The organism is uncultured Tenacibaculum sp. (genome assembly GCF_947499065.1).
Taxonomy (GTDB): Bacteria; Bacteroidota; Bacteroidia; order Flavobacteriales; family Flavobacteriaceae; genus Polaribacter.
Window position 1 is genome coordinate 461,371 of sequence record NZ_CANMMT010000002.1, and the last position, 57,671, is coordinate 519,041.

A 57,671-nucleotide genomic window follows, 5' to 3' on the forward strand; every position below is an offset into this window, starting at 1 on the left:
GTAATTGGATAATTTATTTGATAACATATTTAAAATAGTAAGTAACAATAGGAATACTAAAAATACCTAGTAAATAGGCTATATTGATTGCTTTAGAGGCTAGTTTATATCCTTTAGGTCCATTAGCATTGATTAAGAAATACATAACAATTAATTCAGGAATAGTACAAAGTAGAAAAATAGCTAATAAAAAGGCTCTACTTTTAATATAGATTACAGAAAAATATAATACAATAATACATATTGCTATAACTAAAATTAAAGCGATATTCTTAGTTCTTTTTCTTCCTAAAATTACGGGTAATGTTGTGTTTTTTCTAGAGTAATCATAATCTATTCTATTAATATCAATTATAGTATCTCTAAGTAGATTACTTAAAAAAGAAAGTATAGCAAATAGAATAGCAATAGATTGCAATTTAAAGAATAAATCCCACTGAGTTGGAGTTAAATTAATAGGAGCATCAAACCATAAAACAATCAGAATTATAAAAGGTTTTAAAAACGACCTACCAATACTATTAATAAATGTTTTATTCATAGTATTAGCTGCATAAATAATAGTAGCAATTAAGCAACAGATGAAAATAAAACTATAATAAGGCTTGTTTATTTTAAATGATAATATAGTTCCTAGGAAAATACCTAAAAAAGAAAAAAGAATAACGAACTTTTTTATCTTATAAAGAGGGAAAACATTTTTCTTACCTTTTTTTCGTCTGTAATAACTAGATAAATATCCTGTTGCTATTATAAAAGAAGTAGCTAATGCTAAAATGCTTAAATCTAAAAAAGACAGTGTTGTTTTAAAACCACAACCATATAAGAAGCAGTATTTAAAGAGAAAGAGGATAAAGGTAAAATAGAGTAGTTCTTTCCAACGAATTATATTAAAAAAAACAGAAAGCATTAATTAAATGCTTTTTTAATTCTTGCCAAATTCTTTTTGTTGTCTCTATCTTTTATAGTTTGGCGTTTATCGTGAGTCTTTTTTCCTTTAGCTAAAGCTATTTCAAGTTTTGCCCAACCGTTTTCATTAATGAAAAGTTTTAAAGGAACTATTGTACTTCCTTTAGCTTCAACTTCTCTTTCAAGTTTTTTTAATTCACGCTTGTTTAATAATAAACGGCGTTCACTTTTAGGTTTGTGGTTATAACTATTTCCAAAAGCATATTCTTCAATATACATATTAATAACAAAAAGCTCACCTCGATCATTAAATTCACAAAAACTTTCGGTAATACGAGCCTTACTAAGTCTTATTGATTTTATTTCAGTACCTGTAAGCTGAATACCAGCTGTATATTTATCAAGTATCTCGTATTCAAAACGAGCTTTTTTATTCTGTATGTTGATGTTTTTTTGCATAAGTAAAAGCAAATATAAATATAATTGTTAAGCTTATTTATAAAAATAATAAACTATGATTTTAGTCATGATTTTACATAAACCTTCAAAGTAATTTTGTCTTTGAAATAAGTGAATAATTAAATTTAAAAATTATGAAAAAATTAGTGTTAGGCTTAATTTTCGGGGTGTTATTAGTAGGGAACATCAATGCTCAAGAAAAAACAAAAGATGAGAAAAAATGGCAAGCTAGGTTTAGATGGGTATCTGTAATGCCTAATGAATCTGCTAGAATAGGAACTATTGGAGGAGATGTTGAAATTAGTAACAGTTTTATCCCTGAACTAGATTTTACCTACTTTTTTACTGAAAACATTGCAGCTGAATTAATTTTAGGAACAGCGAAACATAATGTAAATGCTGTAGGAACAGCTTTAGGTAATGTAGATTTAGGACATGTATGGTTGTTACCTCCAACTTTAACGGTACAATATCACTTTAATTTAAATAATTTTAGACCTTATGTAGGTGCTGGTGGTAACTATACTATTTTTTATAGTGCTAATCCAGGTGCTGTTGTTGATGTATCTTACAAAAATTCTTTTAGTTATGCATTTCAAGCTGGATTTGATTATGATTTAGATGATACATGGTTTTTAAATGTAGATGCTAAATACATAGGTTTAAGTACAGATGTTACCGTAAATGCTGGGGCAGCTACTGTTCCTGCTGCCGTAGATATAAATCCACTATTAATTGGTTTTGGTGTTGGTATGAGGTTTTAATGATTACTGATATATAAATATAAAGAGCAACCTTTTTGGGTTGCTTTTTTTATTAACATAACTTTAAATTTTATCGTATAATATTCTTGTAGTTTTGTTAAAACAAACAGTAAAATAAAACTTATGCGTTATATGTATGCAATTTGTATACTATTCCTAGTTTCTTGTAAACCTCAGTTTACAGCGCAAGAGATAGTAGACAAATCAATAGAAAACTCTAATTTGAGTGCGTTGAAAAATGCTACAATTTCTTTTAATTTTAGAAAGAAATTTTATCAAGCTAACAGGAATAATGGTCTTTTTGAGTTTATCAAAGAAGAAAAAAAAGATTCTTTAACTATTAAAGATATATTATCAAATGATAGTTTTAAACGATATGTAAATGATAGTTTGGTTGAATTACCAGAGAAAAAGCAAAAGGGGTATGGAAATTCAGTAAACTCAGTACATTATTTCTCAATTTTACCTTTAGGATTAAATGATAAGGCAGTTTTTAAGAAAGTACTAGGAGAAACTACCATAAAAGGAAAAGAATACTACAAAATAGAAGTAACTTTTAGTGAAGAAGGTGGTGGAACCGATTTTGACGATGTATTTATTTATTGGTTTTCTAAAGATAACTTTCAGTTAGATTACCTAGCTTATAAGTATCATACAAATGGAGGAGGAGTACGTTTTAGAGATGTAAAAAAAGAAACTTTGGTCGATGGAATTCGTATTGTAGATTATAACAACTACAAACCTTTAAATAAAGACATCGATTTTTATAACATCGATAAATTATACGATGAAGGAAAGCTTAAAAAAGTTTCTGAAATTATTTTAGAAAATGTTCAAATTAAATTAAACAAATAGAAGTTAATCTACTTTTAATAAAGTAGGAGACTTCACATCATCAATGGTTGTAATGATGTACAAATTTGCATTATTACGATCATTGATAAATTCATATTTTTCTTCATCTAAAATTTTATTAGCTAAAGCGGGAGTTGTATTGCTATGACCAACTACTAAAACCGTTTTTCCTTTAGTTGCTTTTTCAAATTCTGAATCAAATAAATTCTTTGGGTTGTATGAAAGTACTTCTAAATTTTTATTTTTTGCTGTTGGAGCAGCAGTCTGTTGTGTTCTTTTGTAGTTAGTAGCATAAACCATATCGAAATCAACATCTTTAAGAACTTCAGCCCATTTTTTTGCACGTGCTAATCCTTTTTCATTCAGATTAGGGTCTTTATTAGTAGCATCAGTTCTGTCTTTTTCGGCATGGCGAATTAAATAGTAAGTTGTTGTAACGGTTTCTTTTTTAGTACAAGAACTTATGATAAATAATAAGATAAAAAGTTTAAAGTATTTCATTTCCTAATCGTTAAAGTATCTAGCTTGTTTAATGTATAAATTTCTATTATTGCCATCAATTTTAAACTCGATGTCTAAGCCAAAATTAAGAAAGGTTTTTCGTCTTTTATAAACTTTTTTATAAAAGTATTTTTTTATAGTATAAAGTTGTTTTGATAAATTTAAAATTTCATCTTCAGAAAGTATCAATTTGTTTTTACTTAAACTTGAGTAGGTAATAACTTCAATAACTTCTTTATTAGAATATAATTCAATATCAGCTCCTTCATAACATAAAATTTGCTCGCTTACAATATCTTTATTTGGATTTACAACTGGTTCTTCACCTAGTTGGATATTGATGACATTTCCATAAAAATCTTTTCGATATAAGTTTTTTGTAATTGCTACACCATTTGCTATTTCATTAGGAAAAGAGCGATGTGCTAAAATTCCCATTGCTACTGTTTTTTGATTGATATTAAATAATTCTCGTTCTAAAAATGCTGATTTGTTCCATAAGCTAGCCCAAACTTTTTTTATAGCCTTAGCAAATGTTTTTTTTGAATCATTTAAAACACCAGTTTTAGATGTGTATAAACCAGCACCGCTAAAACCAATGATATCTTCTGCGTTGGTAGAGCTTCTAAAGCGAATTCTATCATAGTTACAATTATCGCTAATTCTTTTATTGATGTTAGCGATTAATACAGAATCAATAGGAGCTTTTTTTATTTCTTTTTTTATTTTTTTTAGATTGATAAAAAGCAAACTATCATTTTTAAATGTATTATAATTATCAATAGTTTTAAGGATGAGTTTGCCAATATCATGCTTTTTAATATGCTGTAAATAATAGTAAAAAGGAATTGCAAAAGAACATTCTGGAACTTTAAAATTAGAATTTAAAGATAACTTGTACAATTCTCCAAAATTAGCAGCTTTTCCACCTACAGCATCAATCATCTTATGATGTAAGTCTTTTCCAGAAATTAACTGATGTACTTTACTGTTAATGTCTAAATCTTTTAATTTTCTTTTTCTCTCTTTAGTTTTTCTATCAAATTTCTTTTTTGAAATAGTTTTAATTAAAAAAGTGTCTGGTTTAACTTCAAAAGAAACATAATTTCCATTTTTTTCTTTTAGAAGAGGGTTGGTATAAGCATTTTTATAGGTTGCAACAGGTATTTTTCTATTAATCCCTAAAACTGAGATATGACTTAAAGGTGTTTGCATTCTAGTAGTAATTACTCCATTTACAATGGGTAATCTTAAAATAGGTTTGTTTACCACAACAATATCAGTCTTATCAATTTTTTCATTTTCTAAGTTGTCAATGTCAATAAAGCGTAATTTTCCATAAGATTTGTTTAAAGAAATAGGTTGATAAATTTGGTTACCATAAATCTCATTTGCTGAAATTGTAGGAATTAATAACTGTTTTTTTTCTTTGACTAATCTAGAAGTGTTTAAGAAGAACTTAAAATTTTTGAAATAAGAAGTACTTTTAACCTTATTGTATAGAAAAATAATGTCTTGAATACTCATTTTATCAGCAGGAGATAGTTCTAAAGTATAAGTGTTTAGGTTTTGATAGTAGTTAATATTAGCAAGTAAAAATCGTTTGTTTTTGTGCTGTTCTTTGTAATTATACTTATTGAAGTTGTCTAAAGGAATGTCGTACTCTAGGTAGTTTATAACAAACTCATAGTGATATTTATAAGTTTTATTGTTGGTATAATACAGTTTTTTGTTTTTTAAGTTGTAAACTATTTTTAGCGATTTTACAAAGCCATATTTGTTAGATAATGGTTTGTGAGATAGTTTATTAAATTCTTCAATTGTTTTTAAACTGCCTTTATAATTTTGCGCATGTAAGTTAAACGCAAGAAATAAAAAAGTAACTATTGTAATTAAAGGCTTCATTAAATTGTAGAATAATGGATAACAATATCCGTGGTGTTGTTAAGATAGTCAATCTTTTTTACATCAATTTTTTGAATTGTAATGTTCAATTGTTTTTCAATAGATTTTATTAATTCTTGTTCATCTTGAAGATTAAAGTTTTCAGTGTTAGCATAAGTAATTGTAGTGGTTTTTAATTTCTTATGCATGAAAATTTTTTCTAATACTCCAATAAAAATAATAACAATGATGTTTGAAAGTATAAGCTCTTTATAGTAATGCCATTCGGTTAAAGAATTAATAATAGATAAACCTATAATGGAGAATAGGTAAGTCATTTCTTTAATGCTTATAGCCGAAGTTCTGTAGCGGATAATTCCAAAAATAGCAAAGAGTCCTAAAGCAAAACCTAGTTGTAATTCAATACTTTTAAGGAGGTAACAAAGCAAAAAAACGATTAACCCGATAATGAAGTAGGTAAAAACATAATCGCTGTTCTTGTTCGATTTATAATAAATAAAACGAATTATTATGATAGAAATGACAATGTTTATGAGTAGTTTAAGTAGGAATTCATTCATCGATAGCTGTATTGTTTTTACTAAAATAGGAAATTATTAGATTTCTATAAATAAGAAAAGCCAAAACACAAAGGTTTTGACTTTTCGAAATAACTATATATATAAACTATTAATTTTCTACTAAACTAGATTGGTTTCTAAAAACTAACTTATCGTCAAAAGCGTCCAATAAAATAATGCTGTCAGTTGTTATTTTACCTGATAATATTTCTTTAGATAATTGGTTTAATACCTGTTTTTGTATGACACGTTTTACCGGACGTGCTCCAAATTCAGGTTGAAACCCTTTTTCAGCTAAATAACCAATAGCTTCATCCGTAGCATCTAGAGTAATTCCCTGCTCTGATACCATTTTCTTTACGCTGTTTAGCTGTAACTTCACTATTTGCTTAATATTATCTTGCGATAAAGGTGTAAACATAATAATGTCGTCAATTCTATTTAAAAACTCAGGACGAACTGTTTGTTTTAGTAATCCTAAAACTTCAGTTTTAGCTGTTTCCATTGTAGAGTAAACATCTCCTTTAAAGTTTTCAAACTTTTCTTGAATTATATGGCTCCCCATATTTGAAGTCATAATAATGATTGTATTTTTAAAATCAGCTACACGACCTTTATTATCAGTTAACCTACCTTCATCTAAAACTTGTAAAAGAATATTAAAAGTATCAGGATGAGCTTTTTCAATTTCATCCAATAAAACTACCGAATATGGCTTTCTTCTAACAGCTTCAGTTAATTGTCCACCTTCATCATAACCAACATATCCCGGAGGTGCTCCAACTAAACGACTTACTGAATGACGTTCTTGATATTCACTCATATCAATACGAGTCATTGCATTTTCATCGTCAAATAAATAATCAGCTAAAGCTTTTGCTAATTCTGTTTTACCAACTCCAGTAGTTCCTAGGAATAAGAAACTTCCAATTGGTTTATTAGGATTTTGTAATCCTGCTCTTGATCTACGTACAGCGTCAGAAACAGCTTCAATAGCTTCTTCTTGTCCAACAACACGTTTGTGTAATTCGTCCTCTAATTTTAGAAGCTTTTCTCTTTCCGACTGTAACATTTTCGTTACAGGTACACCAGTCCATTTAGCAACAACTTCTGCAATGTCATCATAAGTAACTTCTTCTTTAATTAAAGCGTTCTCACTTTGATTTGCTAAAATTTCTTGCTGTGTTTCTAATGCTTCCTGAGCCTCTTTTATCTTACCATAACGTATTTCAGCAACCTTTCCGTAATCTCCTTGACGCTCTGCTTTTTCGGCTTCTACTTTGTAGTTTTCAATGTCTGTTTTTAATTGTTGGACAGCATCTACTACACTTTTTTCAGATTGCCATTTAGCATTTATTTCATTGCGTTCTTCTTTTAAGTTAGCAATATCAGCATTTAACGATTTTAACTTTATCTCATCATTTTCTCGTTTAATAGCTTCAATTTCTATCTCTAACTGCATTATTTTACGATCTAAGACATCTAATTCTTCTGGCTTAGAGTTAATCTCCATTCGTAATTTAGAAGCAGCTTCATCCATTAAATCAATGGCTTTGTCTGGTAAAAAACGATTGGTAATATAACGTTGCGATAATTCTACAGCTCCAATAATGGCCTCATCTTTAATACGAACTTTATGATGTGTTTCGTATTTATCCTTAATACCACGTAAGATTGAAATAGCGCTTTCTGTATCTGGTTCATCTACCAATACTTTTTGAAAACGACGTTCTAAAGCTTTATCCTTTTCAAAATACTTTTGATATTCATCTAGAGTAGTGGCACCAATAGCTCTCAGTTCACCACGAGCTAAAGCTGGCTTTAAAATATTAGCAGCATCCATAGCTCCTTGACCACCTCCAGCACCAACTAAAGTGTGAATTTCGTCTATAAATAAAACAATATCACCTTCTGAAGTAGTAACTTCTTTTACAACCGACTTTAAGCGCTCTTCAAATTCACCTTTGTATTTTGCCCCCGCGATTAAAGCTCCCATGTCTAAAGAAAAAATTTGTTTTTCTTTTAAGTTTTCAGGAACATCACCACGAATAATTCTATGAGCTAAGCCTTCTGCAATAGCAGTTTTACCAGTACCTGGTTCACCTACTAAAATTGGATTGTTTTTTGTTCTTCTTGATAAAATTTGAAGTAAACGACGAATTTCTTCATCACGTCCAATAACAGGATCTAATTTTCCATCTTGTGCTAATTGATTTAAGTTTTTAGCATATTTATTTAATGAATTATACGTTTCTTCTGCACTTTGAGATGTAACACGATCTCCTTTACGTAATTCATTAATAGCAGCTATGACTAACTTTTCAGTAGCTCCTTGATCTTTTAAAGCTTGTCCAATTCCGCTTTTTGATTTTATAATGGCAAGTATTAAATGCTCGATAGATACGTATTCATCGTTCATTTTTTTTGCAATAATACTTGCTTCATTTAAGGTTTTACTTGCTTCTCTAGAAAGCATTATATCGACACCAGAAACTTTAGAGTAACTTTCTAGTTGTTTGTCTAAAATTTGCTGTACAACATCTAAATTGATGTTGAGTTTTTTTAATATAAATGGTAACACATTTTCATCAACTAAAGAAATAGCCTTAAAAATATGCTCATTTTCTATTTGATTATGACCATAACTTTGCGCTAATTGCTGCGCTTGTTGAATGGTTTCTTGTGATTTTATTGTATAATTGTTAAAATTCATGTTTTGTAGATTTCAAATTCAATACCATTCAAAAAAAAGTAAATAAAACGGTCAAAATGTCTTTATTTTTATTGTTTCTGCTGACTTTTTGACTTGTTGAAAGGAATTGTAAATTGAGGCGACAGAATCAAAAAAATAGTAATGGGTATATTAAATTCAATATTTGGTAGTAAAAAAACTAAAAAAGAGGAACAACAATCATTTGTAAATTGGATTCCTTTAACTTCAATAAATCAATTAGAAGAAATCAAAAAGCAATCTAAAAATGAAGTTGTAGCTATTTTTAAGCATTCGACAAGATGTGGTATTAGTAGTATGGCTATAAAACGTTTTGTAAACAGTTTTGATGAGTCGATGAAAGACTTTAAAGTGTACTATTTGGATTTACTTTCTTATAGAGATTTATCAAATGAGGTAGGGTATGAATTCCAAGTTTTACACCAATCACCTCAGTTATTGGTAATTAAAAATGGAATAGCTGTAGCACATGCTTCACACTATAGTATTGCTGAAATTGATTTAAAAAGTTTTTAAAAAACCTAATGTTTATTGTTGTATTTATCTAAATACATCGTAATTTTGCGTCTCCCAAAAAAGTTTTAAAATTGAGTAACGAAACAACGACGACTTCACAAGCTCCTAAAGGAAAAAGCTTATATAGCTACCAAAAGGATGCGCTTAATAGAATTTTTAAAAGTTTTGAAAATGCTCCCCCAAATTATCATCTGTTATATCAGTTACCAACAGGAGGAGGGAAGACAGTAATTTTCTCAGAAATTACACGTCAATTTTTAAAACATTATCAAAAGAAAGTTTTGATAATGACACACCGTATAGAACTTTGTAAACAAACAGCTAGAATGTTAAGCGAGTTCGGTGTTGAAAATAAAATTATAGATAGTAAAGCTAGCTTAGACGATCAAGGTCAATATGATTGTTTTGTAGCAATGGTTGAAACACTTAACAATCGTTTGAACGACGATATGTTAGATATTTCAGATGTTGGATTAGTAATTATTGATGAGGCTCACTATAATTCGTTTACCAAATTATTTAAGTTTTTTGATAAGTCGTTTGTTCTTGGTGTTACAGCAACTCCATTAAGTTCGAATATCAAATTACCAATGCGAGATAATTATGATGAGTTAATTGCTGGTGAAAGTATTGGTAACTTAATTCAGAATGAATATTTAGCAAAAGCAAATGTATATTCATATAATGTAGGTTTAACTTCGTTAGAAGTTGGTGCGAATGGTGATTATACCGTAAAGTCTTCAGAGGATTTATATACAAACACAGACATGTTATCTAAGCTTTTACAAGCTTATGAAGAACGTGCTAAAGGAACTAAAACACTTATCTTCAATAATGGTATTAATACTTCGTTACATGTATTTGATACTTTTAAGAAAGCAGGATATCCAATTGCTCATTTAGATAATACAAATACTAAAAAAGAGAGAGATTTTATATTACAGTGGTTTCATAAAACACCAAATGCTATTATCACTTCTGTAAGTATTTTAACAACTGGATTTGATGAACCATCTGTGCAGTCTATTATTTTAAATAGAGCGACAAAATCATTAACATTATACTACCAAATGATTGGTAGAGGATCTCGTATTTTACCAGGAAAATCTGAATTCAATGTAATTGATTTAGGTAATAATTTCCACCGTTTTGGACCTTGGGGAGCTGATTTAGATTGGCAAAAAATGTTTAGATCACCTAATTTCTATTTAGATAATTTATTATCTGATGAAGAAATTGAAAGTGATTTTAGATATGAATTACCTGCAGATGTAAAAGAAGAATTTTCAAATTCTACCGATTTATATTTTGATGTAAAACGAGTATATGTAGATACAATTCAGGCAGGTCAATCTTCTAAAAAAGTACTTGAAAAATCAATAGAACATCACGCAAAACTTTGTATTGAAAATAGTGAAGACGTTTTTGATGCTTTAATTTTAGCTAAAAAACTAGGCGGTGATATTGATGATAGAATTTTTAGATATTCTAAGTGTATTTGTAAGAGTACACACAATTTTATAGATTGGTTACAAGATGATTATAGAAAGAAATTAAATACGTATTTACGTAATAATTTCGATGAAGTTTACGAACAAATTCACGGTCATCCACCACCAGAAGAAGAATAAAAAATAGATTCTTAGTTCAAATTATTTAGAGTCCTATTTAAACTACGAACCGTAATTCCTAAATAGTTAGCAATATCTTTTTTAGAAAATACTTTATCGAAGTTTGGATAGGATTTTTTTAGTTTTAAAATATTTTCTTCTATAGAATACGATTGTTGAAACGAGTGTCTTGGTGCTTTGTAAGCAATTTTAGCTGCAAGTGATTTCATCACAAGTCTATTAAAAATAGGATCGTTTTCAAGTAATTGAGTATAGTTTTGGTGAGAAATTTTATATAACTCTACTTCAGAAATGGCTTCAATGGTACAAAAACTTAATTTTCTACTAAAAACTTCTAATTCACCAAATTCCATTCCTTCTCCTAAGAATTCTTGGATAAAATCTTTTCCATTTTCATCAGATAAATAGCATTTAGTAATACCACTTTTTATAATGAATAATGAATGATAACGCTTATCTTGTTTTAAAACAACCTCTTTTGCAGTATATTTTTCTAGTGTAAAATAATCTAAATGTTTTTCAACTAGAACTTCAACATAGGATAGAAAATCAGGATTTATTCGAATCATTTTTATAGTTGGGACATTTGTCCTTTTATAAGAATTATAATAGTTAGTTTTTTGCAGTGTAAAATTATAAATAATGAATTACATGAAGGGTTTTTTAGAGCAAATAAATTTTATAAAAGAAATAGATAAGTTAAAGTATATACAACGAAAAACAAAGTTGTTTAATAGCAATAGATGTGAGAATGATGCAGAGCATAGTTGGCATTTAGCAATGATGACAATTATTTTAGCAGAACATTCTGATGTTAAGATAGATGTTTTAAAAGTTTTAAAAATGGTTTTGATTCATGACATTGTTGAAATTGATTCGGGAGATGTTTTTATTTTTGATAATGATAAGAACCATAAAAATACTTTTGAAGAATTAAAAGCTGCCAAAAGAATATTTGGATTATTACCAGAGAAGCAGGCTAAGGAATTTATTGATATCTGGTTAGAATTTGAGGAAGGAGAAACCAATGAAGCTAAATTTGCCAAAGCAATGGATCGTTTTGAACCTATTTTACAAAATGTTTCTAATAATGGAGGAACTTGGAAAGAATACAATGTTCCGCTAGATAAAGTATTAAAAAAGACGAGTCCAATTGAAAACGGATCGAAATTGATATGGGATTACTCAAAAAAAGAAATAGAAGAAGTATTTACATCATTCTAAATGAAAACAACAAACACTAAATTATATTCTACAAGTTTTATTCTTGTTTGTATTAGCTCGTTATTTTTTTCAGCAAGTTACAATATGTTAATTCCTGAATTACCAAATTATATAAGTGGCTTAGGAGGAGCAGAATACAAAGGATTAATTATTGCACTGTTTACGTTAACAGCAGGATTATCAAGACCTTTTAGTGGTAAGCTTACAGATACTGTTGGGCGTAAACCAATTATGATTTTTGGTGCGTTAGTTTGTATTATTTGTGGGGTTTTATATCCAATTTTAACTACTGTATCAGGTTTTTTATTTTTACGTTTATTACATGGATTTTCTACAGGTTTTAGTCCAACAGCCATTGCAGCCTATGTATCAGACATTATACCTAAAAATAGACTAGGAGAGGCAATGGGAATTCAAGGGTTGTGTTTTAGTTCTGGTTTAGCTTTAGGGCCAGCTTTGGGAAGTTATATTAAACTTTATACAAGTTATACCATTCTTTTTTATAGTTCATCATTACTAGCATTGCTATCTATTGTATTAATTTTAAGAGTAAAAGAAACTTTAATCAATACTCAAAAAATACAGTATGCTACATTTAAAATAGCTAAAGGAGATATAATTGCTAAAGAAGCATTACCATCGGCAGTTATAACATTTGTAACTTATTTAGGTTTTGGAGTTATTTTAACTTTGATACCAGATTGGAGCGAACATTTAACAATTATAAATAAGGGAACATTTTTTATTGTATTTACAATTTCGTCTTTATTTGTAAGAATGATAGCAGGAAAAGTTTCTGATAAATACGGAAGAATAATAGTGATTCAAATAGGACTTATAGTTTTAGCTATCTCACTGGTTTTATTGGGCTATTTAAATTTTAAAAATGGCTTATTAATTAGTGCAGCCATATATGGTTTAGCTATGGGAATTTTATCGCCAACAATTAATGCTTGGACAATAGATTTAAGTAATCCATTAACCAAAGGAAAATCTATAGCAACAATGTATATTGCTTTAGAGGCAGGAATTGGGCTTGGTGCATTTTTCTCTGGTTGGTACTATAGAGATGATATTTTAAAAATCCCTATAACTTTTTATACCTGTGCATTTTTTGCTGTTGTTGGCTTGTATTATATTACTAGGTTAAAAATAAATAAAGATTATAAATAAAAAAAGATGCTCAAAATGAGCATCTTTTTATTATAAATTATATGGTTTTACTATTCTATAGCAGGTAAAATTTTACCAACACATTCACCAAAGCCAATACGTACTTTATCGTTTTTAGAATATCCACGCATAATAACTGTATCGTGATCGTTGATAAACTTACGTTCTGTACCATCATTCATCTTGATAGGGTTTTGACCTCTCCAAGTTAATTCAAGCATAGAACCAAAACTATCTTTAGTAGGACCAGAAATAGTTCCACTTCCCATCATATCTCCAGCGTTTACAGGACATCCATTTACAGTATGATGTGCTAATTGCTGAGCCATAGTCCAGTACATGTACTTAAAGTTTGAATTACAAACTACAGTTTCTTCTGCATTTTCTGGTTGAATAGCCATTTGTAAGTTAATATCATAACTTCCTTTTCCTTCTTTTCTTAAGTATGGTAAAGGTTCGTGAACTTGTTTAGGATTTTCAACTCTAAAAGGCTCTAAAGCATCTAAAGTAACAATCCAAGGAGAAATAGTAGAAGCAAAGTTCTTTCCTAAGAAAGGACCTAACGGTACATATTCCCAAGCTTGAATATCACGAGCAGACCAATCGTTAAATAATACCAATCCGAAAATATAATCTTCAGTTTCTTCGATTGGAATACGTTCTCCTAGGTGGTTAGAAGCTGTAGTTATGAATGCCATTTCTAATTCAAAATCTAATAATTTTGAAGGACCAAAGTTAGGTGTAGTTTCTCCTTCACTAGGTCTTTGTTGTCCTAAAGGACGACGAATAGGTGTTCCTGATGGAATAATAGAAGAGCTTCTTCCGTGGTATCCGATAGGTATGTGTAACCAGTTTGGTAATAAAGCATTTTCAGGATCACGGAATAAAGAACCTACGTTTGTAGCATGTTCTTTACTGGCATAGAAATCTGTATAATCACCTACAGCAACAGGCAATTGCATTTCTACATCTTCCATTCTAAAAATTACCTTGTCTTTATGATCTGCATTGTCACGTAATTTACCATTAGTAACATCAAAAATATCGGCAATTCTATTTCTAACTAAACGCCAAGTTTTTCTACCGTCGGCAATAAAGTCATTTAAAGTATCTTGTAAGAAAATATCATCAGTAAGAGGAATACCTTCAAAATATCCAAGTTGGTGTAAGGCCCCTAAATCAATAGCAAAATCACCAATTCTAGTACCAATAGTAATAATATCGTCTTTAGTAATAAATACTCCAAAAGGAATATTTTGGATAGGAAAATCTGAGTTCTCATTAACAGTTAACCAAGATTTTCTATTAGGATTATTCGCAGTAATTTCCATTGAATTTGTTGTGTTTTATTTTACATCAAACCTACATATTTTTTTCAATTTTACCCAATTTCATGGTTAAAAAATTAGAAAAGAAAATAATAATTTATTGTTATATAAAACTTAAAATAAATACTGATTAAATGAATTGACTTTATCACATAATCGTAGTGGTAATGCTTATTAAAGTCTATTTTAAGTATATTCGCTTATAAAATGCTATGCAATATTTCAGATTACTTCCTATATAAATTAAACCAATGAAAATGAAAATAAGACAAGAAAGAATAACCGATTTTAAAGAAGTTTTCAGTTTAATAAAAGAAGCCTTTAAAGACGAGCAATTTAGTGATCATAAAGAACAGTTTTTAGTAGAAAGATTAAGAAAATCAGAAGCTTTTATACCAGAATTATCTTTAGTTGCAGAGATAGACGGAAAAATTGTTGGACATATTTTAATTACCAAGTTAAAAATTAACAATTCTGTTAATGAATTTGAATCTTTAGCATTAGCACCAGTTTCAGTATTGCCAACATATCAAAATAGAGGAATAGGAGGAAAACTAATTATAGAAGCACATCAAAAAGCAACAGATTTAGGATATAAATCAATTGTTTTATTAGGACACGAAAATTATTATCCACGATTCGGATACAAGCAAGCAAGTGAATATGGTATTGAGTTGCCATTTGAAGTTCCAAAAGAGAATTGTATGATAATTGAGTTAGTAAAAAATGGATTGAAAGGTGTTAGTGGAACTGTTGAATATCCAAAAGAATTTAGTGAATAATGAAATTTATTATCCGTTTTATATTGGAATTGGAAAAGATTCCTGCTGTAAAAATAAAATGGTCAATAATTGATATAGAGTTAAAAGAATGGTTATTTCCGCACTTGCTAAGGTTAACATCAGATAAAAGAAAGTCTGTTGCTGGTAAAGCAGAAAAGATGATTGATAAATTGAAAAAATAAAAAAACGGAGGATTTTTTCTTCCATTTTATTCAACATATATAATAGAATAATGACATTAGAAAAGTATTCAAAAGAATTAATTTTAGTTTTAGATAAGCTAAAAATAACCCCAACAGTAAAGTCAGATATCAATAACAATATTAAAGCACATTTAGAGAATAATAATGATTATCTGGCTCTGGAGTATTTACTAAATTGTATTTCGGAGTTAGAGTTAGAAGTACATTCAGACTTAAAAAATAAAATATATTCACTTGGAGAATTTATAGAATTAGATAAAGATGATATAGATGAATTAATCAAACCAATGCCAAGGATAGACCTACAAAATAAAACTGAAGCAGAAAAAGGAGAGGTTTTATGTTATTGGTTTGAAAATAAGAATATTGGTCTTGAAAAAAAGCGATATCATAAAATAATAATTCCATTAAAGACGTTTGATTCTGGTTTAGATGTATCGCAACCTGAAGAAACTAGCATTATATCAGAATGGATTTCATTAGATAGGAAGGATCCCTTTGATTTGGATAATTTAACTATAACTACAACTCCTGAAGATAATACTGAAACATCAGTATATATAGGTACTAGGTATAATCCATGTGATATAAAAAAGATGAAACTCGAAAAAGTTAATGATGATTTATATAAAGTAACCTGTGAATTATTTATTGAATTTGAATATGAAATGGTAGCTAAAAATGAGTTCTTTAAATTTTCTACTTTACTTGAATTAAATAGAAATATCATAGAAGAATAAATCAATTGTTTTAGATGAATAAAAAACTATTACTAGTATTACTAGTATCTATTTCAAGCTTAGCATTCGGACAAAAAACAGAGTCTGATTCATTAAAAAAAGCTATGATGAAAGAAATGAGTCTTAAAGGTTTATTTAAAGAAAAAATTTATGATTTTAAAGAAAAAAAATTACCACTATTTGAGCTAACACTTTTGAATGGTAAAAAGATTAAGTCAGAATTTTTAAAAGGAAAACCAACAGTAATAAATTTTTGGTTTAGTAATTGTCATCCTTGTATAGATGAAATGCCACTTTTAAATAAAATAAAATCAGAATTTGGAAGCACAGTAAATTTTATTTCAATTACTTTCCAAAGTAATTCTGAGGTTAATGAATTTTTAAAGTCAAATAAATTTGAATTTACTCATGTTATTGAGGCAAAAGAATATATAGATACTTATGGCTTTTTTGGATATCCTAAAACTTTAATTCTAGATAAGAATTTAATAATTAAAAATATAGAGAAACGAATTCCAAATGATATTGATAATGAAGAGAAGAATAAAGCTGAATTTATAGCTAGAATATCAACACTACTTGAGGAATTAAAAAAATCCAATTAAAACCTAACAATGATAAGAAAAGCCACAGAAAAAGATGTTGATCAAATTTGGGAGATTTTTCAAGCCGTTATAAAAACAGAAGATACCTATGTTTTTTCACCAAAAACACCTAAAACCGATTTACAAAAACACTGGTTTGCAAGTTATATGCATACATACGTATTTGAAGAAGAAGGCCAAATTCTAGGAACTTATATTGTAAAACCTAATCAGATCGATTTAGGAAGTCATATTTCCAATGCAAGTTATATGGTTTCTCCAAAAGCTCAAGGAAAAGGTATTGGTAAAAAATTGTGTGAGCATTCTCTAAAATTAGCCAAAGACATAGGTTTTATTGGAATGCAGTTTAATATTGTAGTGAGCACCAATAAAGGAGCTGTTGCTCTTTGGAAGAAGTTTGGTTTTGAAGTTATAGGCATAACTCCCAAAGCATTCAAGCATAAAACACTAGGGTTCATAGATGCTTATATTATGTATAAAGAATTATAAAAGGATATTAAAAATAGGAATAAAATCAGCACTCAATAAGTGTTGATTTTTTTTATACAAAACACCAAAGAAAAAGAGGTAAAATAAGATTAAAATAAAGCTAAAATTGCATAAATCTTAATTAATAAAATTAGTACATTTGACTACTTATTTAACAACATAGCAAGATGCGAAAAGATCATCAAATATTTGATTTAATTCAAGAAGAAAAAGAACGTCAACTACATGGTTTAGAGTTGATAGCTTCTGAAAATTTTGTAAGTGAGCAAGTAATGGAAGCTCAAGGTTCTATTTTAACCAATAAATATGCTGAAGGATACCCTGGTAAACGTTACTATGGAGGATGTGAAGTTGTAGATGTTGTAGAGCAAATAGCTATTGATAGAGCTAAACAGTTATTTGGAGCTGAATATGTAAACGTTCAACCACATTCTGGTTCTCAGGCAAATACAGCTGTTTTTGCTGCTTGTTTAAAGCCAGGTGATACTATTTTAGGTTTCGATTTATCTCATGGAGGACACTTAACACACGGTTCGCCAGTAAACTTCTCTGGAAAATTATACAATCCAGTGTTTTATGGAGTAGATAAAGCTACAGGTATTATTGATTATGATCATTTAGAGCAGCAAGCTAAAGAGCACAAGCCAAAGTTAATTATTGCTGGAGCTTCTGCTTATTCTCGTGATATCGATTTTAAAAAGTTTAGAGAAGTAGCTGATAGTGTTGGTGCTATTTTAATGGCAGATATTTCACACCCGGCTGGATTAATTGCTAAAGGCATTTTATCGGATCCATTACCTCATTGTCATATTGTAACAACAACTACGCATAAAACATTACGTGGACCTCGTGGAGGAATGATCATGATTGGAAAAGACTTTGAAAATCCATTTGGATTAAAATTAAAGTCAGGGAAATTAAAGAAAATGTCAACATTGATAAATTCAGCAGTTTTTCCAGGAAACCAAGGTGGACCATTAGAGCACGTTATTGCTGCTAAAGCAGTTGCTTTTGGTGAAGCTTTAACTGATGAGTTCTTAGAATATCAATTACAAGTAAAAGAAAATGCACAAGCAATGGCTAAGGCATTTGTAGCTAAAGGATACGATATTATTTCTGGAGGAACTGATAACCACTGTATGTTAATCGATTTACGTAACAAAGACATTACCGGAAAAGAAGCTGAGGAGGCTTTAGGTAAAGCAGAAATTACAGTAAATAAAAACATGGTGCCATTTGATACTCAAAGTCCATTTGTAACTTCAGGAATCCGTGTTGGTACTGCTGCTGTAACTACAAGAGGATTAGTTGAGTCTGATATGGAAACTGTAGTAGACTTAATTGATGAAGCATTAATGAACGCTGGAAACGACGAAGCTTTAGAGCAAATAGGAGAGAAGGTATACGATTTAATGCACGACAAGAGATTATTTGTAATGTAGAAATACCATTCTTATAGATATAAAAAAAGCGACCATTTGGTCGCTTTTTTTATTCGTTATCTTCAGCTCTTTCTATAATAGTTTGTGGTAAAGCCTTTTTAGCTTTAGCTCCCATTTTCTTTAGCTTCTCTACACTAGTTATTAGGTTTCCTCTACCATCTACTAATTTATTCATGGCAGCGGTATAATCAGCTTTGGTACCGTCAATTTTCTTACCAATACTGATTAAATCTTTTAATAATCCTTCAAACTTATCGTATAAAGCACCAGCTTGCCTAGCAATTTCAATGGCATTACGTTGTTGCTTTTCGTTATTCCACATAGTATCAATAGTACGTAAAGTGGCTAATAAGGTTGTTGGTGTTACAATTACAATATTTCTTTCAAATGCTTTATTGTATAAAGTATTGTCAAGGTTTAAAGCTACTGCAAATGCTGGTTCTATAGGAACAAAAAGTAACACAAAATCAGGAGAAGCTATTTTATAAATATCTTCATATTTCTTGTCAGATAATTGTTCTACGTGGCGTTTTAAAGAGTTTAAATGCTCTTTTAAAAAGCGTTCTTTCTCTGCTTCATCTTCAGCATTTACATATTGTTCATACGCAGTAAGCGATACTTTTGAATCGACAATCATTTTCTTATTGTCTGGTAAATGAATTACAACATCAGGTAAAATTCTTTTGCCTTCTTCATTGGTAAAACTTTGCTGAACAAAATACTCTCTATCTTTTTCTAAACCAGATTTTTCTAAAACTCTTTCTAAAACCAATTCTCCCCAGTTTCCTTGAGTTTTACTATCACCTTTCAATGCTTTTGTAAGGTTTATAGCTTCTTTACTCATTTGAGCATTGAGTTCTTTTAAACCTAATAATTGTTCTTTTAAGGCAGAATGCATAGAAATACTTTCTTTTTGAGTATCGTCTACTTTCTTTTCAAAAGTTTTAATTTTTTCCTGTAACGGATTTAAAATATTTTGAATATTTTCTTTGTTTTGAGCGGTAAATTTAGTCGACTTTTCATCTAGAATTTTGTTCGCTAAATTTTCAAATTCCTTGGTGAATTTATCTTGAAGCTTTTCAACTTCTTCTTTATTTTCGTTTAATTTTAATTGAAGATTTTTAAGCTCTTCATTTTTTCTAGCCAATTCAATACTAGAAAATTCTTTTTCACGTCTAATCTCTTCAATTTCCTTAACTTTTTCTTCAAGGCGATTCTGAATTTCTCTTTTTTGAACCTCCATATTAGATTGGTTAATTTCTATAGCAGACATTTCTTTTTCCAAATCAGAAACCACTTGTTTCGTCTTTAATTTAGAAATTAACGTACCAATTATAAAACCTAAAATAAGGGTAAATAAAGCTACTAATATGATTATAAGAGTTGTATTCATTGAGTTTTTATAAATTTAAAAGAAAACAAATATAGCACAAGATAGGTTAAAAATGTTTGATTTTTATAAGGAAAACCGTATCATTGGCTTTTCCTTTTTAATCGATGATATCAAAATTTATATATACCAAAGTTTTAGGTTGGAAATTAGAGGGTAGTTTCCCTGAAAACCTAAAAAAATATGTAGTTATAGGAGCTCCACATACAAGTTGGAAAGACTTTCCTATTGCTATTTTGGCTAGAAATTCATGGGGCGTTCCTATTAATTTTATAGCTAAAAAATCCTTGTTTAAACCTCCATTTGGATTTATTTTCAGATGGTTAGGAGGGAGGCCTGTTGATAGAACTAAAACTTCCAATAAAGTAGATGCGATTGTAGCTGTATTTAATAAACACGATGAGTTTAGATTAGCTCTTTCACCAGAAGGAACTCGTCAGAAAGTAAAAAGCTGGAAAACTGGATTTTATTATATAGCTAAAGGTGCCAATGTACCTATTATTATGTTCACTTTCGATTTTGAAAACAAAACTGTAAGAGTTTCTGAACCTTATTATACTACTGACGATATGGATAAAGACTTTAAACATTTTTACAATTATTATAGAAATGTTAAAGGTGCAATACCTGAGTTATTTGTAGTGCCAGACGAGGTTGAATAACAAAATACTTTACAACATAAAAAAGGTTCTGATTAATACATCAGAACCTTTTTATTTTTAAGTCGTTATCTTAATTTCTAATCTCTGTTAATTTTGCTAATAATTCATCTTTCATAGCGCTATTTGCAGCACTCAAAGGCAGCTGATTAGCATTCATAAAATTTGTATTCTCTAAAGGATCGCTTGCTAAATTGAATAAGGCTTCGCTACCATCGTTGTATAAAATATATTTATGAGTAGCATTTCTAATAGTATAGTCTACAGTACCATCGTCGTTTCCATCTTCTATAAACGTATAATCTCTACTGTTATCATTGGTATTTTGAGTAAGTAAACTTTTAAAACTTCTACTATCGTGTATAGAAGAAACACTAACACCAGCAATATCAGCAATGGTTGCAAATAAATCGGTAAGATTAATCAATGCATCTTCGGTTTGATTAAATCGAGTAACACCTTTCCCGCCAATAATCATTGGTATATTGATTCCCCCTTGAAAAATAGTTCCTTTTCCTTTTTTATATCCCTGTAATACTTGATTTGGAGTACCGTTATCACCAATAAATATAATAATGGTATTATCTCTTACTTCTTGACTCATAGAGCTTAATAAACGTCCATACTCACTATCCATAGCTTCAATCATAGCTAAATAGTAAGGTAATGGATTAGCATCTATACTAGCTTGGTCTGAAGGTAAAGCTCCTTGGCTATGTAAATCATTTGGAGGTAAGTGAAAAGGTGTATGTGGTGCATTGTATGCTAACCATAAAAACCATGGTTTTGTTTGGTCTTTAACCCAGTCTATAGCTAAGTCGGTAACCTTCGTAGTTGCATATTCTGTAGATGTTTGTGTTTGTCCGTTAATGGTTAAATTCCAATTAGTATACGATTGCAAACCACCGCTTAATGGCCCAGCATAATAATCGATTCCCATATTATTAGGATGGTTGGCGTTTTTAGATAAATGCCATTTCCCAATTACGGCACTACTATACGAATTGCTTGCATTTGATTTGATATAATCTTGTAAAGCTACTTCTGAAGTAGATAAAGGATCATCAACTTTTAAAACACCATTTCTAATTCCGTATTTCCCAGTTATAATAGAAGCTCTGGTTGGAGAACAAGTAGGATTAGACCACGCATTATTAAATCGTACACCAGAATTAATTAAATTTTGCAGATTCGGCATTGTTGGTTTTTGATTTCCAATACTGTATCCTGGAGTTGCATCTAAGCCCATATCATCGGCAATAACAAACAGTATATTAGGAGCGCTTTCATTTTGTGTAGGGTTTCCATCTGGATTTTCATTAACTATGGAATCAGAAGAACTACATGAAATAATAAAGAAAGAAACAACAGCAAAAAATAGCATACGTTTTATGTGAGTAGTCATATCAAGGGTTTTTAATGTGTTATGTTGATTTAGACAGCTAAAAAGCTAAAAAGTTTAATTTATGGGTAGATTTTTTTTGAAATACTATCATTAGATCTTAGTTTTTTGTACCTTTTAATAAAAATAATGAAAAAATATTGGCTTTTAATTAAACTATTCTAACTTTTCTGTATCTAAAGTTAAACCAACACCCCCAAATTATGAAAGTATATTTTTCTAAAAGTTTAGCTCAGTTTTTAACCATTTCTTTATGTACACTGTTGTTTTCATGTTCTAGTAGTAGCGGTATTCATTCGGATGATCCCGATATTGGAGAAGAACCTACAATACCTTGTAATGTTTCCGAAATTTTTGGTAACGAAACAAGCAATGCTGTCTGTTTTGAAATAGATAATAATGTTAGAAAAGTATATACCAATAACTTTCCAGCGCATAGTTATGGACCTTGGGCTGGACCTAATACTTTAGCAGCTCAAGATTTTGAATATTCTATGTGTTTATATCCAGAATTAACTTCAACTATTACAGAAATTAAAGAAGATCCTAGTTCGCAAGCTTGTGGAGGAGGAATTATTTTTGGGGTGTCAAATCAAGGGGTAAATTACTCTCCTTTTGCTAGATTATACTGGGTTAATCCGAACACACAAGAAGAAAATTTAAATTGGCATGTTGAAGCTGATTTTACATTGGCAATGGATTCAAATGGGGGACATGTAAATAATGTAAGTAGGTATCATTATCATAATATACCCAAAGATTATTTTACCAATGATTTAAAAATTGATGGAGCTCAACATTCTCCTATTTTAGGTTATGCTGCAGATGGTTTTCCTATTTATTACAAGTATTTGTATACAGATGCCACTACAACGGCTTCTAACCCAACTGTTTCAGCATTTACTAGCGGATATTCATTAAAGCAAGGAAATCGTCCTGGAGATGGTATTACGGCTCCTGATGGCGCTTACGATGGAACTTATATTGAAGATTATGAGTATACTGGTGCCGATTTAGATGAATGTGGAGGACGTTTTGCCGTAACTCCTGAATATCCAAATGGAACTTATTATTATGTGTTAACCGATAACTGGCCGTATATTCCAAGATGTTTTAAAGGAAAATACGTAGATAATTCATTTCAAATTAGTCCTGGTTGTCCTGATTCAACGGCGGCACAAGATTGTAGTACTGTTGCTGTTACTTCAATTAATGCCAATGTTTTTGAAGATTTGAAAAACAAACTGGATTCAAAATTATATGAAAAGTTAAACGATTTAGATTTTGGAAGTAGATATGCTGACGCAAAGATCAATCAGATTAAAATTTATACGACTGATGGAAGCTTAGCGTATACATCAAATTCAACAAATGAATTGAATAACAACACAATGCACGATTTAAAGTCTTTTTATGTTCAAGTTGATTTTTCAAATGGAAGTATCACCAAAAAAATTTCAGCATAACTTATGAAAGCGTTTATTCTTTTAATTAGTACTTATTTTCTTACGTTTTTTCATGCTGCTGGTATAGCAGAATACCATTATTTTATGGAGAATGACTATGTAGTTTTAAAGTTTGAAATGGACAAACACGAACTAGAACATTATCGAATTAATAAAAACTGTCAACAAAGTAAATTGTTTGACATTTGTATTCAAGAGTATTTATTATCAAAAACTGATTTACAGTTGAATAATCAAAAAGTTGATTTCGACTTTTTAGAATCGTCAACTTATAACGATCATATTATTTTTAATTTTAAATCAAAGAAAACCTATAAGAATATCACCGATTTACAAATTGATAACACCTGTTTTTACGAAGTAAATAAAAAGTTTAAAAATAGAATTCGAATTGATATAAAACAGTTCCAAAAATCATTTTTATTGACTAAAGGCAAGGGGAGTATTCAGTTATAAAGCTTAGGTTTTTAAAAGCTTGTTTACGTTTATTTTATACAGTTTCCCAATAGGAATGCTATATTCTTCTATAGTTATTTTATTGCCTTCAATGCTCTTAATATGTTTTAAACCAATAGCAAAAGACTTGTGTACTTGTAAAAAGTTTTCGGGAGGTAAAACTTCTAACATTTCAGAAATTTTTTCTCTTACAGTAACTGTTTGTTTTGTTGTAATTACTTTGGTGTAATTTCCAGCAGCTTCAATAAATAAAATATCATCGGTTTCTACTTTGATATGACTTTTATTCTGTCGCAAAAACAACTGTTTGTTAGTTTTAGATGTCTCTGTATTAATTGTAGAAGACTGTTTAGGGCTACTTTGTGGTGTATCAATTACCTTATTTACCGCTTTTAAAAAACGTTCAAAACTGAATGGTTTTAAGAGGTAATCAACAACGTTTAGCTCGTAACTTTCCAAAGCAAATTCACTATAAGCCGTAGTAACTATAACTTTAGGAGGATTTGATAATGTTTTTAAAAAATCGAAACCTTTTAGTTTAGGCATATTCAAGTCTAAGAAAATCAAATCAACAGTATGTTCACTTAAATAGCTTAAAGCTTCAATAGCGTCGTAACAATGCTTTTTAAATTCTAAATTAGGAAGCAAATCACAATAATCTTTAATAATATCGTGAGCTATAGGTTCGTCATCAACAATAATATAGGTAATCATAATTTAGAAATATTCAATTGAGATTTGTAAATATCATTGGTTTTATAAAAGGACAATGTATGTGTTTTTGGGTATACCAATGCAAGTCTACGTTTTAAATTTTGTAAACCAATGCCTCCTTTTTCGTTATTAACAACAGTTTCATCAAAATTGTTTTCAATATCAAAATAAACGTTGTTTTTTTCGGCTTTCATATTGATATAAACATAAGCATTATCTCTTAAGTTTTCTACTCCATGTTTAAAAGCATTCTCTAAAAGTATGATAAATAACAAGGGCATTACTTCATAATCGTTTCCTTCAATATCGTAATTAAATTGAATATCAATGTTTTTGCGATATCGCATTTTATGAAGCTCAATATAGGTTTGTAAATAACTTATTTCTTCCGATAAAAGTACGGTTTCCTTTTGTCCGTCGTAAATACTATAACGCATCATATCAGAAAGCTTTAAAATCAATTCTTTTGCCTTTTTAGAATCTTTATCAACCAAGCCATATAAGTTATTTAGCATGTTAAAGAAAAAATGAGGACTTACTTGACTTTTTAAATGTAACAATTCAGCATTTTTCTTTTCCTTTTTAAGACTCAAAATAGATTTTATCTGTTTAAAAGTCCATCTAATCAATAAAAAGATGAGAAGTAAGAAATAAAAAAAACTAAAAGTTACAAAAGGCTCACTGCTTCCAAAAGCATCATTAAATATCAGAATAATGACTGCTATAAAGATTAATATAAACCAAGAAAGTTTTTTAGGAATTCGTTTAAACATATGGGTATTTGCGTGTAATTCAAGTTCAATATTAGACAAATTAATTGCTACCAACAAATTAGTTGACAAACAAACTTTAGGAAGTGATAAACGTTCATTTTTAAGTGATAAAGAGCCTTTATAACGCCATGAAACCTTTGTAACACCGTTTGTATTCCATACATCACAAATACTTTTTTAGCGCATGGTTAGCGGTTAGGTTTGCTGTAAACAATTAAAAATTAACTACATGGAACTTATCATAGAAAATCTTTCAAAAACCTATTCAAATGGCGTGCAAGCCTTGCAAACTATATCCTTAGAAATTCCAAATGGAATGTTTGGTTTGTTAGGGCCAAATGGAGCGGGGAAATCTACTTTAATGCGTACGATTGCTACACTGCAAGAAGCAGACAAAGGTGCTATTAAACTAGGAAATTTAGATGTTTTAAAACAAAAAAATGACATCCGAAAAGTATTAGGTTATTTACCACAACAGTTTGGATTGTACCCAAAAATATCGGCAGAAGTATTGTTAAATCATTTTGCTGTACTTAAGGGAATTACCAACAAGGGAGAACGAAAAGAAATAGTAGAAAGTCTTTTGCACAAAACAAATTTATACAAGGTTAGAAAACAAAACCTTCATGGGTTTTCTGGCGGAATGAAACAGCGTTTTGGTATAGCACAAGCCTTATTAAACAGTCCAAAATTATTAATAGTAGACGAGCCTACAGCGGGATTAGACCCTTTAGAACGCAATCGTTTTTATAATATTCTTAGTGAAATAGGGGAGAACACGGTGGTTATTTTATCTACTCATATTGTAGAAGATGTAAAAGAACTGTGTACCAATATGGCCATTATAAACCAAGGACAAGTATTGCTTAAAGGAAATCCAGTTCAAATAATAGATAGTTTGAAAGGAAAGGTATATGAGAAAACAATTCAGAAGGAAGAATTAAAAAGTTATAAGCAAGCTTATCATGTAATTAGTGAGAAGTTGTTTTTAGGAAAACCAATTATAAATATTCTAAGTGAAAGCAATCCACATAACGGTTTTACACCAGTTAAGGCAAGTTTAGAGGATGTGTATTTCTCTCAAATATTTGGAGCAAATAATCAATTAAAACAAGTTGTATAATATGTGGTACGAGATATTTAAATTCGAATTAAAGTACAGAGCTAAACGTGCAGATACTTATGTGTTTTTTCTAGTACTCTTCTTGTTTTCAATGGTTGGTGTCGACTTTATTTTTCAAGGAATGGAGTTTACCACAGTTAAAAAGAATGCACCGTTGGTTATTGCCAAAACTATGGGCGCTATTACCGGAATTTTTATGATACTAGCTTCTATGATTATGGGAGTAGCTGTATTGCGCGATTTTGAATACAATATAGAATCACTAATGTATGTAAATCCCATAAAGAAAAAAGAGTATTTGTTAGGACGCTTTTTAGGTTCATTTACCGTATTGTTTTTTGTGTTTACAGGGATTTTATTTGGAATGATTTTAGGCGAATTTATGCCGTGGCATAATCCAAATGACCTGAATCCTTTTAGTTTGTCAGTTTATTTAAAACCATTTGTAATTATTACGTTACCAATCCTTTTATTTGGAGCCTGTTTGTTTTTTGTAACAGGAGCTTTAAGTAGAAAATTGGTGGTAGTTTACACGCAAGGAGTGGTGTTTTTTGTAGCGTTTATGCTAACAAAAGCGATAAAGAATGAGTATTTACAAGCTATTATGGATCCATTTTCCTTAACTACTTTAACCTTGCTTACCGATTCTTGGAGCATTGTAGACCGTAATGTATTTAATATTCCTTTTAGTGGAGTTTTATTGTACAACAAGCTATTTTGGATGCTATTAGGTGCTGTTATTTTATGGTTTGGATATCGAAAATTTAGTTTTAATTTAATTCGAAACAAACGCTTAAAGAAGAAAGGTTTAGCAACAACAATTACAGAAGAGAATTCAAATTATGCGACCAAAATTCCGCAGTTTACATTTCAAAAAGAGTTGCAAACAAAATGGACACAGTTTTTACATTTATCATGGTTTTATTTTGTCAATATCTGTAAGCAGCCATCCTTTTGGGCAATTATGATTTGTGGAATGATTATCATTCTCATCAATTCGGTAAGTTTAGGAACCATTTATGGAGTTGATAGTTACCCAAAAACATATTTTATTGTAGAAGAACTTCAAGAAACCTCTTCGTACTTTTTTATCATCTTATTAGTGTTCTATTCAGGAGAAATTATTTGGAAAGAAAGAGGCGCAAATGTAAACCTGATATACGATGCAACACCAATTTCAAACTTTATTAGTTTATTGAGTAAATACGTGGGTTTATTACTGATTTATATGGTGTTAATAGCTACGTTGATACTCACTGGAATCATTTTTCAAACCCTAAATGGTTATTATGATTATGAGTTGGAAGTTTACTTTTATGGATTCTTTTTAGAAGTATTGCCATTTTTAGCCTTGTACACATGTATAGCCATCTTTGCGCAGGTAGTAACCAACCGTAAGTTTGTAGGAATCTTAGCAGTACTGTTATTTTTTATGTTCAATATAGCCTTGGCTGTTATGGGCTACGACCATGATTTGTATTGGTTTGGAGGAAGTTCTTTAGGAAAATATTCCGATATGAATGGCTATGGACACCTTTTAAAACCTTATTTATTCATTAAAACCTATTGGTTTTTAGTTGGATTGTTGCTACTTATTTTAGGAGCTATACTTTCGGTAAGAGGAACAGAAAACAGTCTTAAAAAACGATGGAGTAGTGGTAAGTACAGTATGAGTAAGCGCTTAAAAACCTTTACAATTGTAGTATTTTGTTCGTTTTTAGGGCTAGGAACCTACATTTATTACAATACAAATGTTTTAAACAAGTACTGGACAAATACAGAAGAAATAGCCTTTAGAGCATCTTATGAAAAGGAATTAAAGAAGTTTGAATATATCAAACAGCCCAAAATTACTAGCGTTAATTTACAGGTTGAATTGTATTCTGAAAAGCAAAATTATACAGCAAAAGGAAGTTATATACTAAAGAATACTAGTGAGATACCAATTGACAAAATTCATGTTCAAAAGAAGATTGAAGACTATGTTTCGCTTAAAAATGTCACTTTTGAAGGAGGTGCTAAGCTAGACAATCGTTATCAAAAATACGATTATAGTATTCACCAATTAAACAAGACGTTACAACCAGGTGACTCTATTAAAATGAGTTTTGTACAAGAATATACGAGTCAAGGATTTGAGATGAAAAGCAGCAATCAGAGCATCGTACATAATGGTACATTTTTTAACAATAATAGCTTTCCAACCTTAGGGTATAATAGAAAGTATGAACTTAGAAATAAAAACGATAGAGCAGAATTCGACTTGCCAAAACGATTGAATAAAGCTAGGAGGGAAGATGCTAACGAATTGGAAAATGCTCGTTCTGGAAGCGATTCTGATGGAATACAGCTTGAAATTGTTATTGGAACTAACAAAAATCAAACTGCTATAGCTCCAGGGAATTTGGTAAAGCAATGGAAATCAAACAATCGAAATTATTTTCATTATAAAACAGCCATTCCAATTATTAATTTTTATTCAATAGTATCGGCAGAATATGAATTAGCAAAAGATACTTGGGTAGCACCAAAAACTAAAAACTTAGTTGAATTAGAAGTGTATTATCATAAAGGACACGAATACAACTTACAACGTATGATAGATGCTATGAAAAAGTCTTTTGATTATTATAGCACATATTTTAGTCCGTACCAATATGACCATATGCGTATTACTGAGTTTCCTCGTTATGCACAATTTGCGCAGTCATTTCCTGGAACGGTGCCATTTTCTGAAGCTATGGGATTTGTATTAAATATTGATGATGAAAAAGACGTAGACATGGCGTTTTTTATAACAGCACACGAATTGGCTCATCAATGGTTTGGTATGCAAGTAGAGGCTGCGAATGTACAGGGACAACATTTTATTTTAGAAACATTATCGCAATATGCAGCTTTAATGGTACTTAAAAAACATTTTTCTAAAGAGAAAGTAGCACAGTTTTTAGAATTACAAGAAACAGATTATAAAGAAGGATTGCGTAAGGAATCAAAGCAAGAACCTTCGTTAGCATTGGTTGAAAATCAGTCGTATGTATACTATGCAAAAGGAGCAATTAATATGTATAAATTGCAAGAAGCAATAGGAGAAGACCGTGTAAATAGGGCATTAAAAAAGTTTATAGCAGACTGGCATAGTCAACACGGAAAGCTAAAAACAGCGATCAAACGATATGCAACAAGCAAAGATTTACTAGCATATATTAAAAATGTAACTCCAGAAAACAAGCAAGAGCTTATAAATGAGTTGTTTAAATAGTGAAATATGATTATAAAAAGGAATTTGTAAAAATTCCTTTTTATAGTTTCATCTATAATTAATTGATATTCAACGAGTAAAATTGACCATTGAACGATTATTTTTCTAAATAGCTGATAATTTTCATAATATAAAGTATAAAATTTAGATATATGAAAACGCAGCCAACACCAATCAAATTTATCAAAGCATACGGAAATCAGTACGAAATAAAGTTTCCGAATTTAAAAAAGCCTCTAACAGTAACACGTTATTATTATGAACGTTTGGTTAACAGTCCTGAAGAGTTTACGTTCATTTAATCTTCAGGACTAGAGGTGTTTATTTATATGATTGATTTCTATAAGAAAACATGAATAGGGCTGTTTTATAAATATTCTATTTAACATAATATAAATTATAGTGCAAATGTCTTATTTGGTAATTTATAGGTTTTCGCCATTTGGTAGCTATAATTCCATATTATGTAAAATATCCCATAAAGTCTAAAGTCTTGAACACACAATCGGCTCTTGGCTTTAGTACTAAATATGTAGAACTTTAATTAATCCTTTTTTCGTGTTTCATTTTCTTTTGTCTTGATGCAAAAGAAACAAAAAATCAAGCCTGCATATAATTTTGGAAACAATTAACGGCTCATTCGCTATATTTCAGGAAACATTGTAACTAATTAAGATTATTTTGAAATCTTTTTATAATTGAAACTATTAAAAATATGTATTACTAACCCCCAAAATATGCTCGCTCATTTCTCCTATTGTTTTGACCAAAATTTTATGAGGCCAAGTTTAACATTGAGATTCTTTTATACTTAAGTTAAGTCGTGAATCTCCGCATTATGAGCGTGATTTGATATTAAATTTATAGAATTTTCACATGCAGATTCAGAAAAATACAATTCGCTCGTACCAATTATTTGACCATTACTTGCCTTTAAACTGAAATAATATTTTCCATTAGACGATTTCTTTTTTAAAAATTTTTGAATGTCTCTAGAATTAAGTTTTACAGATTCAATACCATTTAAACATCCAGCTTTAGACTGATAACCTTCACTATTCAATAAAGTTTTATTATAAAAAGATTTCAATCTAAAATAATAATAACCTCTACTAGATGATTTATATAGTTGAAATTTTGTTCCCATTAATTAAATTTATTTTTTTTGTTCTTCAGCGTCTTCATCACTATATATAATATCTTTTGCAGGATTCTCTGCAACTATTATTCCTTCTTTCTCTCCATCCTTATTTAGATCAACTTGGATAATTTCTATTACCTCTGTATGCAATAAATACCCTGTTTCAGAAATAGTTTCTAACCTATCAAAGCATTTAAACCTCATATCTGTAGCCTTTAATACTTTTTCAGTAGCTACAATAGGATCTAAATTAAGATAAACAGAATTAAACAAAAATACGTTAAATCCGATGAGCATTTCACTACTATCTAGTGAAAGTCTTGGTCCACATATATATTCAATTTCTGGACAAATAAAGAACATATCATATGCTACTTTATTAAGTCCTCCACGACAGCATGATAATAATAAAATGTTTTCATCAGCTAAACAATTTGCATTGTATAATAACTCTCCAAAATTTTTCCAAGAGCACTCGTAATCTTCCGCCTCATTTGTAAAACCTTGGTTGTCTCCGTGAGCACTTAAGTATATTATATCATATTTTTTATCTTCTTCAAGTACTTTTACTAATTCTTCATTATTTTCAATATTACATACATTAACATCATAGTCATAAAGCTCTAGTTGTTTTCCTATTACTAGAGTTTCATTTTCCTCATCTTTTGTTAGAAGAAGGTTTAGAATTAAAGCATTATTGTCTAACATTGAATGGTTTTGAATATGATAAATATAATAAAAATTCAGCCTTCATTTCCATTCATTCTACACACATTATACTCTCCTCCCACGTCGTCGCATAAAAAGTTAGTTTAAAGTCCATTAACAGTAACAAAACTAGAGTCGATGAAACGTTGATTGTTAGGAAGTTCATATTCAATAAATTCTTGATTAGAAATTGAATACTTAAGAATCTTAGTATTATTGAAAATATCATCTTCAGTCAGATAAATACTATTAGATGAACCGAAACTAACATGAGTAATATCTCGAAGATGATCATTTCCATCACGATCCTTCATAATAATTGACCTTGTATTAATACTGAAGTTTCTAAGTGTTATATATTCACAAACAGCATCTATACGTCCGAAATCCAAATAAGCTGCACATAGTTCTAGATCATTCCCGCTACTACGATAATCAATAGAAATGGTGCGTGACTCTCGTAGATGAACAATTGCATGGTAATTAATAGAAATTTCATTTAGACTTAACAAGATCAAAATACTGGTTCTACGAATTGAACCCTTAATAAGTAAAAAATCTACTTCATTATGAACAATTTTCTGAATAGTAATATTCTCCAATATAGCATCATATCCATTATTAGAAAATGGATCGTCCTGTTCATTTTCCTCTAACCATCTCTTTACGGATTCTTCAGTTTTTACAATTTCACCCAATTCTTCAATGGTTAATAATGGTTGAGTGTTAAAATCTTTGTCAATTTTATAAAGAATAGCACCACTCCTCTTACCAAAATTGCTTTTTATTCCAACGAATGACTCTTTGTACTTGATTAGTTCCATTGGTAATTCTAAGCTAGACTTTTGGGTTTCTTGGAAATCAAGAAAATGAATAATCCTTTCATTTACTTGAACATGACAACCTATAACACCAGAGGAAGAGGTTTCAACCACAAGATTTGTGATTCTTTCACCTGACTCTGATTTATAGAATATTTTAGACGTAATATCCTCTTGAGGATTCCAAAAGAAGCATTTGCTGCTACTACAACCAATAATTAATACACCACTCTCAATTTTAACAACCTCAAACCTTAAAGTTCTAAATTGTTTCTCCAGTGGAAGCTGCGCAAGAACTAAGTCAAAATTACCAACTTCACGTATGGTTAGCTCCTCATCCGTAACTAATACAAGAAATTCATTTGGAAGTCTCTTGGTAATAATAGCCTTATCTTTTTCAATATACAGATCATTTACATCAAACTCCAAATACCCTTTTAAAGACCTAAAAATTCGATTTAGATTTTCAAAAAGATACCTATCGTTTCTATATTCCTCCACTAAATCTATACTTAGTTTCATTTTGCGTTTTATTTCGCGAATGAACATTCCCAAATGCCCTACAAAATAGGCTCCATGAATAGGGTTCCAATTAAGTAATTGGAAATCATTAATTATTGCTTTTGGAATTCGCTTCAAACAATCATATGCCATAATTCCGCCTTGTATAAAGCGAATATGGTCTAAATTTTCAGGTGACCAGGCGTCTTCGCTCCATGCATCCGTTATTTCCTGTAATTCTGAAATTTTGAATATAGATTGTGTAATGTTTTGGCTGAAAATAAACTTTTGCCTCATATCCGAAATGCTTTCATTGTAATCATCTAAGACCTTTTCAAGCATTTTCATTTTATCAGAATTTACCCAAGAATATCTACTATCATCAAATACCTCATTAACAAATTGATCAATGCTCTCAGTATTATTAGGAAAACCAGTCTGTTCGATTAGAGAAGCCAATTTTTGTTCTATTCTTAAAACTGCTAATTTAGTCTCATCACTCTGAATCTTAATCTCTTGAATGTCCTTATGGGATTCTCTTAAGATTGTATTGGACTCTCCAGTTTCTATTTGTTGGTTAGCTTCTAATATTCCAATTACTTTTGACAATTGAGACTTAATATCCTTAAATTCAACTTTATCACTAATACTCTTTAAGTAATTGAAGGCTGTTTGATATTTTTGTTTAGCTAGTTCTTCCTCAAATATTGTGTAAAACCGTTTAAGCTCATTATTTGAATTAAGGGCATCAATGATGTTTTTAGATTTGTTATTAATTTGGATATTTTTAAGTAATTTTTGCTTTTCCTTTTCTCTTATATCCTTATTTGGACACCATTTAACCAAAGTTGTATTGAAACAACCTTTTATTTGATTATTAACATCATCTTTTTTAAATAATATTTTATAGATAGTAGGATTTAAATCAGTGGCAATTCCTGCTCCATAACTAACAATAAATGATAATAAAGTTAACTCCATATAATAATATGATTAATTAAAAAATGTACTGTAAATTTTGTCGGAAATTAAATTTTGAAAAGTACTTCTTCAAATATAAAAAAATAGCACTCATTTAATTGCTGTATTGTACAATAAATCACGCTTAGAAAAGCATTTTCATTCCACACACATTACACTTCCCTCCTACGTCATCGTGTAAAGAGTGTTCCATTAACATTGTAAAGAAGCTTTTGGAGTAAAATTTTTTAAAGAAACTATAGTAACAACTTTCGCTTTTAGCCAAAGCTCAAGTTACATAACGCAGAACATTATAATACAAAGAATAAGCAAAGTTTATTCTTTGATTTAAAGCCAAAGAAATATTTTTTTCTTCTAAACAAGAGACTGTTAATTCTAAGATGATAACAAATAGATATAAAATACAAAAGAAACAGTATTTTAACTGTCTCTTTTGTATTTGATAATTATTCCATAATCTAATAAAAATATATCCCCACTCTCCTACTCATTTTACTATAATTTATTGGTTTGATAATTATTGCTTTTTAAATAGCCCTTTAAAATAGTCTACCATAGGTTTAAACACAATGACAAACGGATTGTGTCCCATAAATCCAGTAGTAACACCATAGGTTACTTTTTCTGTTTCGGGAACATAAGTCCCAAAAACTCTGTCCCAAAAAATAAGCATTCCACCATAGTTTTTATCTAAGTATTTTTCGTTAGAACCATGGTGTACTCTATGAGCAGAGGGTGTATTGAAAAACTTTCCTTCTAGCAGTCCTAATTTTCCTATGGCTTCCGTGTGTAATAAAAATTGATACAATAAACTGATGGCTAATGATAATGATATTAGGGTGGGATTAAAACCTAAAATAACCAACGGCACATAAAACAGGATACTCGTAAACTTACCTACCCAATTTAAACGACCCGCTGCGGTTAAATTAAACCACATACTTGAATGATGTGTATGATGGATTGACCATAAAAATGGAATTTCATGACTCCATCTATGGTACCAGTAATAGACCATTTCTACCACCATAAAAGTTATAAGAAATGTGTAAATATTAACTGGAATTGTAAATAATTTGAAAGACTCAACAGCTTCAAATAAAAATAATCCCCAAGCCAATGAAATTGGTTTTATGAATCTACCAATAATGATAATTGCCAAATTAGAAAGAGAATCTTTTGTGCTATAACTTCCCTTTTTAGTAATTAAAGACCAAATAATCTCAGCGAATATTAAACCTATAAAAATCAAGAAGAATACTTTTGCGTATGTTGTTTCCATAATATTTGTGTGTTAATTATGGTTCAAAAGTATTGAGGGAAAGAGTGTTTATTTAAAAAATGAAAGTGAAGCTGCTAAAATAGAAAGTGAAACGACCTTAATGTTATTTTAACTATTGATGGTGCATCCAATTTTTTAATTGTGGCGCTTTAGCCTTGCTAACAACTATTTGTTCCTGTGGTTTTGGATTGACATTTAAAATCAATTTTCCATTAAAATAGAGCTGAAGATTTTCGATAGCGTTTCTATTGACTATAAACTGTCTATTAGCTCTAAAAAATAGCGCTGGATTTAATTCTGTTTCAATGTCTTCAAGTTTTTTATCGATTATAAAACTTTTATTGTCTTTAACAACCGCTTTTACAATACTATCATCAATAGTAAAATAAGCCACATCGTTTACATTTAAAGGGATTAAGGTATCTCGTTGTTGAACCAAATAAGTGTTTTTATACGACTTCTTTTCAGATTTTATTAGCTGCAACATTTGCTGAAATTGCTCATTAATTGGCGAAGCTTGTCTTGTGGATTTGTATTTATCAATAGCATCTTTTAACTCCTCTTCGTCAATTGGTTTTAATAGGTAATCTACACTATTAACCTTGAAAGCTTTAATAGCATATTCGTCAAAAGCCGTTGTAAAGATGATAGGAACATTAACTTGGACTTTTTCAAATATTTCAAAGGATATACCATCGGCTAAATGAATATCGAAAAAAGCTAAGGCTATTGAATGCTCTTTATTAAAAAAATCTACAGCATCAACCACAGTGTCTATAACAGTTTCCACAGTAATTAAAGGATCAATTTCCTTTAAAAGATATTTTAAATTTTCTGCTGCTGCTTGTTCGTCTTCTATAATGAGTACGTTCATATTATTGGTAATTTTACTATGAAATAATCACTGTTGTTTTCAATACTTATTTCCTTATTTAAAAGTAGCTTAAATCTGGTATTTAGATTGCTTAATCCGGTGTTGGTGCTTTCTACATTGCCTGTTCGTTTTTGCAATTTATTCTTTACAATTAAAAAATGATCTTGACTATAAATAGTAACCGTTAAAGGTTTGTTTACAGAAATTTCATTGTGTTTTACTGAGTTTTCAACCAATAATTGCAATGCTAATGACGGAATTTTCTTCTGAAGTAAGGCATCATCAATGTTGATAATGGCTTTAAAATTTTCTCGATAGCGTTGTTTAATCAAATAAAGATAACTATCTAAAAACTTTAATTCTTCTTTTAAGCTAACTAAGTCCTGGTCTTTACTTTGAAGAATATAGCGATATAAAAAAGAGAGTTTCTTTATAAATTTCCCTGCTGAATTTTGGTCCTCTCTAACTAACAAACTCAATGAATTTAAAGAGTTAAATAGAAAATGAGGATTAACTTGATTTTTTAAGGCAGCCAATTCATTTTGTAAGCTCTGTTGCTTGAGTTGCTCTTTTTCTACAGCGTCAATTTTCGCTTGATTATTAAGTGTTATAGTCCTGCTAATAACTATAAGCATCAGCATTACAAAGAAGTAAACAAAACTATTAAAACGAGGGTTTAATGTTGTTGAATTATTTCCATTGATAACAACATCGAAAATTCTAAATATGAAAATCCAAACAACAAGAATTGCAAAACTTAAAAGGACAGCTTTCAAAAAAGTGTTCTTTTGAAACCATTGAATACTCCAGTCTATGTTAAGTTTTAGAATAAAAAAACAAAATCCAAATAAGGATATAATACGAAGCAAGGTATCTTTTGTAGATACTTCCCAAAGACCACTACCATCTGCACTACCGAATAAAAATACTAGACGTGGAATATTTACTAGTAATGAAAAGCTAATAGCTACTATAAGTATGAGTTTGTTGTTATTCATAGATAGAAAGGCTTGCATTGCAAGCCTTTTATAATTAGAGAGTTATTATTTTTTTTCTTTTCGTTTTTCCTTCATCTTCTTTTGAATTTCTTTTTGTATCTCTAAATATACTTTATATTGTTTAGATGACAATAAAGACTTCATTTCCTTGTTTTTACCTTTTTGAATAGATTTATATGCTCTGTATTTACTAAAACGAGATTTGCTACTATTTTTTAAGTCCTTTAATTGATTACCATACCTTTTTGAGATTTCGATATATTGTGGCTTTTGATCTTCTGTTAGATTTAATCGATTGATATATTCTGAAAACTCACCCGAAAAATTTTCAATTAATGATTTACGTTGGTCTATCTTGAAATCTTGATACACTAAATATTGTTCTTCAGACAATAATTCTTTTAATTCTGAATCTTTTTCAGACTGAATACGCTGTACTTCTTTTATTTTTTCTTGTTTAGAAAGACCAGATTCTTTTACAAATTTTAACTGCTCGCCATATTTTTTAGCAATAGTTTCATAAGATGTTTTTTGACTTTCAGATAAGTTCAGTTTTTCAAAATACTGTGCTAGTTTTTCTTTTGCTTGCTCTTTTTGTTTTTCACTAAGTTTTTTGTCTTGAGCAAATGTTATTGAACTGGCTATTAATAATGTAACTATTAAGATATTTTTTATTGCTTTCATTTTTATTTTTTTAATAATTATGAGACAAATGTATTTTAGTAGTTGAAGCATAATTTAATTTTTAAAGTGAAACGTCTAAAATGATATGTGAAATGACTTTGATTTATATTGAAATATTTCAATGAGGCTTCACTCCTATCTTTTTTATGTTACAAGTTTTAGTGATTAGTAAAAAAACTTCTATAGAAACTTATTGACGAAAATTTAGAAAAAAACACTCAAATTTTGACCTCTCTGAGAATTGAGTATTCAGTACTATGATACAGAAATTTTAAAATACGCGATTCTCAGAAAGGTCATAAAAAGTAACAGATTTTAATGTTTTTTATCTCATTTTATAAATTCTAAACAAGATGTTTAAAATTAGTGAATTTGATATAATATTAAAGAGTTTTATATCTATCAGCTTGATCGAATAAAGTTAAGTCTTTATAGCCAGCTTTAATTTTAGCAGAATGCAAAACATCTTTTTCGATAAAATAGCTATCGCCTTTTTTTAATAATCTAGGTTTTCCATCTATGGTTAATTCCATTTCTCCATCTAAAACAATTCCCCATTGTGCATTGTGAGAGTGAGTTGGAACTTCAGCATCATTTTCAAATTCCATAAAAATAAATTGTTGATCTCCAGCTTGAATCAGTTTTGAAGTAACTCCTTCTAAAGGAATTATTGCACTAGGATGTCTATTTATTATTTCAGGTAACATATTATTGTATTTTGTTGTTTTTAAGTTTTTTGTCATCATTGAAACGCTCGAAAAAATTCCTTTCATCTAAATTTTTTTCTATTTGAGAAAATTGTAATAAAAAATTTTCATCAACAATTTCATTGACTATATCTTTAATCTTTTTCCATTGAAGTTTAAAAGCAGGAAACATTTCTTTACTTTTTTGAGATAGCTCAATAAGTTTCCTTCTCGAATCTTTTTTATCTGTTGAAATTAACACATAGCCCTTCTCCTCCATTTTCTTTATTACTTTTATAACTGCTGGATGTGAGAACTTTAGCTTGTCTGCTATTTCAGTTACTGTTAAGCGATGCTCTTTTTCTAAGAGTAAAAAATATAAATGCCAATTAGGTTCAATATCAAATTCAGAATTGTCATATATTTTCCTTACATCATAAATTATGCTATCACTAAATCTCTTTACTCTAGCTATAATTCCTGAATAATCTAATGTTGTTAAAAAATCTTTTTCCATTTTATATGTAACTGGTTACGCAAATATATCAAAATAAATGTAACTGGTTACGTTTTGGATTGAGTTTTAAATAATCAATCTAGTATATTATTAAAAAAGTAATTAATTCCCTTTAATTCTTTGCCAAAGTGTTTTCATTAAGAATTTGGCATCACGACCAGTTTTAGGAAGTTCTGTTGCTTGGATATTGCCCTCCTCTTCTTTTAAAAGATAAGAAAAAGTAAAAAATGAAGTACCATCTTTTTTGGGGATTAATCCAAAACGCAAATCGTTAAAATACCATTGGTTATCTTTTTGTTCTATAATATACCAACCTTCTGAAATATCTATAAGTCGTTGTACATTAGTGTATTTAGTCAATACATCAGATTTTTCACGATGCTTAGGATATTTTGTGAATTTTAAGGGTTGAGTATCAAAAAAAGAATAATCGGTAATAAGATAATTGTCTTTTGTATCGATATTAATATTCCATAAAATAGTATTCAAAGCTGCTGGACGTGTACTAATGGTAGTATATTCTATACCTTGATTTTTTAATTCGTTTTCTACTTTATTATAAACGATTAGCTTTAAAATCAAGGCGATAAAAAGATAGCTTGTCGATATTATAAGACCAAACTTATTAATTCGTGCCCTGCGTTTTGATTCAGGTTTATAAAAAAGAACCGCGATACAACAAAAGAGAAATGGTAAAGTATATAAGGGATCTATAACAAAAATAGAATTGAAAGCTACTTTGATATCCAACGGCCAAAATATCTGTGTGCCCCATGTAGTAAAAGCATCTAACAATGGATGTGTAATCAAACTCCAAAAAAATAGCTTGGCCCAAGGTTGCCAACCAAGGTTTTTCTTTTTTTCTAATTTATTGACTAGCCAGCCCAAAAGTGGTGCCATAATGATAGAAAATAGAATAGAATGACTAAAACCACGGTGTAATTCTATAGCAGTAATGGTATCTGTAAAAGAACCTAGAAATACATCAAGATCAGGAATAGTACCTCCAATAGCTCCATAAAGTAAAGCTTTGTTGCCAATTTTTTTTCCTAAAACAGCTTCGCCAACTGCTGCTCCTAATACAATTTGGGTAAGTGAATCCAATTTTAACTACTTTTCTTTAACAATAATACAATTATAATGTGTGAATTAAATAGGCTTTAGTAATTTAATAATACAACCTAAAATCGAGAAGTTTACAAAGTTTATAATGCTTTTTGTAGAGCTCTTCTACTGCATTTAACATGTCATCGTCTTTTTTAAACAGGTTAAAAAACACTTTATCGAGATCTGAACTAGCTATTCCATTAAATTGATTACCGTACCCAGAAATACCTTTTGCTCCTGTAATATCTAAAAAATACTGTGCTTCATCTTCATCTAAATCAAGTACTTTTGCATTAGAAAAATGCAAAAGTTTATCATTTAATCGACCTTCAAAAATCTCTGCAATTTCTTGTAAACTATAGTAATAATCATTCAAACAAATACTATTGGCTTCGCCTGTTATAACAAAGTAGATGATTTCATAGTTTTTAAAGTTGTGATCATCTAAAACCAAAGTATTTAAACTTGCTTCTAAGCCTTCAATAGAATCGCATGTTTGATAAATACTAGCGATTCCATATTGCATAGTTAACTCCTCTAATTTCTTTTGAGTAAGCGTATCCTCATTCATTTCAACATCATCAACAGCTTCTAAACAGAATATAAAATAGTCTGTTTCTCTTAAATTTTCTTGGGGTAAATGCTCTATGTTTTTTAACAAGTTTCTGGATTTATAAAAATGAAAGACAAAAATACTACAACTCTTTCTATTATTTAACTCTAAATTGAACGTAAAAAGTTAAGAGAATGTTGGTAAATTAAACAATACTTCCCTCCTGTTACTTAATGTATTCAATTAAAAAATAGACTCTTTTTAATTATATTCGTTTTCCAATATTTTAATAATGAACAAAGTTGATTTTTTAAATGGATTAAGGATTCTATTTGTAATTGTTTTAGTTTTTACTTCTTGTAGTAAGAGCAATACTATAAATCCTGAGAATGAAAATGATGTACAAGAGTTTATCTCTGCAGTAGACATTTCTAGGTTTCCTGAAATATCAAGTTCAAATACAAAATTTTATGACTCAAACGGAAATTCGAGTGATTTTTTAGATATCCTGAAACAAAATGGTATTAATACTATTCGGTTACGACTATGGGTAAATCCTTCGAATGTACATTCGGGTTTTGATGAAGTTCAAAAGTTTTCTAAAGAGTTAAAAACTAAAGGTTTTAAAATATGGTTAACACTTCATTATTCAGATACTTGGGCAGACCCTAGCCAGCAAAAAATACCAGCGGATTGGATTGGACTCAATTTTTCTGAAATGAAAGACAAAGTTTATGATTATACTAAACAAATAGTAGAAAATTTACAGTCAGAATACATTCAAATTGGTAATGAAATTAATACTGGATTTTTGCATCCAATGGGACATATAACTGATAATTATAATCAGTTTAATGCACTAATGAGTTCAGGGATTAAAGCTGTTAGAGACCACTCTAAGAGCACTAAAATTATAATACATTTTGCAGGTATAGAAAATGCTGTATGGTTTTATAATCAAGTAAAAACACTTGATTATGATATAATTGGGCTTTCGTACTACCCTATTTGGCATGGGAAATCTTTGGATAAGTTGGCATCAACAATGAATCAGTTAACTAATGAGCATGATAAAAAAATACTCATAGCTGAAACAGCGTATCCTTTTACACTAGGTTGGAATGATTGGACCAATAATATTGTAGGTTTAGATAACCACTTGATTTTACCTGATTATCCTGCATCACCAGAGGGACAACAGTTATTTATACGAAAAGTTAAAAAACTTACGAATGAAGTTAAAAATGGAATAGGTTTTTGTTATTGGGGAGCTGAATTAATTGCCTGGAAAGGAACTCAAGCTACTGAAGCATCTACATGGGAGAATCAAGCTTTATTTGACTTTAGTAACAAAGCTTTGCCTGTTTTAGAAGAGTTTTAAAATTGCTTCGAATTTAATAAAACTTTAATTCTGTATAACTTTATATTTATCAATAAAAAAGCACCCAAGTAGGGTGCTTTTAACCATAAAACTATCTATTAATTTAGCTGTTCCCATCAGCTAAATACTCAACAGCGAAACAAATATAAATACAGACTTCCCTCCTTTTCTTATTTGTAGAACTACAAAACCACTACAAGGCACACTACATATTTACTACATCATACAAAGCTTTTTTCTTAAAAACTTTAAGATCAGTAAGCTGTATTTTTTCTGTTCGTTTTGAATTAAACTGATATTAAAAAAAGAATCATCATCATTTTACTTTTTCTAACGATGTTGGTCTATCAATATGATATTACCATCTGGATCATTTAATGTAAAACTAGCAGGACCTTCTGTTGTATCATCTGCTTCATTTGTTAAACTGATTCCATTAGTTTTTAAATGTTGTTGAATTTTACGAACATCATCAAATTCATCAATATTTTTCCCATTTTCATCCCATCCAGGGTTAAATGTTAAAATATTACCTTTAAACATTCCTTGGAATAACCCTATAAGTGCCTTATCATTTTTCATTATTAAATAATGTTTATCTATATCTCCTCCTAAAACACTAAAACCTAATGTTTCATAAAATTTCTTAGATTCCTTTATGTCTTTTACGCTAAGACTTATTGAAAAAGCTCCTAATTTCATATAATTCTGTTTTTATAGTATTAATTTTCTGTACAAAAAAGTTCTATGAAATTACACTTTTTCTGCTTAATATGAGTTGATTAGTTTAATTTTATAGTCTTTTAATTTATTGAATAAATGCAGGTATAACGATTTCAGAAATTGGAGTCATTATTTTATCATCTCTATCATGTCCAGTAATAACAATAACTAAATCAAGTTTTTCTACTACAATAATACGTTGTCCACCGCCTCCCCAGGCAAAAGAAGCATTATAACTTTTGTTACCGACTACAATAGGTGTTTGATACCAGAAATACCCATAACGATAAGTTTTTGGCATCCAATCTTCAGTAGGCTTTACTATTCCACTGGTAGCTTTTTTAAGATATGCTACAGGGATAAGTTGTTCTCCATTCCATTTTCCTTTATCAAGTACTAATTTTCCTAACTTAAGCATATCACGAGAGGTTATTTTTACCTTCCATCCAGATTCTGGTAAACCGCTAACTTCGTTTTTCCAATTATAATTAGTAATTCCCAATTTATCTAGAAGTTCTCTTTTGATGAAATCTTGTGCTGTACCAGGTACCACAGCATCAATAACCTGCATAACTAATCTAGGATTAAAATTACCATATAAATAGGTTTGAGTAGCTTTTGTAATTGGTTTGCTATGCTTAAGAAGTGTTTGAACTAAACCTTGACCTTTTAATAATGCAGTATCTTTTTCAATTTCTTTCCACTTATCACGATCAATTGTAAGTCCACCATGCATAGTTAAAGCTTTATGAAGAGTAATTTTTTCTGCTCCTTTCACAAATTTTGTTGGGTCTAAATCCTTTAAAAAATGTACAAGAGGTTTATTTAAATCATTCATAGATAAATACCCCATTTGTATTGCGCGCCCTAATATTAAACTTGTATGCCCCTTAGTTGCAGAAGCTTGACCATGTGCAAGATTAATACGTCCCTTTTTGTAATAAGATTCAAAAACCAATTTATTTTTATGAGATATGAGTAAGCCATCATATTTACCGTGTTTTCCTTTTGCAATATCTTTTGCTAATTTAACAATTTTGTCTTCTCCATTCTTATTTGTCAATTTACCAACCAAAATGCCATCATCTCTTTTATCAGGAGAAGTATCGATAAAAGCTTTTTTAATGTCTGGAATATCCCAAAATGTAAGTTTTTTTTCAGTTTCTGTTGCTTCGGCTGCCGAACTATGTATTTGTTGAGAAAAGCCGCTATGTGTTAGTATAAAACATAGTAAAATTAGTAGGTTGTTTTTCATAATATTGAATTTTTATAAAAGTTTAATAATATTTTATTGATTGGAATTATCAAGTCTCATTAGCTCTTTTTTAAGTTGAATGAAATCCACCCAGTGTTTACTAGATATCCAATAAGTAGTTCCATCTTCTTTTTGTTTTTCAATGGCTCTCCAAAAGCATAAATATTTTTTGTCTTTAGTTAGCCTTGCAGTATTTTCATCAATAGCAGTGTTTACCTTATTTCCTAAATTAATAGCTGTTCCCCAAGAACCATTTTTTTGTTTAAAACTGATATAAATGTCTGAACCACCATAACCTTCTTCTCTTTCAGAATCCCACATTAAAAAAGATTCATCAGCTGCTATAAAAGGATGAGCTGTCCATTTACCAGTATTGATATTTTTACCTAATAGCTTCGGTTCTTCACGCTTTCCATTTTTAATGGTTGATATACGAATGACATCATTATTTTTATAATCATCAAAAACATAAGTGCCTTTTGCAGATGCTGTTAAACGCATTATTCCCCAGTTATCTTTTTCAATCATAGAGCCAAGACTTTTAATTTTTGACCAGCCAGTATCAGTACGTTCTATATATTTGGTTTTAGCATATAAAATGTTATCATGACCACTATCCATTGTATGGAAATCATATTTTTTCCAAGAGTTATACTTGTTTTCTTCTTTTTTAAATACAATAACGCTAGGTAAAAAAGGTGAATAATGAGAAGTAGTAAAAGAAAACTCTTTCATATCGGGAGAAAAGCTTCCTTTTAATTCTCTATCTCTTGATGAATGAAAATTTGCAGGAAACAACTCAGCTACTTTATCAGGTGTCTTTAGTCCTTTATAGGGAGTTTCTATTGTAGCTGTAACATTTTGAATAGAACTAGGTTTTTTAGTATCACAAGAGATATAAAAGAGTGTCAATACAAGTGTTGACAATAAAATTGGGTAGTTTTTCATACTTATTTTGTTAATGATTATTGAAAACTCTTCGATAAAAGTAGTGGATGAAAACTGTCAATTTATTTTTATAGGATAAAGGGCAAGATTAAATGATAAAACCATTTCATCATTGATATATCGCTTTTGTAAAGAAATTATGAAACTTGTAGTGATAGATAGTATCTTTATTTTTTTTAATAAAAAGTATTCATGAAAAAAAAGTCTTGGAAAAATATACTGTTCATTAATATAGGTGCTTTTTTATTGGTGCTATTACTTGAAGTAATGAGTGGATGGTTAACCAGAGATCAATTTGAATCTGATCTATCTTTTTACTTATGGGAATTAGAATATACAGTTATTATTATGACTTTGATATGGATAAATCATTTCATTCTTATTCCTTTTTTGTTAGATAAAAAACGATATTTCTTATTCATAACACTGCTCATGGGAAGTATATTTTTGGTGTCTTACATAAAAACTTACGGAAAAGATTGGGCTATTGTATCTAAAATTTTTTTCTTTTTTTTATATACTACAGGAACAGGGATGGCAGCTTTCTTTTTAAGAAGAAATATGATAGTTCAAAAAGAAAATGCGGAAAAAGAAAAATTGCAAAAAGAAATGGAATTAAATTATTTGAAAGAACAAGTAAATCCCCATTTTTTATTCAATTCATTAAATAGTATTTATGCCCTTTCTAGGCAGCAATCTCTAGAAACTCCTGATGTTGTAATGCAGCTCTCTGAATTGATGAGATATCAATTAGAAAGTGCTAAAAAAGATACAGTGCTACTAAAAGAAGAACTTGAGTTTGTAGAAAATTATTTATTGCTAGAAGAAAAAAGATTAAGTAAACGTTGTACTATAGAACTCTTAATTGGAGGCGATTTATCTGGTTTTGAATTAGCTCCAATGCTTTTAATACCTTTTGTTGAAAATGCTATTAAGCACGGCGCACAAGCTACAAATGAGCCAAGTAGTATTGATGTAACAGCTTCTATAAAAAATAGTACATTTTATTTTACTGTTGTAAATTCCATCCCAGCCATAGTAAAGGAATCTAAGAGAAATGGAATTGGACTTGAAAATGTGAAGAGACGTTTAAATTTATTATATTCTAATGCTTATGAATTAGAAATAGAACATAAAAAAAATGAATTCTGTACTAGTTTAACAATTGATTTAACTAAAAGAAAAAGAGATAAATGATTAAAATAGGAATCATAGATGACGAAATTTTAGCACGTAAGGTTTTGGAAGAGTACTGTTCAAAAATTAACAATTTTGAACTAGTGTTAAGTACTGGGAATCCAATTGAATTTGTCAATTTTATACAGCAAAATACTGTAGATTTAATTTTTCTAGATATTGAAATGCCTGAGTTAAATGGTATGGAAATTTTACGTTCCTTGATTAATCCACCAAAGGTTATTTTAACAACAGCTTACTCAGAATACGCTTTAGAAAGTTATAATTATGGCGTAGTTGATTATTTATTAAAACCTATAAAATTAGCCCGTTTTTTAAAAGCGATTAATAAAGTTTCTTCATCAAAATTAATTGAACCTAAAAAAGAAAAAGAGAGTGAAGAATTACAAATCAAACACGATGGAATGCCTCTTAATATATCATTCAAATCAATTCAATACATTCAGAGTTTTGGAAATTATTTAAAAATATTTACCGATGCCAGAATGTATCTTATCACAGAAACTTTAATTAACATTGCTACTCTAATACCAGACAATTTTCAGCGAACGCATAAGTCTTATATTGCCAATTTAGATAGAGTTTCTAAAGCAACGCGTACAGATTTAGTAATTGAAGACAAAAAAATACCTGTAAGTGCTACCTATAAGGTTATGGTTTTTGAAAAAATAAAACTTCTAGCAGAAAACAAGAGCTAAAACAATAAAAGTCTGTAATTTATATACAGACTTTTAAAATTAATTTTCAAGGTTAATTTTTCAATTTAAGTAGTGTAGATAGTTTATAGATTCCGTAAGCAGGTAAAACAAATCTAAACACATTTAAAATCCCCCATAGTTTTAGTTTACCAGGAATTAACTCTGAAGGAACACTATTTTCATTAAAAACAGGAACATTAATTCCTGTGATAATATATACAGAAATAGCATAGGTTATTAAAAAAGTAATAAAGGCTATCCAAATAGCATTCTTTTCAACAGCATTTTTCATAAAACTAGATTTTTTCCTAATCAACATGATAAAACCAACAAGCACAGTAGTTGAAACAGGGAAATGAAAAACACCAGCATCTACAGCATGATGAAATTTTCTAAAACTATCAGCATTTACAACTGGATCACCTACAAGCCAATTAATAACATATGTTATTTGTTCAAAAAGCTCTACTGCACCTAATGCTGTTAATGAGATAAAAGTAAGCATTAACCAAAAAAAATCTTTTCTTGATTTTGTATTTGTTATTTCAGACATAATTTAATTTTAATAATCATTTGCAAATTTACAGTCGTAATACATGAGTATTGATATTAAAAACTATGTAATGATTATTAAAAACTATGTTATTTATGGTTTTTTCTATAAGTTGAAGGAGATATTCCAATATGTTTTTTAAAAAATATACCAAAATTAGAAGTGTTAGTATATCCAACAGTATATGCAATTTCATCTATGGTTTTTGTCGATTGTAATAGCATAGAACTGGCTTGAAGAAGAACATATTCTGTAATAATCTGTTTAGCAGTTTTACCTGTGGCTTTTTTAACGCATTCAGATAAATAAACACTACTGATATTTAGTTTATTGGCATAATATTCTATAGGTTTTCTTTTGTTAACTGTTTCTTTAATTTGGTTTTCAAATGCAAAAGCTACTTCATTATGTCGAGATACAACAGTGTTTTGGATTTCACCATTAAAAAACGATTTTCGACCTTCGTAAAGTAAAATTGTTAAATACGATCGGATAATTTCAAGATTTTCAGAACTAAACTCTTGGAAGAGTTTATAAATTTTTTCCATTAAATGAAAAAAATCAGCAGTATTCTCTTTTAAAAAATAAACAGGTGAATAGTTGACGTTAAAAAAAGGGAATTTTTGGATTAAATCAAATTCAGAAATACCCAAACGCAAAAAATTAGAACTGAAAACTAGCATATACCCCAAGCCTAAATCTTCAACGCTTTTTACATTAGTAGATAATGTTTGATGTGGAGCCATAAAAGTAATGCTATCTTCCATAGCTGAAAAAGATACATCATCAACAATTACATCAACATTATGATTTTTCGTTATAACAATTTGAAAAAAATCACATTTACGAAAATCAGTTTTCATTGGAATTTCGTCTAAATGATCTTTAAACTTAAGAATATGAAAGTTTTGATGTTTTTGAAACTTAGAAATATTCATTTCTTTCAATAACTCTTCAATAGTGTTAAAAGTCATATTGTTATTATTTGAAAACTAAGATACAAAACATAATTATTAATATTTATTTGATTGGTAATAATTCAAAAATTATGTTTTTAGTTTAGCTCTTCAAGCAAACTGAATTTATTTAGTTTATTAAAATAACAAAAAAAGAACCCTACAAGTAGAGTTCTTTCTTAGCAAAAATAAGTCCCCCGACCTATACAATTGCTAGGTAATCTATTGATTACCAGTTGCAATATAGGTATAAAAATTCAGGTTTTAAAATTTTTACTTACAAAAATTGCTAAAATATGATATTACTTATTAGTTAAAAGGACAAAAAGTGTCGATGAAATGTCTAAAAGTTTCGATTAATTAAAATTACACATCTGCTACTGATTTAGAGTTTATTAACCATATTGATTAGTCTTTATCTATTTGTTTTATTCTTTTCTCCTACCCTGTTTTATATCTATTAGAAAAAATAACAAATCAACTTAACGCATCTTTGTTGCATTAAAATGAAAAAGATGCATATATTTGCAACTAAGTTGCGTTAAATTATAAAAACAAATAATGAAAATAACTTTAGCTAAACCAGATACTTTTGGTGCATTTGCAAGTGGTTTGTGTATGATACACTGTATTGCCACTCCTTTTTTATTTATAGTCCAAACTTGTGCAACTGGAGGTTGTGAAAATGCTCCTACTTGGTGGAAAAGTATAGATTATGTTTTCTTAGCTGTTTCATTTTTGGCTATTTATCGTTCAGCAGAAACAACAACAAATAAGTACATAAAACCAGCTTTTTGGGTAACATGGATTTTATTGCTTGTTGTTATTCTTAATGAAAAATTAAACTGGATTTCTATTCCAGAATATGCTGTACATATACCAGCTTCTATATTGATAGTATTGCATGTTTACAATTTAAAATACTGTCAGTGTAAATCAGATAAATACGCCGTTAATCATGAATAAAGAACAGATAGAAATTGTTGGTGATAATCATTTTCATCAAATGTAGAAACTTCTTTACGTCCGGATGCTTTTGAAAAATCAGATGATGAAAAAATAAAAAAGAATTAATATTTGATCTAATAAAAAAGGACCGTTAGAAATAACGGTCCTTTTTATGTATAAAATTATAAAGCTATTAAATAACTTCCACATTTACAGCGTTAAGACCTTTTCTGCCTTGCTCTGTATGATATTGAACTTTATCATTTTCTCTTATATCATCAATTAAACCTGAATTGTGAACGAAAATATCTTCACCTGATTCTGATGATGTAATAAATCCAAATCCTTTTGAGTCGTTAAAAAATTTTACTGTACCTTCTTGCATCTTTACTAAATTTTAAATTGTTAAATATTATTTTGTTTAAGAAGAAACCTTGTGATAGTAGTTTATAACAACAACTAAGCACTATGCTTTCTAAACACTGAAAAAATAAAGTAATGGTGATATAAAAGGAAAGAAGAGAATAAACTCAAAAAAACTAAATACTAAAATACTACTCTAAAATTAAAGAGGTGTTCAACTTGAACGGTACAAATGTAGTCTATTATTTATTAATAATGTTCTTTTTTATTAAAAAAATAGAAACATAATAAAATCTTGATCTTTTCTAATCTAAATGATTTAGAATAAATAGAAAAAAATGAAGTAAAAAAGTATACAACTCATGTAAAAAAGTATACGTTTTAGTTCTTTGTTGTTCAGAATTTTGTTTTAAGATTTAATCTTAATTTTTAAAACAATGAATTCAACAAATAAAACAGTATTAATAACAGGAAGTTCAACAGGAATAGGTAAATCAGCAGTAAAGATTTTTCAATCAAAAGGTTGGAATGTGATTGCGACCATGAGAACTCCAGAAAAAGAAACTGAATTAAATAAATTTGATAATGTATTAGTTACAGAGTTAGATGTTACTAAACAAAATACTATTGATTCAGCTATAGAAAAAGGTTTGGCAACCTTTGGTAAAATAGACGTTTTAATTAACAATGCTGGTTTTGGTATGATGGGGATTGCTGAAGCTTCAGACGAGGCTTTAATGCAACGTATTTTTGATGTAAATGTATTTGGAGTAATTAGAACAACCAAAGCTATTTTACCTCATATGCGCGCCAATAAAAATGGACTTATTCTTAATGTTTCATCCATTGTAGGTTTATTTACATTACCGTATCAAGGTTTATATCATGCAACAAAACACGCTGTAGAAGGCTTTACAGGTTCTATTCAATATGAATTAAAATCGTTAGGGATTGATGTGAAATTGGTTGAACCAGGAGGTGTCAATACAGAGTTTATCAATAATATATCGTTAACTGGTAATAAGGAAATTAACGATTATAAAGAAGGATTAGAGAAATATATGGCAGCAGTTCAAGAATATATGGGACATCTTAGTACTTCTGATAGCATTGCTGAAATTGTATATAATGCGGTAACCGACAATAAAGAACAACTAAGGTATTTAGCAGGTCCAGATGCAGAACAATTCATGGCAGCACGTAAATCGATGGATGATAAAGCATTTTTCGAAATGGTATCAAATCAATTTGGATTATTAAATTAAGAATAAAAGTTTTTACTTATCTTTTGTCAAAAGCATTTTAAGGTGAAGAGTTATGTTACATTTTAAAAGTATCTCAAGCTACTTAGAATATATAAATGCTCCTAAATCAGAGCATCCATTATTAAGTGTAGTTTCAATAAATGAAAGTTTTATAAAGTCATTACGAAAGAGCTCCTCTCCTATGATGAATAATTGTTATTCCATTTCATTTAAGAGAATAATTTCAGGAAGTTTAAACTATGGCCGAACAAAATATGACTTTTCTAATGGAGCTATGGTTTTTATGGCTCCAAGGCAAATAATGGAATGGGATGAAACTACTGAAATGGAGCAAAATGGGTTTATAATTACTTTTCATGAAGATTTTATAAGAGGTACAGAATTATCAAAAAAAATCAATGATTATGGATATTTTTCATATTCAACAAACGAAGCTTTACATGTATCTCCCAAAGAAGAGAAGTTAATACAGTCGGTTTTTGAAACTATTGAAGCTGAGTACCACAATAATCATGATGAGTTTAGCAAGGATATTATTGTTTCTCAACTAGAAACATTGTTGAAATACTCAGATAGGTTTTATAAACGTCAGTTTTTAAATAGAAAAGAAGTTTCAAGTATTTTATTAGATAAATTTAAAGTTGAACTCAGGTGTTTTTATAATGAAAATCAGTTAAGTGGTATTCCTAACATTGAAGATATAGCTTTAAGGTTGAATGTTTCGCAACGTTATTTAAGTGATACCTTGAAAACAGAAACAGGAAAAAGTGCAAAAGAACATATAACTCTTTTTATTGTTGAAAAAGCGAAAGACAAACTTATAGGAACTTCTGAAAGTATTAGTCAAATAGCATATGATTTAGGATTTGAATATCCTCAACATTTTAGTAAATTATTTAAAAAACAAACGGGAAAGTCACCCAAAGAATATAGACATACTCTTAACTAGAGAATTAATAGAATTGTAGAAAATCCACTTTTTTAAGTGGATTTTTTTATTTATACCAAAAAGTATAAGTCTCATACCAAAATGTTTAAGTTTCAAACTTGGATGCCGATTTAAATTTGCACTGTAATCATTAAACATTATAAAAAATGAAACAAGTTTTAATACTAGCAAGTATAGTAATACTGACTATAAGCTGCAAAAAAGAACAAAAAACAACGGTTTCAGAACAAATAACAACTAAAAAAGAGAATACAATGGAAAATTTAAAAGCAGGAAAAAACAGTGTAATATTTACATCATTTGGAGTTGATTTAGCAGGCGATTTATACTTACCTGAAGGTTTTGACCCAAACAAAAAATACAAGGCCATCGTAAGTGCTAGTCCATTTCCACAAGTTAAAGGGCAGGTTATGGCAACCTATGGACCAGAAATGGCAAAAAGAGGCTTTGTTTTCTTAGGCTTTGATTATTTAGGAATGGGAGATTCTCCAGCATTACCAGGAGAGCATAAAAAATCTAGATATATGTTTAGATTAATAGAAAATACTTGGGATGCGGTTTCTTATTTAGGAACATTGCCTTTTGTAGAAGAGATTGAAGGATTAGGTGTTTGTCAGGGTGGTTCTATCATTGCATCAGCAGCAATTACCGACCATAGAATTAAGAAAATTGCAATGGTTTCTGGTATGATGGCAGCAGATGGTTTTCAATGGGCCGATAAAAATGCTGCTAATCAAATGATTGCTGCAGCTAATGCATCAAAGCAGAAAATGTATGAAACTGGAGAAGCAGATATTGTAGTTCCTTTTGGGCTTACTGATGATATGTCAAGAGAAGAAGCTATGGAGGCCGCAGCATATCCGGAAATGGCTGCTGAATCCTATGATTATTACGGAAGAGATGGTTTTAGAGGACCTAAAGCTGTTAAAACCTTTTCAAATTTACATATTGGCGACCAAGCTATGCAGTCATTAATTTCTATTGGAGAAGCATATGCAGATAAAATTGTGCAACCTACTTTAGTTGTATATGGTAAAAATGCAATGACTGCCCCTTGTTCAACACAATTTATTGACAAATTAACAAATGAACACGAAGTTATGGCTTTAGAAGAATTTGGACATGTAGATTTTTATTACAAGCCAGAAGCAGTAAAGGTATCAACAGATGCAGTAGCAGAATTCTTCAATAAATAATAATTTCCTTATACATTTTTATAAGATAATAACCTTTTGATTTATCTAATGATAATAACAAAAGGTTCTTTTTAAAATGACTTTATATGACAATTCAAGAATTAGAAAAATTAGTACAAAGTAAAAAAGTACATCAAATTAGATGCGGAGACCATCGTTTTATCGACATTACCATTGTTGCTACTGAAGGACGCTTTTTTGTACGTCAATATAAATTCGGGAAAAGAAGTTGGTATGATGCTTTTTTAGTTAATTCTAAGGGAGCTATGAAAATTGGAGATTTGGAAGTAGAAATTAATGGTCTAGTACCTCATGATTTAGATGAAGTAAATCCTAAAGTAAATAAAGCGTATAGAAAATTATTAGGTTTATTATATCCAGCAATGCGATTAACCTACAATACTAAAAAGCATGAAGCTTCTACTTTAGAATTGATTCCAATACTTGCTTAAGAGTATCAAAATTAAATAGTAAATTTATAATATAAAATAACAATAATGCCAGTATTTAGCTTCAATAATATATCAGAAATGCATAAGTATTATGATTTTCCAGAGCCAGAAAATCCATTGTTTAGCATATTACATACAGATTTAAAAGAGAATGAAAAAGCAAGTTGCGAAACCTATGCTTTTAATGAACCAGTGGTACTTTCATGCGATTTTTATAGCATTAGTTTTAAAAACATTATTTCTGGTGAATTGTCTTATGGACGTACCAAATATGATTGTACTAATGGAACTATGTTATTTACAGCTCCCAACCAAACTTTAACCTTTAATGATATGGTTTTTAGTTCGGAAAGCTATCATATTTCTTTTCATAAAGATTATATCAGGAGCTTGGATATTTATGAAAGTATTAAAAAATATAATTTCTTTAATTATAATGTAAACGAAGCGCTTCATTTATCGCCAAAAGAAGAACAGATTATAAAAGATATTTTTAAAAATATTAAAACGGAATATCATAATAACCAAGATGAGTTTAGTAAAGAAATCATCATATCTCAGTTAGATACTCTATTAAAGTATGCGGATCGATTTTATAAACGACAATTTTTGAACAGAACGGATGAGAATAAAATTCTAATTACAAGATTTAAGGAAATTCTAAATAGTTATTTTGAACAAAATTTATTAGCAGAGGAAGGTATTCCTACAGTAGACTGGATGGCAACTCAGTTAAATGTAAGTCATCGTTACATGAGTGATACTATTAAAGCAGAAACAGGGAAAACTGCTGTAGATCAAATTAACTTATTTTTAGTTGAAGAAGCAAAAAGCATGTTGCTAAATCCAAATTTATCCATATCAGAAACTGCGTATAAACTTGGTTTTGAATACCCTCAGTATTTTACAAGGGTATTTAAAAAGAAAGTAGGAATGAGTCCTAAAGAGTATATTAAAAATCATTCATTGAATTAAAAGGCGGATAATTTTTTACCCGCCTTTTTTAAATAAGATTTCTCTCCTATTTATTAATTAAAGTAACTAATCTCTCTAGCTGAGTATCTTTACCTGTAAAAATTTGAGTTGCATCAACAGGAATATAAATATTAGGTTCTGTTCCATTGCCATCTAGTGTTTTTCCGTTTCGTTGAAAAGATAGCATTGTAGATACTTTTACTCTTATTTTTGAATTGTTTAAATACACTTTTCTTGAATTTCCACTAGAACCATCGGTAGTAACTCCAACAATTTTTACATTTGGTAACCCTTTAAATGCTGTAGTAAATACAGTAGCAGCGCTAAAACTGTTTTCATTTACAAGAATATATACAGGCTTTTGATATGGAGTTTTTCCACTTCGTAAAACCATATAAAAAGGATTACTAAATTTAGACTTATCAAATTGTTGAGTTGTTTTATAAGTTTTATTGAAATTATTTATGGCTACTCTATCTGACTCTGAAAACTCATTCGAATTATAGCTATTTAAATAACGAGTACTCATTGAACTTTCATCAGTGGTTAATTTTTCATTAGTACGTAAATACGCGATATTGGCTATCCAAGGAGATTGTGCTGGTTGTACTATATATTTTGCAAAAGTTTGTAAAATAACTCTTCTTCCTCCTGGATTATCTCGTACATCAATAATTAGAGCTTTGGTTTTTGAAAATTCCTTCATAGTATTTTCTAAAAAGTCTTCATATCCTTCAACTCTTTTATAATTAAACATTCTTGGAATTTTAATGTAACCAATATTATTAGTTAACAGCTTCTTAGTGTCATTAAAACGTCCTGCTTGAATATTCATCATAGAAATAAAACTATGAACGCTTAAATTTGAGATATATCCCTTTTTATCTAATGTTAGCTCAACAGTTTCCTTTTTAGTTTTTTTATTGTTTGAAAACTCTACTTCTACTGTTTTTGAGCAATTTTTGTTGTTTTTAAATAAAAGTGCACCTAGTTTTTGAATGGCATTGGCTCCTCTTGTAAGTTTGGCTTCTTTAGGAGCTTTTTTATTTCTATAATTATAGTCATTCATTAAGGTTTCTATAGCAATACCATCAATACTTTTAATGTAAGGATATTCATTATTGTAATAACTATATTCTTTTTTATTATTTGGTTTTTGTTGAACCGCAATAGCTTTTCCGTTTAAAATTGTAATACCAAAGGGCAACCTTAAATTATACGTATTATGTGCTTTTTTATTAAAAGCTTCATTTTTTATAGATGAGTGCCTATCTCCTATTTCAGCCATTATTTTACCTATTTCATGCGTCAATTTATCAATATTTATAGTTTCTTTATTACTACTTAATATAGTTGCAGCTAGTTTTTTTATAGCAGTATTGTAATCGTAGTTAGAAAGTTGAGCATAGGATGATTTATTATTAAGAATATCACTAAACTGTTTTAAATCATCAATGGCTTGCATTTTACTTACCTCTTTCAGTGCTTTTTTAACAGGTTTAGAGTTTTTTTGAGCTCTATTGTAGAGTAAACATTTTTTTCTGTTTTCAGCAGTAAACACTCCTGTATATTCCTTAGAAATTCCTTTTTTAGATAAGGTTAGTTGTACTTTTTGATTCGGTGTATAATTTAACCCTTGCAAAACTTCTACAAGGTCTTCTGAAAAACGTTTTTTCCATTTATGTCCAAATTCCTTTTTGCAAAAGTTTAATATCTTATCTCTAGTAAAATTGTCTAATTTTTCAAAAGAATACCATACATTTTCAAATTGTACAATTGGTTGATTATTTTCCCATTTGACAGCCATAAAAGGAGATGCTTTTTCTAGTGTAAGTTTTTGTCCAAAAGCACTAAGGGAGCATAGAACAATTATAATTCCTATAATTTTTGCCTTCATTTTATATGTTTTTATAATTAAAATCTACTCAAACATATTTCTATTCTTATCCCAAGAAAAATGAAATCGACAAACGTAAACTTTGGATAGATAACTTTACTATGAGTATCGATATAACTGAAAGGCATTTTAATATCTTTACAAAAGAGTTTTAAGGTTTAGCTATGTTTGAATTGTCAGATAAACGAATACAAGTTTTTAAAGTAACTTTTCATATAATTTTTATCAGCATTATTATGATAATGTTATTAGATAAAACATTGTTGTTATTACCAGATTATTGGTTGCTTTTTTTAACATGCGATGCTGTAGAGTATTTTGTATTTACAGTTCTTGCATATCTACTTTACTATTACGTGTTAAAGCTTCATGAGTTTTGGTTTAAAACAAGTTTTATTATACTATTTATAATCATAATTGCAGTATTGGCCGCAACAAAATCATATAGAATTCATGATGAAATATTAATAGATAGAACTTTTGATTTTTTTACAGAATTTATTGGGAAAACCTTTTTATTCTATGCTTTAATACAAATAGTGAATCGATTAGATTTTTTTAATAAGTATGAAAAATTAAAAAATGAACTAGAATTAGCTAAAGGCCAACTATTAAGAAATCAATTACACCCTCATTTCTTATTTAATGCTTTTAATTCATTGTATAGTATGTCTTTAAGTAACAATCCGAAAACTTCAGATACTATTTTAAAACTATCAGGAATGATGCGTTATTTAACCGACGATTCGGTTCATAAACAAGTGAAATTAGAACATGAATTGAAATTTATTAACGAATATATTGCTATTGAGAAAATACGCTTTGGAGAGCAAGCAAATATAAGTTTACAAATAGAAGGAACTCCTCAAGGAATAAGCATAGAACCTTTACTATTAATTACTTTGGTAGAAAACGCTTTTAAGCATGGGTTTTATACAAATGATTCAAGTTCATTTGTAAATGTAAAAATAGATGTAGACGATAAATCATTGCTATTTAA

60 protein-coding genes (2 of these 60 only partly in view) are annotated in these 57,671 nt (G+C 29.3%); 29 read left to right on the forward strand and 31 right to left on the reverse strand.

From position 1 onward, the window contains the following. The 3 genes in view from Q0958_RS06385 to smpB are tightly spaced (each overlapping or abutting the next) and all read right to left on the reverse strand, a layout consistent with a single transcriptional unit that may run on beyond the window. On the reverse strand, window positions 1-27 hold the start of the coding sequence (locus Q0958_RS06385; protein ID WP_299121205.1) for a Maf-like protein. 555 nt of this gene lie to the left of the window's left edge; 27 of the gene's 582 nt are visible here — the first part of the coding sequence; its start codon is at window positions 25-27; the stop codon falls past the left edge of the window. After that, the gene (locus Q0958_RS06390) at window positions 14-910 is read right to left on the reverse strand and encodes a hypothetical protein (RefSeq protein ID WP_299121208.1); all 897 of its coding nucleotides are present in this window, start codon (window positions 908-910) and stop codon (window positions 14-16) included. Before Q0958_RS06390 ends, Q0958_RS06385 begins: the two co-directional genes overlap by 14 nt. After that, the gene (smpB, locus tag Q0958_RS06395; RefSeq protein ID WP_299121212.1) at window positions 910-1,368 is read right to left on the reverse strand and encodes an SsrA-binding protein SmpB; all 459 of its coding nucleotides are present in this window, start codon (window positions 1,366-1,368) and stop codon (window positions 910-912) included. The genes Q0958_RS06390 and smpB overlap by 1 nt, the downstream gene beginning before the upstream one ends. Before the next feature lie 134 nt (window positions 1,369-1,502). Here smpB and Q0958_RS06400 point away from each other — a divergent pair, with 134 nt between their 5' ends. Further along, window positions 1,503-2,132 (forward strand): OmpW family outer membrane protein, encoded by a 630-nt coding sequence (locus Q0958_RS06400; RefSeq protein WP_299121215.1) that lies wholly within the window; start codon window positions 1,503-1,505, stop codon window positions 2,130-2,132. A gap of 132 nt (window positions 2,133-2,264) precedes the next feature. Further along, on the forward strand, window positions 2,265-2,987 hold the full coding sequence (locus Q0958_RS06405) for a DUF6503 family protein (protein ID WP_299121218.1): 723 nt from the start codon (window positions 2,265-2,267) through the stop codon (window positions 2,985-2,987). 3 nt (window positions 2,988-2,990) lie between these two features. Here Q0958_RS06405 and Q0958_RS06410 read toward each other — a convergent pair whose 3' ends face one another. The 4 genes from Q0958_RS06410 to clpB all read right to left on the reverse strand — a co-directional run bounded on the left by Q0958_RS06410 (window position 2,991) and on the right by clpB (window position 8,666). Next, on the reverse strand, window positions 2,991-3,488 hold the full coding sequence (locus Q0958_RS06410) for a phosphoglycerate mutase family protein (protein WP_299121221.1): 498 nt from the start codon (window positions 3,486-3,488) through the stop codon (window positions 2,991-2,993). Window positions 3,489-3,491: 3 nt separating this feature from the next. Beyond that, window positions 3,492-5,393 carry a PEP/pyruvate-binding domain-containing protein gene (locus Q0958_RS06415; protein WP_299121224.1) on the reverse strand — a complete coding sequence of 634 codons (1,902 nt, stop codon included), beginning with the start codon at window positions 5,391-5,393 and terminating at the stop codon, window positions 3,492-3,494. Beyond that, entirely contained in the window at window positions 5,393-5,953 is a 561-nt protein-coding gene (locus Q0958_RS06420) for a DUF4956 domain-containing protein (protein ID WP_299121227.1), read from the reverse strand. The genes Q0958_RS06415 and Q0958_RS06420 overlap by 1 nt, the downstream gene beginning before the upstream one ends. Window positions 5,954-6,062: 109 nt before the next feature. After that, entirely contained in the window at window positions 6,063-8,666 is a 2,604-nt protein-coding gene (gene clpB / locus Q0958_RS06425; RefSeq protein WP_299121230.1) for an ATP-dependent chaperone ClpB, read from the reverse strand. A 141-nt stretch (window positions 8,667-8,807) separates the two neighbouring features. Between clpB and ytxJ the strand changes: the two genes are divergently transcribed. Both ytxJ and Q0958_RS06435 read left to right on the forward strand, forming a co-directional pair. Beyond that, a complete protein-coding gene (gene ytxJ, locus Q0958_RS06430; protein ID WP_299121233.1) occupies window positions 8,808-9,200 on the forward strand; it encodes a bacillithiol system redox-active protein YtxJ in 393 nt (130 codons plus the stop codon). A 71-nt stretch (window positions 9,201-9,271) separates the two neighbouring features. Then, window positions 9,272-10,831 carry a DEAD/DEAH box helicase family protein gene (locus tag Q0958_RS06435; protein WP_150898713.1) on the forward strand — a complete coding sequence of 520 codons (1,560 nt, stop codon included), beginning with the start codon at window positions 9,272-9,274 and terminating at the stop codon, window positions 10,829-10,831. 11 nt (window positions 10,832-10,842) lie between these two features. Here Q0958_RS06435 and Q0958_RS06440 read toward each other — a convergent pair whose 3' ends face one another. Next, window positions 10,843-11,400: a Crp/Fnr family transcriptional regulator gene (locus Q0958_RS06440; protein WP_299121235.1), complete on the reverse strand. Its 558-nt coding sequence runs from the start codon at window positions 11,398-11,400 to the stop codon at window positions 10,843-10,845. 73 nt (window positions 11,401-11,473) lie between these two features. On the opposite strand from Q0958_RS06440, the gene Q0958_RS06445 reads away from it, so the two are divergent. Then, window positions 11,474-12,055 carry an HD family hydrolase gene (locus Q0958_RS06445; protein WP_299121238.1) on the forward strand — a complete coding sequence of 194 codons (582 nt, stop codon included), beginning with the start codon at window positions 11,474-11,476 and terminating at the stop codon, window positions 12,053-12,055. Beyond that, window positions 12,056-13,228, forward strand: coding sequence for an MFS transporter (locus Q0958_RS06450; protein WP_299121241.1), 1,173 nt, complete (start codon window positions 12,056-12,058; stop codon window positions 13,226-13,228). 50 nt (window positions 13,229-13,278) lie between these two features. On the opposite strand, the gene fahA is transcribed toward Q0958_RS06450, so the two are convergent. Beyond that, window positions 13,279-14,559, reverse strand: coding sequence for a fumarylacetoacetase (gene fahA, locus Q0958_RS06455; protein ID WP_272149168.1), 1,281 nt, complete (start codon window positions 14,557-14,559; stop codon window positions 13,279-13,281). A 248-nt stretch (window positions 14,560-14,807) separates the two neighbouring features. Between fahA and Q0958_RS06460 the strand changes: the two genes are divergently transcribed. From Q0958_RS06460 to glyA, 6 genes are all read left to right on the forward strand, one after another. Next, window positions 14,808-15,338, forward strand: a complete 531-nt coding sequence (locus Q0958_RS06460) for an N-acetyltransferase (protein ID WP_299121246.1) — start codon at window positions 14,808-14,810, stop codon at window positions 15,336-15,338. Next, window positions 15,338-15,520, forward strand: coding sequence for a hypothetical protein (locus tag Q0958_RS06465; protein ID WP_299121248.1), 183 nt, complete (start codon window positions 15,338-15,340; stop codon window positions 15,518-15,520). The genes Q0958_RS06460 and Q0958_RS06465 overlap by 1 nt, the downstream gene beginning before the upstream one ends. A gap of 50 nt (window positions 15,521-15,570) precedes the next feature. Beyond that, window positions 15,571-16,281: a hypothetical protein gene (locus Q0958_RS06470; RefSeq protein ID WP_299121250.1), complete on the forward strand. Its 711-nt coding sequence runs from the start codon at window positions 15,571-15,573 to the stop codon at window positions 16,279-16,281. 14 nt (window positions 16,282-16,295) lie between these two features. Beyond that, window positions 16,296-16,886: a TlpA disulfide reductase family protein gene (locus tag Q0958_RS06475; RefSeq protein WP_299121252.1), complete on the forward strand. Its 591-nt coding sequence runs from the start codon at window positions 16,296-16,298 to the stop codon at window positions 16,884-16,886. A gap of 9 nt (window positions 16,887-16,895) precedes the next feature. Then, on the forward strand, window positions 16,896-17,375 hold the full coding sequence (locus Q0958_RS06480) for a GNAT family N-acetyltransferase (RefSeq protein ID WP_299121254.1): 480 nt from the start codon (window positions 16,896-16,898) through the stop codon (window positions 17,373-17,375). A gap of 167 nt (window positions 17,376-17,542) precedes the next feature. Next, window positions 17,543-18,817 (forward strand): serine hydroxymethyltransferase, encoded by a 1,275-nt coding sequence (gene glyA, locus Q0958_RS06485; RefSeq protein ID WP_150898701.1) that lies wholly within the window; start codon window positions 17,543-17,545, stop codon window positions 18,815-18,817. Window positions 18,818-18,866: 49 nt separating this feature from the next. On the opposite strand, the gene rmuC is transcribed toward glyA, so the two are convergent. Next, window positions 18,867-20,210 carry a DNA recombination protein RmuC gene (rmuC, locus tag Q0958_RS06490; RefSeq protein ID WP_150898700.1) on the reverse strand — a complete coding sequence of 448 codons (1,344 nt, stop codon included), beginning with the start codon at window positions 20,208-20,210 and terminating at the stop codon, window positions 18,867-18,869. 104 nt (window positions 20,211-20,314) lie between these two features. On the opposite strand from rmuC, the gene Q0958_RS06495 reads away from it, so the two are divergent. Beyond that, on the forward strand, window positions 20,315-20,869 hold the full coding sequence (locus Q0958_RS06495) for a 1-acyl-sn-glycerol-3-phosphate acyltransferase (protein ID WP_299121260.1): 555 nt from the start codon (window positions 20,315-20,317) through the stop codon (window positions 20,867-20,869). A 70-nt stretch (window positions 20,870-20,939) separates the two neighbouring features. Here Q0958_RS06495 and Q0958_RS06500 read toward each other — a convergent pair whose 3' ends face one another. Next, entirely contained in the window at window positions 20,940-22,271 is a 1,332-nt protein-coding gene (locus Q0958_RS06500; RefSeq protein ID WP_299121265.1) for a sulfatase-like hydrolase/transferase, read from the reverse strand. A gap of 200 nt (window positions 22,272-22,471) precedes the next feature. On the opposite strand from Q0958_RS06500, the gene Q0958_RS06505 reads away from it, so the two are divergent. Continuing rightward, the gene (locus Q0958_RS06505; protein WP_299121268.1) at window positions 22,472-23,734 is read left to right on the forward strand and encodes a YHYH protein; all 1,263 of its coding nucleotides are present in this window, start codon (window positions 22,472-22,474) and stop codon (window positions 23,732-23,734) included. A 3-nt stretch (window positions 23,735-23,737) separates the two neighbouring features. Further along, the gene (locus Q0958_RS06510; protein ID WP_299121270.1) at window positions 23,738-24,190 is read left to right on the forward strand and encodes a DUF6702 family protein; all 453 of its coding nucleotides are present in this window, start codon (window positions 23,738-23,740) and stop codon (window positions 24,188-24,190) included. Between the two features lie 3 nt (window positions 24,191-24,193). Here Q0958_RS06510 and Q0958_RS06515 read toward each other — a convergent pair whose 3' ends face one another. Together Q0958_RS06515 and Q0958_RS06520 are read right to left on the reverse strand one after the other, a co-directional pair. Beyond that, window positions 24,194-24,904 (reverse strand): LytTR family DNA-binding domain-containing protein, encoded by a 711-nt coding sequence (locus Q0958_RS06515; RefSeq protein WP_299121273.1) that lies wholly within the window; start codon window positions 24,902-24,904, stop codon window positions 24,194-24,196. Beyond that, a complete protein-coding gene (locus tag Q0958_RS06520) occupies window positions 24,901-25,497 on the reverse strand; it encodes a histidine kinase (RefSeq protein WP_299121276.1) in 597 nt (198 codons plus the stop codon). The genes Q0958_RS06515 and Q0958_RS06520 overlap by 4 nt, the downstream gene beginning before the upstream one ends. A 121-nt stretch (window positions 25,498-25,618) precedes the next feature. On the opposite strand from Q0958_RS06520, the gene Q0958_RS06525 reads away from it, so the two are divergent. The 4 genes from Q0958_RS06525 (at window position 25,619) to Q0958_RS06540 (ending at window position 30,364) form a co-directional block, all read left to right on the forward strand. After that, window positions 25,619-25,801 carry a hypothetical protein gene (locus Q0958_RS06525; RefSeq protein ID WP_235275406.1) on the forward strand — a complete coding sequence of 61 codons (183 nt, stop codon included), beginning with the start codon at window positions 25,619-25,621 and terminating at the stop codon, window positions 25,799-25,801. Between the two features lie 105 nt (window positions 25,802-25,906). Then, window positions 25,907-26,800, forward strand: coding sequence for an ABC transporter ATP-binding protein (locus Q0958_RS06530; protein ID WP_299121282.1), 894 nt, complete (start codon window positions 25,907-25,909; stop codon window positions 26,798-26,800). A gap of 1 nt (window position 26,801) precedes the next feature. After that, the gene (locus Q0958_RS06535) at window positions 26,802-30,062 is read left to right on the forward strand and encodes a M1 family aminopeptidase (protein ID WP_299121285.1); all 3,261 of its coding nucleotides are present in this window, start codon (window positions 26,802-26,804) and stop codon (window positions 30,060-30,062) included. Between the two features lie 152 nt (window positions 30,063-30,214). Beyond that, window positions 30,215-30,364 (forward strand): hypothetical protein, encoded by a 150-nt coding sequence (locus tag Q0958_RS06540; RefSeq protein WP_235275403.1) that lies wholly within the window; start codon window positions 30,215-30,217, stop codon window positions 30,362-30,364. 509 nt (window positions 30,365-30,873) lie between these two features. Here the strand turns inward: Q0958_RS06540 and Q0958_RS06545 are convergent. From Q0958_RS06545 to Q0958_RS06595, 11 genes are all read right to left on the reverse strand, one after another. Then, window positions 30,874-31,209: a YegP family protein gene (locus Q0958_RS06545; RefSeq protein ID WP_299121288.1), complete on the reverse strand. Its 336-nt coding sequence runs from the start codon at window positions 31,207-31,209 to the stop codon at window positions 30,874-30,876. Window positions 31,210-31,218: 9 nt separating this feature from the next. Beyond that, window positions 31,219-31,911, reverse strand: coding sequence for a hypothetical protein (locus Q0958_RS06550; protein WP_299121290.1), 693 nt, complete (start codon window positions 31,909-31,911; stop codon window positions 31,219-31,221). A gap of 104 nt (window positions 31,912-32,015) precedes the next feature. Then, window positions 32,016-34,214: a hypothetical protein gene (locus Q0958_RS06555; protein ID WP_299121292.1), complete on the reverse strand. Its 2,199-nt coding sequence runs from the start codon at window positions 34,212-34,214 to the stop codon at window positions 32,016-32,018. Window positions 34,215-34,731: 517 nt separating this feature from the next. After that, a complete protein-coding gene (locus tag Q0958_RS06560; protein WP_299121295.1) occupies window positions 34,732-35,496 on the reverse strand; it encodes a sterol desaturase family protein in 765 nt (254 codons plus the stop codon). A 112-nt stretch (window positions 35,497-35,608) separates the two neighbouring features. Beyond that, a complete protein-coding gene (locus Q0958_RS06565) occupies window positions 35,609-36,370 on the reverse strand; it encodes a LytTR family DNA-binding domain-containing protein (protein ID WP_299121298.1) in 762 nt (253 codons plus the stop codon). Next, window positions 36,367-37,386 carry a histidine kinase gene (locus Q0958_RS06570; RefSeq protein ID WP_299121301.1) on the reverse strand — a complete coding sequence of 340 codons (1,020 nt, stop codon included), beginning with the start codon at window positions 37,384-37,386 and terminating at the stop codon, window positions 36,367-36,369. Before Q0958_RS06570 ends, Q0958_RS06565 begins: the two co-directional genes overlap by 4 nt. A 27-nt stretch (window positions 37,387-37,413) precedes the next feature. Next, on the reverse strand, window positions 37,414-38,052 hold the full coding sequence (locus Q0958_RS06575; protein ID WP_299121303.1) for a hypothetical protein: 639 nt from the start codon (window positions 38,050-38,052) through the stop codon (window positions 37,414-37,416). Between the two features lie 383 nt (window positions 38,053-38,435). Next, window positions 38,436-38,759 (reverse strand): cupin domain-containing protein, encoded by a 324-nt coding sequence (locus Q0958_RS06580; RefSeq protein WP_299121306.1) that lies wholly within the window; start codon window positions 38,757-38,759, stop codon window positions 38,436-38,438. Window position 38,760: 1 nt separating this feature from the next. After that, complete coding sequence (locus Q0958_RS06585; protein WP_299121310.1) at window positions 38,761-39,255, reverse strand: MarR family transcriptional regulator; 495 nt, start codon at window positions 39,253-39,255, stop codon at window positions 38,761-38,763. A 102-nt stretch (window positions 39,256-39,357) separates the two neighbouring features. Continuing rightward, window positions 39,358-40,359, reverse strand: coding sequence for a metal-dependent hydrolase (locus Q0958_RS06590; protein WP_299121312.1), 1,002 nt, complete (start codon window positions 40,357-40,359; stop codon window positions 39,358-39,360). 64 nt (window positions 40,360-40,423) lie between these two features. Further along, complete coding sequence (locus Q0958_RS06595) at window positions 40,424-41,023, reverse strand: DUF6642 family protein (RefSeq protein ID WP_299121315.1); 600 nt, start codon at window positions 41,021-41,023, stop codon at window positions 40,424-40,426. Window positions 41,024-41,207: 184 nt separating this feature from the next. Between Q0958_RS06595 and Q0958_RS06600 the strand changes: the two genes are divergently transcribed. After that, window positions 41,208-42,296 (forward strand): glycosyl hydrolase 53 family protein, encoded by a 1,089-nt coding sequence (locus tag Q0958_RS06600; protein WP_299121317.1) that lies wholly within the window; start codon window positions 41,208-41,210, stop codon window positions 42,294-42,296. Window positions 42,297-42,626: 330 nt separating this feature from the next. On the opposite strand, the gene Q0958_RS06605 is transcribed toward Q0958_RS06600, so the two are convergent. From Q0958_RS06605 to Q0958_RS06615, 3 genes are all read right to left on the reverse strand, one after another. Next, entirely contained in the window at window positions 42,627-42,998 is a 372-nt protein-coding gene (locus tag Q0958_RS06605) for a VOC family protein (protein ID WP_299121320.1), read from the reverse strand. A 106-nt stretch (window positions 42,999-43,104) separates the two neighbouring features. Further along, window positions 43,105-44,274: a serine hydrolase domain-containing protein gene (locus Q0958_RS06610; RefSeq protein WP_299121323.1), complete on the reverse strand. Its 1,170-nt coding sequence runs from the start codon at window positions 44,272-44,274 to the stop codon at window positions 43,105-43,107. A 33-nt stretch (window positions 44,275-44,307) separates the two neighbouring features. Next, window positions 44,308-45,222, reverse strand: a complete 915-nt coding sequence (locus Q0958_RS06615) for a hypothetical protein (RefSeq protein WP_299121325.1) — start codon at window positions 45,220-45,222, stop codon at window positions 44,308-44,310. A gap of 192 nt (window positions 45,223-45,414) precedes the next feature. Here Q0958_RS06615 and Q0958_RS06620 point away from each other — a divergent pair, with 192 nt between their 5' ends. Beyond that, window positions 45,415-46,419 (forward strand): histidine kinase, encoded by a 1,005-nt coding sequence (locus tag Q0958_RS06620; RefSeq protein WP_299121328.1) that lies wholly within the window; start codon window positions 45,415-45,417, stop codon window positions 46,417-46,419. Further along, window positions 46,416-47,117, forward strand: a complete 702-nt coding sequence (locus tag Q0958_RS06625) for a response regulator transcription factor (protein WP_299121330.1) — start codon at window positions 46,416-46,418, stop codon at window positions 47,115-47,117. Before Q0958_RS06620 ends, Q0958_RS06625 begins: the two co-directional genes overlap by 4 nt. A gap of 52 nt (window positions 47,118-47,169) precedes the next feature. Here the strand turns inward: Q0958_RS06625 and Q0958_RS06630 are convergent, their stop codons facing one another. Together Q0958_RS06630 and Q0958_RS06635 are read right to left on the reverse strand one after the other, a co-directional pair. Further along, window positions 47,170-47,670 (reverse strand): hypothetical protein, encoded by a 501-nt coding sequence (locus Q0958_RS06630; RefSeq protein ID WP_299121333.1) that lies wholly within the window; start codon window positions 47,668-47,670, stop codon window positions 47,170-47,172. A gap of 89 nt (window positions 47,671-47,759) precedes the next feature. After that, window positions 47,760-48,644 (reverse strand): helix-turn-helix domain-containing protein, encoded by an 885-nt coding sequence (locus Q0958_RS06635; RefSeq protein WP_299121337.1) that lies wholly within the window; start codon window positions 48,642-48,644, stop codon window positions 47,760-47,762. A 543-nt stretch (window positions 48,645-49,187) separates the two neighbouring features. Here Q0958_RS06635 and Q0958_RS06640 point away from each other — a divergent pair. Beyond that, a complete protein-coding gene (locus Q0958_RS06640) occupies window positions 49,188-49,592 on the forward strand; it encodes a MerC domain-containing protein (RefSeq protein WP_299121340.1) in 405 nt (134 codons plus the stop codon). A gap of 175 nt (window positions 49,593-49,767) precedes the next feature. On the opposite strand, the gene Q0958_RS06645 is transcribed toward Q0958_RS06640, so the two are convergent. Next, the gene (locus tag Q0958_RS06645) at window positions 49,768-49,959 is read right to left on the reverse strand and encodes a cold-shock protein (protein ID WP_299121343.1); all 192 of its coding nucleotides are present in this window, start codon (window positions 49,957-49,959) and stop codon (window positions 49,768-49,770) included. Window positions 49,960-50,374: 415 nt separating this feature from the next. Here Q0958_RS06645 and Q0958_RS06650 point away from each other — a divergent pair, with 415 nt between their 5' ends. The 5 genes from Q0958_RS06650 to Q0958_RS06670 all read left to right on the forward strand — a co-directional run bounded on the left by Q0958_RS06650 (window position 50,375) and on the right by Q0958_RS06670 (window position 54,774). Next, entirely contained in the window at window positions 50,375-51,202 is an 828-nt protein-coding gene (locus Q0958_RS06650) for an SDR family oxidoreductase (RefSeq protein WP_299121345.1), read from the forward strand. Window positions 51,203-51,254: 52 nt separating this feature from the next. Then, complete coding sequence (locus Q0958_RS06655) at window positions 51,255-52,151, forward strand: helix-turn-helix domain-containing protein (protein ID WP_299121347.1); 897 nt, start codon at window positions 51,255-51,257, stop codon at window positions 52,149-52,151. A gap of 146 nt (window positions 52,152-52,297) precedes the next feature. Beyond that, window positions 52,298-53,347 carry an alpha/beta fold hydrolase gene (locus Q0958_RS06660; RefSeq protein ID WP_299121349.1) on the forward strand — a complete coding sequence of 350 codons (1,050 nt, stop codon included), beginning with the start codon at window positions 52,298-52,300 and terminating at the stop codon, window positions 53,345-53,347. Between the two features lie 86 nt (window positions 53,348-53,433). After that, complete coding sequence (locus Q0958_RS06665; RefSeq protein WP_299121350.1) at window positions 53,434-53,799, forward strand: DUF2255 family protein; 366 nt, start codon at window positions 53,434-53,436, stop codon at window positions 53,797-53,799. Between the two features lie 45 nt (window positions 53,800-53,844). Beyond that, window positions 53,845-54,774, forward strand: a complete 930-nt coding sequence (locus Q0958_RS06670; protein WP_299121353.1) for an AraC family transcriptional regulator — start codon at window positions 53,845-53,847, stop codon at window positions 54,772-54,774. A gap of 46 nt (window positions 54,775-54,820) precedes the next feature. Here the strand turns inward: Q0958_RS06670 and Q0958_RS06675 are convergent, their stop codons facing one another. Continuing rightward, on the reverse strand, window positions 54,821-56,671 hold the full coding sequence (locus Q0958_RS06675; protein ID WP_299121356.1) for a S41 family peptidase: 1,851 nt from the start codon (window positions 56,669-56,671) through the stop codon (window positions 54,821-54,823). A 236-nt stretch (window positions 56,672-56,907) separates the two neighbouring features. Here Q0958_RS06675 and Q0958_RS06680 point away from each other — a divergent pair, with 236 nt between their 5' ends. Beyond that, a protein-coding gene (locus Q0958_RS06680) for a histidine kinase (protein ID WP_299121359.1) crosses the window boundary here: on the forward strand, window positions 56,908-57,671 show its 5' portion. It continues 169 nt past the right edge of the window; the window shows 764 of its 933 coding nt (coding positions 1-764); its start codon is at window positions 56,908-56,910; its stop codon lies beyond the right edge, outside the window.

Excerpts from the sequence above, each read along its gene's own strand:
- Q0958_RS06410 (WP_299121221.1), bottom strand. The coding sequence starts at position 3,488 with ATGAAATACTTTAAACTTTTTATCTTATTATTTATCATAAGTTCTTGT.
- Q0958_RS06400 (WP_299121215.1), top strand. The coding sequence starts at position 1,503 with ATGAAAAAATTAGTGTTAGGCTTAATTTTCGGGGTGTTATTAGTAGGG.
- Q0958_RS06600 (WP_299121317.1), top strand. The coding sequence starts at position 41,208 with ATGAACAAAGTTGATTTTTTAAATGGATTAAGGATTCTATTTGTAATT.
- Q0958_RS06575 (WP_299121303.1), bottom strand. The coding sequence starts at position 38,052 with ATGAAAGCAATAAAAAATATCTTAATAGTTACATTATTAATAGCCAGT.
- smpB (WP_299121212.1), bottom strand. The coding sequence starts at position 1,368 with ATGCAAAAAAACATCAACATACAGAATAAAAAAGCTCGTTTTGAATAC.
- Q0958_RS06580 (WP_299121306.1), bottom strand. The coding sequence starts at position 38,759 with ATGTTACCTGAAATAATAAATAGACATCCTAGTGCAATAATTCCTTTA.
- Q0958_RS06510 (WP_299121270.1), top strand. The coding sequence starts at position 23,738 with ATGAAAGCGTTTATTCTTTTAATTAGTACTTATTTTCTTACGTTTTTT.
- Q0958_RS06610 (WP_299121323.1), bottom strand. The coding sequence starts at position 44,274 with ATGAAAAACAACCTACTAATTTTACTATGTTTTATACTAACACATAGC.
- Q0958_RS06450 (WP_299121241.1), top strand. The coding sequence starts at position 12,056 with ATGAAAACAACAAACACTAAATTATATTCTACAAGTTTTATTCTTGTT.
- rmuC (WP_150898700.1), bottom strand. The coding sequence starts at position 20,210 with ATGAATACAACTCTTATAATCATATTAGTAGCTTTATTTACCCTTATT.
- Q0958_RS06475 (WP_299121252.1), top strand. The coding sequence starts at position 16,296 with ATGAATAAAAAACTATTACTAGTATTACTAGTATCTATTTCAAGCTTA.
- Q0958_RS06625 (WP_299121330.1), top strand. The coding sequence starts at position 46,416 with ATGATTAAAATAGGAATCATAGATGACGAAATTTTAGCACGTAAGGTT.
- Q0958_RS06655 (WP_299121347.1), top strand. The coding sequence starts at position 51,255 with ATGTTACATTTTAAAAGTATCTCAAGCTACTTAGAATATATAAATGCT.
- Q0958_RS06480 (WP_299121254.1), top strand. The coding sequence starts at position 16,896 with ATGATAAGAAAAGCCACAGAAAAAGATGTTGATCAAATTTGGGAGATT.
- Q0958_RS06620 (WP_299121328.1), top strand. The coding sequence starts at position 45,415 with ATGAAAAAAAAGTCTTGGAAAAATATACTGTTCATTAATATAGGTGCT.
- Q0958_RS06495 (WP_299121260.1), top strand. The coding sequence starts at position 20,315 with ATGATATCAAAATTTATATATACCAAAGTTTTAGGTTGGAAATTAGAG.
- Q0958_RS06670 (WP_299121353.1), top strand. The coding sequence starts at position 53,845 with ATGCCAGTATTTAGCTTCAATAATATATCAGAAATGCATAAGTATTAT.
- Q0958_RS06555 (WP_299121292.1), bottom strand. The coding sequence starts at position 34,214 with ATGGAGTTAACTTTATTATCATTTATTGTTAGTTATGGAGCAGGAATT.
- Q0958_RS06440 (WP_299121235.1), bottom strand. The coding sequence starts at position 11,400 with ATGATTCGAATAAATCCTGATTTTCTATCCTATGTTGAAGTTCTAGTT.
- Q0958_RS06630 (WP_299121333.1), bottom strand. The coding sequence starts at position 47,670 with ATGTCTGAAATAACAAATACAAAATCAAGAAAAGATTTTTTTTGGTTA.
- Q0958_RS06465 (WP_299121248.1), top strand. The coding sequence starts at position 15,338 with ATGAAATTTATTATCCGTTTTATATTGGAATTGGAAAAGATTCCTGCT.
- Q0958_RS06540 (WP_235275403.1), top strand. The coding sequence starts at position 30,215 with ATGAAAACGCAGCCAACACCAATCAAATTTATCAAAGCATACGGAAAT.
- Q0958_RS06470 (WP_299121250.1), top strand. The coding sequence starts at position 15,571 with ATGACATTAGAAAAGTATTCAAAAGAATTAATTTTAGTTTTAGATAAG.
- Q0958_RS06585 (WP_299121310.1), bottom strand. The coding sequence starts at position 39,255 with ATGGAAAAAGATTTTTTAACAACATTAGATTATTCAGGAATTATAGCT.
- Q0958_RS06565 (WP_299121298.1), bottom strand. The coding sequence starts at position 36,370 with ATGAACGTACTCATTATAGAAGACGAACAAGCAGCAGCAGAAAATTTA.
- Q0958_RS06560 (WP_299121295.1), bottom strand. The coding sequence starts at position 35,496 with ATGGAAACAACATACGCAAAAGTATTCTTCTTGATTTTTATAGGTTTA.
- glyA (WP_150898701.1), top strand. The coding sequence starts at position 17,543 with ATGCGAAAAGATCATCAAATATTTGATTTAATTCAAGAAGAAAAAGAA.
- Q0958_RS06390 (WP_299121208.1), bottom strand. The coding sequence starts at position 910 with ATGCTTTCTGTTTTTTTTAATATAATTCGTTGGAAAGAACTACTCTAT.
- Q0958_RS06525 (WP_235275406.1), top strand. The coding sequence starts at position 25,619 with ATGACTGCTATAAAGATTAATATAAACCAAGAAAGTTTTTTAGGAATT.
- Q0958_RS06535 (WP_299121285.1), top strand. The coding sequence starts at position 26,802 with ATGTGGTACGAGATATTTAAATTCGAATTAAAGTACAGAGCTAAACGT.
- Q0958_RS06415 (WP_299121224.1), bottom strand. The coding sequence starts at position 5,393 with ATGAAGCCTTTAATTACAATAGTTACTTTTTTATTTCTTGCGTTTAAC.
- Q0958_RS06550 (WP_299121290.1), bottom strand. The coding sequence starts at position 31,911 with ATGTTAGACAATAATGCTTTAATTCTAAACCTTCTTCTAACAAAAGAT.
- Q0958_RS06650 (WP_299121345.1), top strand. The coding sequence starts at position 50,375 with ATGAATTCAACAAATAAAACAGTATTAATAACAGGAAGTTCAACAGGA.
- Q0958_RS06530 (WP_299121282.1), top strand. The coding sequence starts at position 25,907 with ATGGAACTTATCATAGAAAATCTTTCAAAAACCTATTCAAATGGCGTG.
- Q0958_RS06615 (WP_299121325.1), bottom strand. The coding sequence starts at position 45,222 with ATGAAAAACTACCCAATTTTATTGTCAACACTTGTATTGACACTCTTT.
- Q0958_RS06405 (WP_299121218.1), top strand. The coding sequence starts at position 2,265 with ATGTATGCAATTTGTATACTATTCCTAGTTTCTTGTAAACCTCAGTTT.
- Q0958_RS06645 (WP_299121343.1), bottom strand. The coding sequence starts at position 49,959 with ATGCAAGAAGGTACAGTAAAATTTTTTAACGACTCAAAAGGATTTGGA.
- Q0958_RS06660 (WP_299121349.1), top strand. The coding sequence starts at position 52,298 with ATGAAACAAGTTTTAATACTAGCAAGTATAGTAATACTGACTATAAGC.
- Q0958_RS06635 (WP_299121337.1), bottom strand. The coding sequence starts at position 48,644 with ATGACTTTTAACACTATTGAAGAGTTATTGAAAGAAATGAATATTTCT.
- Q0958_RS06640 (WP_299121340.1), top strand. The coding sequence starts at position 49,188 with ATGAAAATAACTTTAGCTAAACCAGATACTTTTGGTGCATTTGCAAGT.
- Q0958_RS06570 (WP_299121301.1), bottom strand. The coding sequence starts at position 37,386 with ATGCAAGCCTTTCTATCTATGAATAACAACAAACTCATACTTATAGTA.
- Q0958_RS06545 (WP_299121288.1), bottom strand. The coding sequence starts at position 31,209 with ATGGGAACAAAATTTCAACTATATAAATCATCTAGTAGAGGTTATTAT.
- Q0958_RS06505 (WP_299121268.1), top strand. The coding sequence starts at position 22,472 with ATGAAAGTATATTTTTCTAAAAGTTTAGCTCAGTTTTTAACCATTTCT.
- Q0958_RS06665 (WP_299121350.1), top strand. The coding sequence starts at position 53,434 with ATGACAATTCAAGAATTAGAAAAATTAGTACAAAGTAAAAAAGTACAT.
- Q0958_RS06500 (WP_299121265.1), bottom strand. The coding sequence starts at position 22,271 with ATGACTACTCACATAAAACGTATGCTATTTTTTGCTGTTGTTTCTTTC.
- ytxJ (WP_299121233.1), top strand. The coding sequence starts at position 8,808 with ATGGGTATATTAAATTCAATATTTGGTAGTAAAAAAACTAAAAAAGAG.
- Q0958_RS06445 (WP_299121238.1), top strand. The coding sequence starts at position 11,474 with ATGAATTACATGAAGGGTTTTTTAGAGCAAATAAATTTTATAAAAGAA.
- fahA (WP_272149168.1), bottom strand. The coding sequence starts at position 14,559 with ATGGAAATTACTGCGAATAATCCTAATAGAAAATCTTGGTTAACTGTT.
- Q0958_RS06605 (WP_299121320.1), bottom strand. The coding sequence starts at position 42,998 with ATGAAATTAGGAGCTTTTTCAATAAGTCTTAGCGTAAAAGACATAAAG.
- clpB (WP_299121230.1), bottom strand. The coding sequence starts at position 8,666 with ATGAATTTTAACAATTATACAATAAAATCACAAGAAACCATTCAACAA.
- Q0958_RS06420 (WP_299121227.1), bottom strand. The coding sequence starts at position 5,953 with ATGAATGAATTCCTACTTAAACTACTCATAAACATTGTCATTTCTATC.
- Q0958_RS06460 (WP_299121246.1), top strand. The coding sequence starts at position 14,808 with ATGAAAATGAAAATAAGACAAGAAAGAATAACCGATTTTAAAGAAGTT.
- Q0958_RS06515 (WP_299121273.1), bottom strand. The coding sequence starts at position 24,904 with ATGATTACCTATATTATTGTTGATGACGAACCTATAGCTCACGATATT.
- Q0958_RS06675 (WP_299121356.1), bottom strand. The coding sequence starts at position 56,671 with ATGAAGGCAAAAATTATAGGAATTATAATTGTTCTATGCTCCCTTAGT.